The sequence below is a fragment of the Mesorhizobium sp. C395A genome, from assembly GCF_030323205.1.
Classification (GTDB): Bacteria; Pseudomonadota; Alphaproteobacteria; order Rhizobiales; family Rhizobiaceae; genus Mesorhizobium.
Window position 1 is genome coordinate 2,811,338 of sequence record NZ_CP100473.1, and the last position, 57,671, is coordinate 2,869,008.

General features: G+C 63.0%; 50 protein-coding genes and 1 pseudogene (2 of these 51 running past the window's edge). 19 read left to right on the forward strand and 32 right to left on the reverse strand.

Going from position 1 to position 57,671, the window contains the following annotated elements:
• The 7 genes from NLY37_RS13845 to NLY37_RS13875 form a co-directional block, all read left to right on the forward strand.
• Positions 1 to 124 carry the 3' end of an ABC transporter ATP-binding protein gene (locus NLY37_RS13845; RefSeq protein ID WP_023691339.1) on the forward strand. 617 nt of this gene lie to the left of the window's left edge, so only the last 124 of its 741 coding nucleotides appear in the window; the start codon falls outside the window, past its left edge; its stop codon occupies positions 122 to 124.
• Positions 121 to 849: an ABC transporter ATP-binding protein gene (locus tag NLY37_RS13850; RefSeq protein ID WP_023685278.1), complete on the forward strand. Its 729-nt coding sequence runs from the start codon at positions 121 to 123 to the stop codon at positions 847 to 849. The genes NLY37_RS13845 and NLY37_RS13850 overlap by 4 nt, the downstream gene beginning before the upstream one ends.
• Positions 846 to 1,742 (forward strand): branched-chain amino acid ABC transporter permease, encoded by an 897-nt coding sequence (locus tag NLY37_RS13855; protein WP_023741769.1) that lies wholly within the window; start codon positions 846 to 848, stop codon positions 1,740 to 1,742. The genes NLY37_RS13850 and NLY37_RS13855 overlap by 4 nt, the downstream gene beginning before the upstream one ends.
• Complete coding sequence (locus tag NLY37_RS13860; RefSeq protein WP_023741770.1) at positions 1,739 to 2,803, forward strand: branched-chain amino acid ABC transporter permease; 1,065 nt, start codon at positions 1,739 to 1,741, stop codon at positions 2,801 to 2,803. Before NLY37_RS13855 ends, NLY37_RS13860 begins: the two co-directional genes overlap by 4 nt.
• Positions 2,804 to 2,805: 2 nt before the next feature.
• Positions 2,806 to 3,591: a coniferyl-alcohol dehydrogenase gene (locus NLY37_RS13865; protein WP_023741771.1), complete on the forward strand. Its 786-nt coding sequence runs from the start codon at positions 2,806 to 2,808 to the stop codon at positions 3,589 to 3,591.
• 89 nt (positions 3,592 to 3,680) lie between these two features.
• Positions 3,681 to 5,126, forward strand: a complete 1,446-nt coding sequence (locus NLY37_RS13870) for an aldehyde dehydrogenase (RefSeq protein WP_023741772.1) — start codon at positions 3,681 to 3,683, stop codon at positions 5,124 to 5,126.
• A 253-nt stretch (positions 5,127 to 5,379) separates the two neighbouring features.
• Positions 5,380 to 6,411, forward strand: a complete 1,032-nt coding sequence (locus tag NLY37_RS13875; protein ID WP_023729450.1) for a hydroxyacid dehydrogenase — start codon at positions 5,380 to 5,382, stop codon at positions 6,409 to 6,411.
• 299 nt (positions 6,412 to 6,710) lie between these two features.
• Here NLY37_RS13875 and msuE read toward each other — a convergent pair whose 3' ends face one another.
• A complete protein-coding gene (gene msuE, locus NLY37_RS13880) occupies positions 6,711 to 7,271 on the reverse strand; it encodes an FMN reductase (protein ID WP_023741773.1) in 561 nt (186 codons plus the stop codon).
• Positions 7,272 to 7,396: 125 nt separating this feature from the next.
• On the reverse strand, positions 7,397 to 8,101 hold the full coding sequence (locus NLY37_RS13885) for a glutathione S-transferase N-terminal domain-containing protein (protein WP_084558945.1): 705 nt from the start codon (positions 8,099 to 8,101) through the stop codon (positions 7,397 to 7,399).
• 99 nt (positions 8,102 to 8,200) lie between these two features.
• On the opposite strand from NLY37_RS13885, the gene NLY37_RS13890 reads away from it, so the two are divergent.
• Positions 8,201 to 9,088, forward strand: coding sequence for an AraC family transcriptional regulator (locus NLY37_RS13890; RefSeq protein WP_023691348.1), 888 nt, complete (start codon positions 8,201 to 8,203; stop codon positions 9,086 to 9,088).
• A 107-nt stretch (positions 9,089 to 9,195) separates the two neighbouring features.
• Positions 9,196 to 10,842: an acetolactate synthase large subunit gene (locus NLY37_RS13895; protein WP_023741775.1), complete on the forward strand. Its 1,647-nt coding sequence runs from the start codon at positions 9,196 to 9,198 to the stop codon at positions 10,840 to 10,842.
• Between the two features lie 29 nt (positions 10,843 to 10,871).
• Here NLY37_RS13895 and NLY37_RS13900 read toward each other — a convergent pair whose 3' ends face one another.
• The 6 genes from NLY37_RS13900 to NLY37_RS13925 form a co-directional block, all read right to left on the reverse strand.
• Positions 10,872 to 12,242, reverse strand: coding sequence for an alpha-glucosidase/alpha-galactosidase (locus tag NLY37_RS13900; RefSeq protein ID WP_023741776.1), 1,371 nt, complete (start codon positions 12,240 to 12,242; stop codon positions 10,872 to 10,874).
• 21 nt (positions 12,243 to 12,263) lie between these two features.
• Positions 12,264 to 13,931, reverse strand: a complete 1,668-nt coding sequence (locus NLY37_RS13905; protein ID WP_023741777.1) for an ABC transporter ATP-binding protein — start codon at positions 13,929 to 13,931, stop codon at positions 12,264 to 12,266.
• 10 nt (positions 13,932 to 13,941) lie between these two features.
• The gene (locus NLY37_RS13910) at positions 13,942 to 15,078 is read right to left on the reverse strand and encodes an ABC transporter permease (RefSeq protein ID WP_023687914.1); all 1,137 of its coding nucleotides are present in this window, start codon (positions 15,076 to 15,078) and stop codon (positions 13,942 to 13,944) included.
• A complete protein-coding gene (locus tag NLY37_RS13915) occupies positions 15,079 to 16,086 on the reverse strand; it encodes an ABC transporter permease (protein WP_023741778.1) in 1,008 nt (335 codons plus the stop codon). It lies immediately after the preceding gene.
• A 97-nt stretch (positions 16,087 to 16,183) separates the two neighbouring features.
• The gene (locus tag NLY37_RS13920) at positions 16,184 to 18,295 is read right to left on the reverse strand and encodes an ABC transporter substrate-binding protein (protein WP_023691352.1); all 2,112 of its coding nucleotides are present in this window, start codon (positions 18,293 to 18,295) and stop codon (positions 16,184 to 16,186) included.
• 98 nt (positions 18,296 to 18,393) lie between these two features.
• Positions 18,394 to 19,860 (reverse strand): alpha-glucosidase/alpha-galactosidase, encoded by a 1,467-nt coding sequence (locus NLY37_RS13925; RefSeq protein ID WP_023741779.1) that lies wholly within the window; start codon positions 19,858 to 19,860, stop codon positions 18,394 to 18,396.
• Positions 19,861 to 20,072: 212 nt separating this feature from the next.
• Between NLY37_RS13925 and NLY37_RS13930 the strand changes: the two genes are divergently transcribed.
• Positions 20,073 to 20,948, forward strand: coding sequence for an AraC family transcriptional regulator (locus NLY37_RS13930; RefSeq protein WP_023687910.1), 876 nt, complete (start codon positions 20,073 to 20,075; stop codon positions 20,946 to 20,948).
• Between the two features lie 2 nt (positions 20,949 to 20,950).
• Here NLY37_RS13930 and NLY37_RS13935 read toward each other — a convergent pair whose 3' ends face one another.
• The 7 genes from NLY37_RS13935 to NLY37_RS13965 all read right to left on the reverse strand — a co-directional run bounded on the left by NLY37_RS13935 (position 20,951) and on the right by NLY37_RS13965 (position 28,085).
• A complete protein-coding gene (locus tag NLY37_RS13935) occupies positions 20,951 to 22,018 on the reverse strand; it encodes an ABC transporter ATP-binding protein (RefSeq protein WP_023741781.1) in 1,068 nt (355 codons plus the stop codon).
• A 3-nt stretch (positions 22,019 to 22,021) separates the two neighbouring features.
• Complete coding sequence (locus tag NLY37_RS13940; protein WP_023741782.1) at positions 22,022 to 22,870, reverse strand: carbohydrate ABC transporter permease; 849 nt, start codon at positions 22,868 to 22,870, stop codon at positions 22,022 to 22,024.
• The gene (locus NLY37_RS13945; protein ID WP_023736033.1) at positions 22,870 to 23,793 is read right to left on the reverse strand and encodes a carbohydrate ABC transporter permease; all 924 of its coding nucleotides are present in this window, start codon (positions 23,791 to 23,793) and stop codon (positions 22,870 to 22,872) included. Before NLY37_RS13945 ends, NLY37_RS13940 begins: the two co-directional genes overlap by 1 nt.
• A gap of 231 nt (positions 23,794 to 24,024) precedes the next feature.
• Positions 24,025 to 25,302 carry an ABC transporter substrate-binding protein gene (locus tag NLY37_RS13950; RefSeq protein WP_023685297.1) on the reverse strand — a complete coding sequence of 426 codons (1,278 nt, stop codon included), beginning with the start codon at positions 25,300 to 25,302 and terminating at the stop codon, positions 24,025 to 24,027.
• A gap of 26 nt (positions 25,303 to 25,328) precedes the next feature.
• Complete coding sequence (locus NLY37_RS13955) at positions 25,329 to 26,525, reverse strand: PLP-dependent transferase (RefSeq protein WP_023741783.1); 1,197 nt, start codon at positions 26,523 to 26,525, stop codon at positions 25,329 to 25,331.
• Positions 26,522 to 27,256: a FadR/GntR family transcriptional regulator gene (locus NLY37_RS13960; protein WP_023741784.1), complete on the reverse strand. Its 735-nt coding sequence runs from the start codon at positions 27,254 to 27,256 to the stop codon at positions 26,522 to 26,524. The genes NLY37_RS13955 and NLY37_RS13960 overlap by 4 nt, the downstream gene beginning before the upstream one ends.
• Before the next feature lie 121 nt (positions 27,257 to 27,377).
• Positions 27,378 to 28,085 (reverse strand): DJ-1/PfpI family protein, encoded by a 708-nt coding sequence (locus NLY37_RS13965; protein ID WP_023691357.1) that lies wholly within the window; start codon positions 28,083 to 28,085, stop codon positions 27,378 to 27,380.
• Between the two features lie 86 nt (positions 28,086 to 28,171).
• Here NLY37_RS13965 and NLY37_RS13970 point away from each other — a divergent pair, with 86 nt between their 5' ends.
• Positions 28,172 to 29,119: a GlxA family transcriptional regulator gene (locus NLY37_RS13970; protein WP_023741785.1), complete on the forward strand. Its 948-nt coding sequence runs from the start codon at positions 28,172 to 28,174 to the stop codon at positions 29,117 to 29,119.
• Positions 29,120 to 29,181: 62 nt separating this feature from the next.
• On the opposite strand, the gene NLY37_RS13975 is transcribed toward NLY37_RS13970, so the two are convergent.
• The 4 genes and pseudogenes from NLY37_RS13975 to NLY37_RS13990 form a co-directional block, all read right to left on the reverse strand.
• Complete coding sequence (locus NLY37_RS13975) at positions 29,182 to 29,961, reverse strand: SDR family oxidoreductase (RefSeq protein WP_023704660.1); 780 nt, start codon at positions 29,959 to 29,961, stop codon at positions 29,182 to 29,184.
• Between the two features lie 24 nt (positions 29,962 to 29,985).
• Positions 29,986 to 30,937 (reverse strand): annotated as a pseudogene (gene araH / locus NLY37_RS13980) (L-arabinose ABC transporter permease AraH).
• Between the two features lie 11 nt (positions 30,938 to 30,948).
• Positions 30,949 to 32,460: an L-arabinose ABC transporter ATP-binding protein AraG gene (gene araG, locus NLY37_RS13985; protein WP_023741786.1), complete on the reverse strand. Its 1,512-nt coding sequence runs from the start codon at positions 32,458 to 32,460 to the stop codon at positions 30,949 to 30,951.
• A gap of 70 nt (positions 32,461 to 32,530) precedes the next feature.
• The gene (locus NLY37_RS13990; RefSeq protein ID WP_023741787.1) at positions 32,531 to 33,520 is read right to left on the reverse strand and encodes an arabinose ABC transporter substrate-binding protein; all 990 of its coding nucleotides are present in this window, start codon (positions 33,518 to 33,520) and stop codon (positions 32,531 to 32,533) included.
• A gap of 244 nt (positions 33,521 to 33,764) precedes the next feature.
• Between NLY37_RS13990 and NLY37_RS13995 the strand changes: the two genes are divergently transcribed.
• Both NLY37_RS13995 and dgoD read left to right on the forward strand, forming a co-directional pair.
• Positions 33,765 to 34,454 (forward strand): FadR/GntR family transcriptional regulator, encoded by a 690-nt coding sequence (locus NLY37_RS13995; RefSeq protein ID WP_245270942.1) that lies wholly within the window; start codon positions 33,765 to 33,767, stop codon positions 34,452 to 34,454.
• Between the two features lie 7 nt (positions 34,455 to 34,461).
• The gene (gene dgoD, locus NLY37_RS14000) at positions 34,462 to 35,610 is read left to right on the forward strand and encodes a galactonate dehydratase (protein WP_023714596.1); all 1,149 of its coding nucleotides are present in this window, start codon (positions 34,462 to 34,464) and stop codon (positions 35,608 to 35,610) included.
• A 239-nt stretch (positions 35,611 to 35,849) separates the two neighbouring features.
• Here the strand turns inward: dgoD and NLY37_RS14005 are convergent, their stop codons facing one another.
• From NLY37_RS14005 to uxuA, 6 genes are all read right to left on the reverse strand, one after another.
• Complete coding sequence (locus NLY37_RS14005) at positions 35,850 to 37,502, reverse strand: FAD-binding dehydrogenase (protein WP_023741789.1); 1,653 nt, start codon at positions 37,500 to 37,502, stop codon at positions 35,850 to 35,852.
• Positions 37,503 to 37,551: 49 nt separating this feature from the next.
• Positions 37,552 to 39,264 (reverse strand): aldehyde dehydrogenase family protein, encoded by a 1,713-nt coding sequence (locus tag NLY37_RS14010; protein WP_050588414.1) that lies wholly within the window; start codon positions 39,262 to 39,264, stop codon positions 37,552 to 37,554.
• Between the two features lie 77 nt (positions 39,265 to 39,341).
• Positions 39,342 to 40,514 (reverse strand): alanine racemase, encoded by a 1,173-nt coding sequence (locus NLY37_RS14015; protein WP_031246152.1) that lies wholly within the window; start codon positions 40,512 to 40,514, stop codon positions 39,342 to 39,344.
• Positions 40,511 to 41,800: a D-arabinono-1,4-lactone oxidase gene (locus NLY37_RS14020; RefSeq protein ID WP_023687893.1), complete on the reverse strand. Its 1,290-nt coding sequence runs from the start codon at positions 41,798 to 41,800 to the stop codon at positions 40,511 to 40,513. The genes NLY37_RS14015 and NLY37_RS14020 overlap by 4 nt, the downstream gene beginning before the upstream one ends.
• A gap of 194 nt (positions 41,801 to 41,994) precedes the next feature.
• Positions 41,995 to 42,372 (reverse strand): hypothetical protein, encoded by a 378-nt coding sequence (locus tag NLY37_RS14025; RefSeq protein WP_156933927.1) that lies wholly within the window; start codon positions 42,370 to 42,372, stop codon positions 41,995 to 41,997.
• Between the two features lie 308 nt (positions 42,373 to 42,680).
• Complete coding sequence (gene uxuA, locus NLY37_RS14030) at positions 42,681 to 43,865, reverse strand: mannonate dehydratase (protein WP_023741793.1); 1,185 nt, start codon at positions 43,863 to 43,865, stop codon at positions 42,681 to 42,683.
• A gap of 82 nt (positions 43,866 to 43,947) precedes the next feature.
• Here uxuA and NLY37_RS14035 point away from each other — a divergent pair, with 82 nt between their 5' ends.
• Positions 43,948 to 44,733 (forward strand): SDR family NAD(P)-dependent oxidoreductase, encoded by a 786-nt coding sequence (locus NLY37_RS14035; protein WP_023725471.1) that lies wholly within the window; start codon positions 43,948 to 43,950, stop codon positions 44,731 to 44,733.
• Between the two features lie 55 nt (positions 44,734 to 44,788).
• Here NLY37_RS14035 and NLY37_RS14040 read toward each other — a convergent pair whose 3' ends face one another.
• Both NLY37_RS14040 and NLY37_RS14045 read right to left on the reverse strand, forming a co-directional pair.
• Positions 44,789 to 45,625: an amidohydrolase family protein gene (locus NLY37_RS14040; RefSeq protein ID WP_286442641.1), complete on the reverse strand. Its 837-nt coding sequence runs from the start codon at positions 45,623 to 45,625 to the stop codon at positions 44,789 to 44,791.
• A gap of 69 nt (positions 45,626 to 45,694) precedes the next feature.
• The gene (locus NLY37_RS14045) at positions 45,695 to 47,224 is read right to left on the reverse strand and encodes an MDR family MFS transporter (RefSeq protein ID WP_031246153.1); all 1,530 of its coding nucleotides are present in this window, start codon (positions 47,222 to 47,224) and stop codon (positions 45,695 to 45,697) included.
• 117 nt (positions 47,225 to 47,341) lie between these two features.
• On the opposite strand from NLY37_RS14045, the gene NLY37_RS14050 reads away from it, so the two are divergent.
• On the forward strand, positions 47,342 to 47,980 hold the full coding sequence (locus NLY37_RS14050) for a MarR family winged helix-turn-helix transcriptional regulator (protein WP_023741795.1): 639 nt from the start codon (positions 47,342 to 47,344) through the stop codon (positions 47,978 to 47,980).
• 73 nt (positions 47,981 to 48,053) lie between these two features.
• Here the strand turns inward: NLY37_RS14050 and NLY37_RS14055 are convergent, their stop codons facing one another.
• The 5 genes from NLY37_RS14055 to NLY37_RS14075 are packed head-to-tail and all read right to left on the reverse strand — an operon-like array spanning position 48,054 to position 52,985.
• Positions 48,054 to 49,256, reverse strand: a complete 1,203-nt coding sequence (locus tag NLY37_RS14055; RefSeq protein WP_023741796.1) for a mandelate racemase/muconate lactonizing enzyme family protein — start codon at positions 49,254 to 49,256, stop codon at positions 48,054 to 48,056.
• Between the two features lie 8 nt (positions 49,257 to 49,264).
• Complete coding sequence (locus NLY37_RS14060; protein ID WP_023741797.1) at positions 49,265 to 49,591, reverse strand: NIPSNAP family protein; 327 nt, start codon at positions 49,589 to 49,591, stop codon at positions 49,265 to 49,267.
• Between the two features lie 47 nt (positions 49,592 to 49,638).
• Positions 49,639 to 50,997, reverse strand: coding sequence for a mandelate racemase/muconate lactonizing enzyme family protein (locus NLY37_RS14065; protein WP_286442647.1), 1,359 nt, complete (start codon positions 50,995 to 50,997; stop codon positions 49,639 to 49,641).
• A 56-nt stretch (positions 50,998 to 51,053) separates the two neighbouring features.
• Positions 51,054 to 52,220, reverse strand: a complete 1,167-nt coding sequence (locus tag NLY37_RS14070) for a mandelate racemase/muconate lactonizing enzyme family protein (protein ID WP_023741798.1) — start codon at positions 52,218 to 52,220, stop codon at positions 51,054 to 51,056.
• A 54-nt stretch (positions 52,221 to 52,274) separates the two neighbouring features.
• A complete protein-coding gene (locus tag NLY37_RS14075; RefSeq protein WP_023681193.1) occupies positions 52,275 to 52,985 on the reverse strand; it encodes a GntR family transcriptional regulator in 711 nt (236 codons plus the stop codon).
• A 205-nt stretch (positions 52,986 to 53,190) separates the two neighbouring features.
• On the opposite strand from NLY37_RS14075, the gene NLY37_RS14080 reads away from it, so the two are divergent.
• The 4 genes from NLY37_RS14080 to NLY37_RS14095 form a co-directional block, all read left to right on the forward strand.
• The gene (locus NLY37_RS14080) at positions 53,191 to 54,669 is read left to right on the forward strand and encodes an ABC transporter substrate-binding protein (RefSeq protein ID WP_031246154.1); all 1,479 of its coding nucleotides are present in this window, start codon (positions 53,191 to 53,193) and stop codon (positions 54,667 to 54,669) included.
• Positions 54,670 to 54,750: 81 nt separating this feature from the next.
• Complete coding sequence (locus NLY37_RS14085) at positions 54,751 to 55,710, forward strand: carbohydrate ABC transporter permease (RefSeq protein WP_023741800.1); 960 nt, start codon at positions 54,751 to 54,753, stop codon at positions 55,708 to 55,710.
• Positions 55,707 to 56,597, forward strand: coding sequence for a carbohydrate ABC transporter permease (locus NLY37_RS14090; RefSeq protein ID WP_023741801.1), 891 nt, complete (start codon positions 55,707 to 55,709; stop codon positions 56,595 to 56,597). The genes NLY37_RS14085 and NLY37_RS14090 overlap by 4 nt, the downstream gene beginning before the upstream one ends.
• A gap of 124 nt (positions 56,598 to 56,721) precedes the next feature.
• Positions 56,722 to 57,671, forward strand: the 5' portion of a protein-coding gene (locus tag NLY37_RS14095; protein WP_023741802.1) for an ABC transporter ATP-binding protein. Its footprint extends 148 nt past the window's final position; 950 of the gene's 1,098 nt are visible here — the first part of the coding sequence; its start codon is at positions 56,722 to 56,724; its stop codon lies off the right edge, out of view.

Below are 57,671 nucleotides of genomic sequence, written 5' to 3' on the forward strand. Positions count from 1 at the left end.
GCTGCAGGTGGCAGAGCGGCTGATCTGTATGGACGCCGGCAAGATCATCGCCGATGGCGAGCCGCAAGCGGTGATGGCCGACCCGGAAGTCGTGCGCGCCTATCTCGGCGGAGGCCCGAAATGAGCCTGCTCGCAATCGAGAATCTGGTCGTCCGCCATGGCCTGTTGCAGGCGGTGCGCGGTGTGAGCTTTACGATCGAGCGCGGCGAAACGCTGGCGCTGGTCGGCGCCAACGGCGCCGGCAAGACGACGCTGCTGCGGGCGATCGCCGGCGCCCATGAGCCGACGGCCGGCCGCGTGCTGCTGAATGGCGCCGATATCACCGGCGTTCCCTCGCACAAGCGCGTCGGCATGGGCGTCGCGCTGGTGCCGGAAGGGCGAAAACTGTTCGTGCAAATGACGGTCGAGGAGAACCTCCTGCTTGGCAAGACCGCCGGCCGTCCCGGCGACTGGAGCGTGGAACGAGTGCTCGACACGTTCCCCAATCTGAAGCCGCGCCGCCATGCCAAGACCGGGCATCTCTCCGGTGGCGAGCAGCAGGCCACCGCCATCGGCCGCGCTTTGATGAGCAATCCCGAACTGCTGCTGCTCGACGAGGTCTCGCTCGGCCTGTCGCCGCTGGTGGTCGATCGCGTATACGCTTCGCTGCAAGGCCTGATCAGCTCCGGCACGACGATCATCCTGGTCGAACAGGACCTCAATCGCGCGCTCTCGGTCTCGGACAAGGTCATCTGCATGCTCGAAGGACGCGTCGCGCTGGAAGGCCCGAGCAAGGGCATGTCCCGCGATGAAGTGACGAAAGCCTATTTCGGTCTGCACAGAAAAAGCGCCGGGAGTGTGCCGGCATGAGCAACCAGATCGTCCAGGGCATCCTGCTCGGCGGCTACTACGCGCTTATCGCCTGCGGCCTCTCCTTCATGTTTTCGGTGATGCGCATAATCAACCTCGCGCATGGCAGCCTGGCCGTGTTTTCCGCCTACGCGCTGTGGTGGCTCGCCTCGCAATTCCATATCTCGCCCTTCGTCGGCCTGCTCATCGTGCTGCCGCTGATGGCGGCCATCGGCTGGGCGCTGCAACGCTTCCTGCTCGAGCGCAGCGCCCGTGGAGGCGCGCTGCTGCCGATCCTGACCACGTTCGGCCTCGCCATCGTCATCGACAATGCGCTGTTCGAGCAGTTCGGCGCCGACACACGTTCGCTGGCGCCCTATATCGGCAGCCTCTCCTACGATTCCTGGGAATGGCCGGGCAGCATCTATGTCGGCAAGCTTGCCGTGATCATGTTCGCCGCCGCCGTCATATTGCTTGGCGGACTGCAGCTGTTCCTCACCCGCACGTGGCTTGGCCGCTCGATCCGCGCCACGTCGGAAGATCCCGACACGGCCGGTCTCGTCGGCGTCGATGCGCGCCGCGCCAACGCCCTCGCGGCCGCCATCGCCATGGTCACGGTCGGTCTTGCCGGTGCCTTCCTCGGCATGCGCGCCACCTTCGATCCCTATACCGGCGCACCTCAATTGCTGTTCGCTTTCGAGGCGGCCGTGATCGGCGGCGCCGGTTCGCTATGGGGCACGCTGGTCGGCGGCATCGTTCTGGCGCTCGCCCAGACGCTCGGCGCGCAGATCCATCCGCAAGGTTTTCTGATCGGCGGCCATGTCGCCTTCCTGATCGTGCTGTTCATCCGGCTCTCCACCTCCGGCCTCGGCCTGTGGGGCCTGGTGCGCCTGCCCGCGAGGAAAGCATCATGAGCGCGGTTTTAAACGCCCCCGCTATCGAGCGCGGCACCTCCGCCTCGCGCATCTCGGCGATTGCGGTCGTCGTCATCATCGCGCTGCTTGGCGTCGCGCCGCATTTCCTGTCGGCCGGCGCCGTCGACCGCGTGACCGCCTTGTTCATCTATGTGATCCTGGCAGCGATGTGGAACGCGCTGGCCGGCTTCGGCGGGCTGGTTTCGGTGGGACAGCAAGTGTTCTTCGGCCTCGGCGCCTATTTCACCATCCGCCTGGCCGATGCCGGCCTCAACCCGTTCGCTTCGCTGTTCGTCTCCGCGATCATTGTCGGCGCGATCTCCTGGCCGATGTCGCTGTTCATGCTGCGGCTCAGGAACGGCGAGTTCGCCATCGGCATGTGGGTGATCGCGGCGCTCACCCATCTCCTGGTCAATCTCGACCGGCTGGTGCAAGGCGAGACCGGGACGTCGCTGATCTCGCTCAACGTCTATGACGCCGGTTCCAGGCGGGCGACGATCTACTGGCTGGCGCTGGCCGCGATGACGGCGCTGCTCGCCACCCTGTTTAGCCTGCTGCGCGGCAGCACGGGTGCGGCCATCCGCGCCATCAGGGACAATGAGGAGGCCGCGGCATCGGTCGGCGTGCGCGTCACCGGAACCAAGCGGCTGCTCTTCGTGCTCGCTGCCTTCGGCATCGGCATGGCCGGCGCGCTGTGGTTGGCCACGTCGATCACCTTCCAGCCGAAAACCTACTTCAACGTCCAGTGGACCGCCTACATGATCTTCATGGTGCTGGTCGGCGGCATCGGCACCTTCGAGGGCGCCATTCTGGGTGCGCTGCTGTTCTTCCTCATCGAGACCTGGTTCGGCGGCACCGGCGTCTGGTATCTGATCGGCCTCGGCGCCACGGCGGTGCTGTTCTCGCTGTTCCTGCCGCGCGGCGTGTGGGGAACGCTGGAGGAGCGCTTTGGCCTGCGCCTGCTACCGGTCGGCTACCGGGTCAGGCTGCCGGCAAACGCCGGCGATAGTGACGCGACGCCTTCGCCGCAAGAGGCCGCAACGCATAGTGAAAAGGCGTGACCATGCTGTTCGGCAAGACCATCCTCATCACCGGTGTCGCCTCTGGTATCGGCGCTCGCACGGCCGAACTTGCCGGCCAACTGGGCGCTGACGTGATCGGCGTCGATATGCGTGAACCGGCAGCATCGGCCGGCAGTTTCGTCAAGGCTGACATCTCATCCAAGGCCGGCGTCGACGATCTCCTCGGGCGCCTGCCGCAGCGCATCGATGCGCTCTGCAATGTCGCCGGCCTCCCCGGCAACACCGGTGCGGTGTCGACACTGGCCGTCAACTTCTACGGCCTGCGCGCGCTCTCGGAAGGCCTCGCACCCAGACTTCGTGAAGGCGGCGCCGTGGTCAACGTCGCCTCGATCGCCGGCTATGGCTGGCGCGCCAATCTCAACCGCGCGGCATCGATGGTCGGCATCGAAGGCTTTCCCGATGTGGCGGAGGTGGTCGCCGACCATCAGGTGAAGAACGAGGAAGGCTATTCCGTTTCCAAGGAGCTGCTGCTGTTGTGGACGCAGAGCGCCGCGCATCAGGACCTGTTCAGGAGCCGCGGCATCCGCGTCAATGCAGTGAGCCCCGGCCCGGTCGAGACGCCGATCCTCAAACAGTTCCGCAATGTGCTGGGCGACGCCCGCGTCGATAGCGACATCGCCCGTGTCGGCCGCGCCGGCACATCGGGCGACATCGCGCCTGTCGTGCTGTTCCTGTGCTCGGACGGCGCACGCTGGGTCAACGGCGCCAATGTGCCGGTTGACGGTGGGCTTGAAGCATCGATCAATGCCGAGGTGCTCGGCTTCTAGACCATCATCCCGAAAAGTGGGAGCCGATGTTCGGATAAGATCGTGGTCAATATAGAAAAGACGCTCCACGGCGAGCGAGGGAGAGAACAATGGACATCGGACTTCTGATCGACGGCGACAAAAGGGATGCCTCCGGCTCAGCCTCTTACGAGCGCATGGACCCGTTCACCGGCAAGCTGGCGACACGCGCTGCCGCAGCCAGCATCGCCGACGCCAATGCCGCGGTCGAAGCCGCTGCTGCCGCTTTCAAGACGTGGTCGAAGACCGGTCCGGGCGAGCGCCGCGCTTTGCTGTCCAAGGCGGCCGATGTCATGGACTCCAAGGTCGGCGAATTCACCAAATTGATGATGGAAGAAACCGGCGCGACCGGCCCCTGGGCCGGCTTCAACGTCATGCTCGCCGCCAAAATGCTGCGCGAGGCAGCCGCCATGACGACGCAGATTTCGGGCGAGGTCATTCCCTCCGACAAGCCCGGCACGCTGGCCATGGCGATCCGCCAGCCGGCCGGCGTCTGCCTCGGCATCGCGCCGTGGAATGCGCCGGTCATCCTCGGTACCCGTGCCATCGCCATGCCGATCGCCTGCGGCAACACGGTTGTGCTGAAAGCCTCCGAAATGTGCCCCGGCACACACCGGCTGATCGGCCAGGTGCTGGTCGAGGCGGGCCTGCCCAAGGGCGTCATCAATGTCGTCACCAATGACCCCAAGGACGCAGCGGCAATCGTCGAGGCACTGGTCGCGCACCCTGCAGTCAGGCGTGTCAACTTCACCGGCTCGACCAAGGTCGGCAGAATCATTGCCGAACTCGCCGGCCGTCACTTGAAGCCGGCGCTGCTCGAACTCGGCGGCAAGGCGCCGCTGGTCGTGCTCGACGATGCCGACATCGATGCGGCGGTCAATGCGGCGACCTTCGGCGCCTACATGCATCAGGGCCAGATCTGCATGTCGACCGAGCGTCTGGTCGTCGATGAAAAGGTCGCCGACGAGTTCGTCGCCAAGCTCGCCGCCCGCGCGGCGCAGCTGCCTGCCGGTGACCCGCGCGGCCATGTCGTGCTCGGTTCGCTGATCAGCGACCAAGCCGCCGACAAGATGGAAGAACTGGTTGCCGACGCCGTCGCCAAGGGCGCCAGGCTTGTGGCCGGCGGCAAGCGCACCGGAACCGTGGTCGAGGCGACATTGCTCGACCACGTGACGCCGGCGATGCGCGTCTATTCGGAAGAATCCTTCGGCCCGGTCAAGCCGGTGATCCGCGTCAAGGGCGAGGACGAAGCGGTATGTGTCGCCAACGATACCGAATACGGCCTGTCCTCGGCCGTGTTCAGCCGCGACATCCGCCGTGCCATGGCGGTTGCCGCGCGCATCGAAGCCGGTATCTGCCACATCAACGGCCCGACCGTCGGCGACGAGGCGCAAATGCCGTTCGGCGGCGTCAAGGGTTCAGGCTACGGCCGCTTCGGCGGCAAGGCCTCGATCGCCGAGTTCACCGACCTGCGCTGGCTGACGATCGAGGATCCGGGGCAGCACTATCCGTTTTGACTGCACCTTCTCTCACAGGGGGAGAAGGAAAGGAGCCCTCAGGGCCGTTGCCTGGCGAGCCAACGGATTCCCGCATCAAAACCCGGCAAGGCTCGAGTCGCGCGATCGGCGGCCCCTCCCGGAGTTGTAAATCGTTTAATCGTGGGTATTTTACCCCTCAATCACATGCCGCCGGACGGCGGCAAGCGGTTTTGGGACTACCGCAAGTGCAAAGCAAAATACGCGATACGGATCGCGCCGGGGAGGAATCGTTATGCCAAACAAGGCCCTGCCGCTGGTCATCAGCGCGCCGGAACCACGCACGCTCGACCTGATCTTCACCCCACCGCAGCTGGCGCGCCTCAAGGCGCATTACCGCGTCGTCGAGACGACGGCCGAGGGCGTGGCGAACTTGCCCGCCGACGTGCTTGCCGAAGCCCGCTATATTATCGGCCAGCCGCCGATCTCGCCCGAGACCTTGGACCAGATGCAGGCGCTGCGTTGCGTCTTCAATGTCGAGACCAACCTCATCAACAACATGCCCTATGAGACGCTGTTTGCGCGCGGCATCCATGTCGTCACCACCGGCCTCGTCTTCGCCGAGCCGGTGGCCGAGCTTGGCCTCGCCATGGCGCTCAACCTCGCCCGCAACATCGTCGATGCCGACCTCGCCTTCCGCAAAGGCGAGGAGCTGTGGGGCGGTGACGGCAATTTGACGGCGCGGCTTCTGTCCGGCGCCGATGTCGGCATCATCGGCTTCGGCGACCTCGGCCGTGCGCTCAACCGACTGCTGTCGGGTTTTCGCACCCGCACCAAGGTCTTCGACCCTTGGCTGCCGCCGTCTATCCTGATCGACAATGGGGTGAAGCCGGCCTCGCTGGACGAGGTGCTGACATCAAGCGATTTCGTCTTCGTCGTCGCTTCGGTGACCTCGGAGAACCAGGGTTTCCTCGGCGCTGAGGCCTTTGCAAGTATGCGCAAGGGCGCCGCCTTCATCCTGCTCAGCCGCGCCGGCGTCGTCGACTTCCCTGCCCTGATGGCGGCGGTGAAAAGCGGCCACATCGTCGCCGCCAGCGATGTCTTCCCTGAAGAGCCGCTGGCGCAGGACCATCCGGTCCGCACGATCCCCGGCTTCCTGCGCTCCGCCCACCGCGCCGGTGCGCTTGACATCGCCTTCAAGCGCATGGGCGACATGGTTCTGGAAGACATGGACCTGATCGACCGCGGCCTGCCGCCTCTGCGCTCCAAGCGCGCCGAGCGCGAGACGGTGTCAAGGATGCGTTCGAAGCCGGCGGACAGGAACTAGTTGTCGCGATAAATCCGCCTGAGATGGATTTCGCAGTTGGGCTAAACCCTTTGTCATCGCCGCTCAGGATGACCGGGAACCTTTGACCGGTATTGGCGTTTTTCAGCCGGATCGCTCCCATTCGATCCAGACCCTACTATCGATGCCCTGCCAGGCCTAGCCGGCGGGGTATTGATTTTGAAGGCAGTCGGGCTGTGGGAGGCTTGGCCTACTCCAAGGAGGCTCGTCACGATTCGCGTCGGTGGCGGTCCTTTTTATTCACTCCCGAGCAAAGCCGGAGCCGGCCTGCCCGCCTCGCTCTATCCGGCAGCAACGCCGGCTGGCGAGCGATTGGCCAGCACCCGCCCGACCTCGCCGACAACCTGCTCGACGCGCTTCAGGATGGGTTCGGCCCGCAGCACGCCGTCGGAAAAGTCCTTGTCCGTGGCATAGACCCCTGTCGGCAGCGTCAGCGCCTCGAAGAAGCCGAACAACGGCCGCAACTGGTGCTCGACGATCAACGCGTGGCGATCGTTGCCGCCGGTGGCAAGCAGCACCATCGGCTTGCCGCGCAAGGCGGCGGGATCGAACAGATCGAAGAAGTGCTTGAACAGGCCGGTGTAGCTGCCCTTGTAGGTCGGCGACCCCACCACCAGCACATCGGCATTGACGACGCCGTCGAAGATTGCCCGTGCCTGGCCGTCGAGATCGCGCGCCCATTTGGCAGCGCCGAGCGACGGGCCGAGGTCTTCGATGTCATAGGTGCTCGCCGACAGGCCATGCTGGCGCGCAATATCCCTGACAACCTGGTCGACAAAACCACGCGTCTTGGACGGCCTGGTGAAATTGCCGGAAAACCCGACGACGGTTGGATTGGGCATGTTTCTCTCACCTCTCGCGGCGGGGTTTCATACCGCATATTTACAGGCTTGCGCCTGCCGCAAGAAGCAAATGACTGACCTTGCAGCACCATAGTGAGGAATTTTTTTCCGTTTGCCCGCTCGTCTCAGGCCGCGAGAAGCGGGCCATAGGATTCCAGGTAGAAGCCGGGCGACCTGGCGCAGGTCCGCACCGCCTCCCTGGCGGCAACCGTTTCCTGCCACCGCAGCAGGCGCTCGCATTCGGTCGGCATGACGAAGCCCAGATATTTCTCAAGCACGCACAGCTGTTCGAACCAGGGATAGAAGGCGATGTCGGCGGCGCTGAATTCCGAGCCCAGCAAAAACCGTTCGTCCGCCCCTCGCCTCGCAAAGGCATGCTGTTCCACAAAGCGCAGGGCGTCGGCAAGCTGGGCCTTGATCCGCTCATGAACCATAGCGTCGGAACTGTGCATCATGGTTGCCGTCCTGGCGTAAAGCTGCGTGTCGGCGAAACTGATCCAGATGCGCGCCTCAGCGCGGGCATGAGCATCCCTGGGGAAAATCGGCCGTTCGGGGAATGCATCATCGAGATATTCGCAGATGATCGCCGACTCCCTGACATATTGCCCCTGATGGCGCAGCAGCGGCACCTTTCCCGTCGGCGTGAGTTTCAGGAACCACGCCGGCTTGTTGCGCAGATCGATTTCGATTTCCGTCGCCTGCAGGCCTTTCTCGGCAAGGGCGAGCCTGACACGGTGCGCATAGGGACAAAGCTGCGCGACAAAAAGCTCGATTGGCGGCATGAATAACTCCTGAGTTTCGTTATCGCCGACAAGCGGCCTGTCGGGCATAGCTAGGTCCAGTAAGGCCGGCGCGCTATTCGACAGCGTCTGGATTGATTTATCGATCGTCTGTTTCTGGAGCGAAGCGTGGATCTCCTGGCTACCCTCATGCGCGAATTGCACTTCGCAGCCGCCGGGTACCGGCGCCTCGAACTGGCCGCTCCCTGGGCGATCTCGTTCAGCCAGGCTGGGCTTCGCGGCATTCACGTCGTCATCAAGGGGCGATGCGAGGCGGTGTTCGGTGAGGAAGATGTCGAGCCTCTCGATGCCGGCGACCTGATCATTGCACCGCGCGCCGATCCGCATGTGCTGCGGTCGCCCGGCGCGCTCAAAAGCGCGAACGTCCCCGCCGCCGAACTGGCGACCCAAACCGCAGCCGGGCGTATTCGCAGCGGCGGCGAAGGCGAAAAGACCGTCATCCTGTGCGGCGCCTTCGCCTTTCGCGACGCCGACCATCCGGCACTTGCCGGCCTGCCGCGCATCGTTCACATCCGGGGATCGAATGGCCGTCTGCCCAAATGGCTGCGTGGCTATGTCGAGGCCTTGCTGGTGGAAGCGACCGACGAAGGTCCCGGCAGCGACGTGGTCATGGCTCGCCTGTCTGGGGCCATCGTCACGCGCGCCTTGCGCTCCGGTCTGGAAAGCATGGACAATCCAGGTTGGCTGAGGGGATTGCAGGACCCCGCGATCGCCAGAGCGCTCGCCACCCTGCATGAAGCCTATGGCCACGACTGGACGATCGAGACCCTGGCACGCGCGGTCGGGCTCTCCAGGGCAACCTTTGCCGCCCGCTTTCGCGATCTCGTCGGCGAAGCGCCCATGGCCTATCTCTTCGGCTGCCGCATGCGGCAGGCCAGCCGGCTGCTGCACGAGGGCAAGAGCCTGGGCCAAGTCGCCGAGGCGGTCGGCTACAGCTCGGAAGCCGCCTTCTCCACCGCCTTCAGGCGCCACGCCGGCGTCTCGCCCGGCCAATTCAGGAAACGGAAGGATCTGTAAGGCAGAGCGATATTGGCGGCGGCCGCGCCTCGCGGTAGGACTTTGCCAGCACTATGTCTGATCATATCCCGACGCGGTTCGCCGCCGCTTTGCCCAGGAGATGCTTCGTGCCCAAAGGTTCTGACCTGCTTGTTGCCGCCCTCGAGAATGAGGGCGTCGATCGCATCTTCGGCATTCCCGGCGAAGAAAACCTGGACGTCGTCGAATCCATCCGCAAATCCTCGATCCAGCTCATCCTCACCCGTCATGAGCAGGCGGCGGCGTTCATGGCCGCCACCCATGGCAGGCTCACCGGCAAGCCAGGTGTGTGCATCACCACGCTGGGACCCGGCGCCCTGAACCTGACGACGGGTGCCGCCTATGCGCTGCTCGGCGCCATGCCGATGATCATGATCACCGGGCAGAAGGGCATCCGCTCGTCGCGCCAGGCCCGCTTCCAGATCGTCGACATCGTCGCCGCGATGAAGCCGTTGACCAAGCTGTCACGTCAGATCATCTCGGCGAAGACCATTCCCGCCGTGGTGCGCGAAGCGTTTCGGATTGCCGAAGAGGAGCGTCCGGGACCGGTGCATCTGGAACTGCCCGAAGACATCGCGGCCGAGGAGTGCGACGATGTCGCGCTGATCCCGCCGCATCCGGTCGAGCTTCCGCTGGCCAGCCCGCTTGCGCTCGACCGCGCCGCCGAGATGATCATCAAGGCGCAGCGTCCGCTGGCGATGCTGGGCGCCGCCGCATCGCGGCCGCGCTCGACCTCCGACCTCGCCCAGTTCGTGATCAGGACCGGCATCCCCTATTTCACCACGCAGATGGGCAAGGGCACGGTGCCCGGCGGCACCGAACTCTACATGGGCACCGCCGCGCTCTCCGAGCGCGACTATGTGCATGAGGCCATCGAACAGGCCGACCTCATCATCACTATCGGCCACGACACGATCGAGAAGCCGCCCTTCATTATGGGCGACAAGGGCCCGAAGGTGATCCATGTCGGTTACCAGCCGGCCAACGTCGAGCAGGTCTATTTCCCGCAGACCGAAGTGATCGGTGACATCGGCGCTTCGCTCAGGCTGCTTGCCGACCGGATCGAGGGCAAGATCCCCAACGCGCAAACGTTGCTGCCATTGCGCGAAGGCATTTTGACCCGCATTGCCGCCCGCGCCACCGAAGACCGTTTCACGCCGCAGCGTCTGGTTCATGACGTGCGCGCGGTGATGCCGGCCGATGGCATCCTGGCGCTCGACAACGGCATGTACAAGATCTGGTTCGCGCGCAATTACCGCACGCGCGTCGCCAACACTTTGCTGCTCGACAACGCCCTGGCCACGATGGGCGCCGGCCTGCCGTCGGCGATGACGGCCGCGATGCTCTATCCCGCACGCCGCGTCATGGCGATCTGCGGCGATGGCGGCTTCATGATGAACAGCCAGGAACTTGAAACCGCCGTCAGGCTGAAGCTCAATTTGGTCGTGCTGATCATCGAGGACAATGCTTTCGGCATGATCCGCTGGAAGCAGGCGGTCGACCAGTTCCCCGATTTCGGCATGACCTTCGGCAATCCCGATTTCGTCCGCTATGCCGAGGCCTATGGCGCCAAGGGAACCAGGGTCGGCGCCGTCTCAGAAATACAATCGACGCTTGAACAGGCTTTTGCCGGCGGTGGCGTCCATCTCGTCGTCGTTCCGATCGACTATTCGGAGAACGAGCGCGTGCTGGTCGAGGAACTGCGCCACCGGTTGCCGGCGCCACCGGAGGCCTGACGGTGGAGTAGATACCGCCGCAGCAGCGCTCAGGCGGCCCGGACCTTGGCGCTCCCACGCGCCCAGGCCGGCAGCCAGTCGCCATGTGTCGCCAGCAACTCATCGACCAGCGCCCAGATCTGGTCGAGATCGAGTTCGGCGGCCGTATGCGGATCCATCATCGCCGCGTGGTAGATGTGCTCGCGGTTTTCGGTCATCAGCGCCTGCACCGTCAATTCCTGCACATTGATGTTGGTGCGTATCAACGCGGTGAGTTGCGGCGGCAGCTCGCCAATATAGGTCGGCTGGATGCCGGAGCCGTCGACCAGGCACGGCACCTCGGCGGCGCAATTGTCCGGCAGCGAGGTGATGCAGCCATTGTTGCGGACATTGCCGTAGATCACCGAAGGCTCGCCGGTCCACACCGAGTTCATGATCGAGGACGCGTATTCCTTCGATTGCTCGACCTCGATGCGGTCGGCCGAGCGATAGGCCTCGGCCTGGCCCTTCCAGCGCTCGATCTGTTCGATGCAGCGCTTGGGATATTCGTCGAGCGGAATGCCGAATTTCTCGATCAGGTCGGGGCGGCCTTCCTTGATGAAATAGGGCGTGTATTCGGCGAAATGCTCGGAGCTTTCGGTGACGAAATAGCCGAGACGCGTCAGCATCTCGTAGCGCACCTTGTTGGGGCAGCGCGGGTTCCAGCCCAGCTTCGGCGCCCTGCCCTCGCGATAGGCGCGGACAAGGTCCGGATAGAGGTTGCGGTAAGAGCCATCCGGCTGCCGGTGCTCGAACTTCAGGTAGAAGGCCATGTGGTTGATGCCGGCCGAGCGGTAGCGTATCTCCTCGTAGGGAATGTCGAGATCGTGCGCCAGTTCCATCGCTGTGCCTTGCACCGAATGGCAGAGGCCGACCTGTTTGATGTCAGGAAATTTCTCTGAAATCGCCCAGGTGTTGATCGCCATCGGGTTGACGTATTGCAGCATGATCGCGTCGGGGCAGACGGCCAGCATGTCCTCGCAGATCTTCCACAGATGCGGCACGGTCCGGAGGCCGCGCATGATGCCGCCGACGCCGAGCGTGTCGGCAATGGTCTGGCGCAGGCCGTATTTCTTCGGCACCTCGAAATCGGTGACGGTGCAGGGCTCATAGCCGCCGATCTGGAAGGCGACCACGACGAAGTCGGCGCCGGCGAGCGCCCTGCGCTGGTCGGAATAGGTCTCGGCCTTCGCCTTCACGCCCAGCGTCGCGATCAGCTTGTTGACGACGACGGCGCTCTCTTCCAGCCGCTGCGGATTGATGTCCATCAGCGCGATCGTCGCGCCTGACAGCGATGGCCGCTGCAGCACGTCGCCGACAATGTTCTTCATGAACACGGTCGAACCCGCGCCAATGAAGGTGATCCTGGGATGTCTTGCCACTATTAAACCTCCGGCACTTTGCTACGCCACGTCGAAGGCGGCCCTGACGAGCCGTTCGGTGTAGGCGGTCTTGGGATGGGTGAGGACCTCGTCGACGGGCCCCTGTTCGACGATCTTGCCGTTCTGCATGACGATGACGCGATGGCAGAGCGCGCGCACCACCTTGAGGTCGTGCGAAATGAAGAGATAACTAAGGCCGCGTTCGTCCTGCAGCTTGCGCAACAAGTCGATGATCTGCGCCTGCACCGAAAGGTCGAGCGCCGATGTCGGTTCGTCGAGCAGGATGAATTCGGGCTCCAGCGCGATGGCTCGGGCAATGGCGATGCGCTGCCGCTGGCCGCCGGAAAATTCGTGCGGGAACCGCGACAGGATATCGCCGGGCATGCCGGCGCTGACCAGGGCGTCGCGAACCCGACCGACCCGCTCGCGCCGTGTCGCGCCGATCCTGTTGACGACCAGCCCTTCCTCGATGATCTGGCCGATCGTCATACGCGGGTTGAGCGACGAGAACGGATCCTGAAAAACGACCTGCATGCGCGAGCGCAGCGGCCGCATCCCGGCGCGCGACAGGCCGTGGATCGGCTGGCCGTCGAAGCTGACCTCGCCGCGCTTGGCCTCGGTGAGCCTGAGCAAGGCGAGACCGAAGGTGGTCTTGCCGGAGCCGGATTCGCCGACCAGCCCCAGTGTCTCGTGGCGGCAAAGCTTCAGGCCGAGATCGTCGACGGCGACCAGCTCGCGCCAGTCCGGCTTCAGGAAGCTGCCATGGCGTAGCATGAAGCAGACGCGCATATCGCGGGCCTCGAGGATGGTGCCGCTGTTTTCCGGCAGCGGCTGCGGCTTGCCGTGCGGCTCTGAAGCGAGCAGCCGCTTGGTATAGGCATGCTGCGGGTCGGCGAACAGCCGCTCGGTAACGTTGTGCTCGCACATCTCGCCATGCTGCATGACATAGACATAGTCCGAGAATTTCCGCACCACGGTGAGGTCGTGGGTGATCAGGATGACCGCCATCCTGAGTTCTTTTTGCAGATTGCGGATCAAATTGAGGATCTGTGCTTGCACCGTGACATCGAGCGCCGTCGTCGGCTCGTCGGCGATCAGCACATCGGGGTCGTTGGCGAGCGCCATGGCGATCATCACGCGCTGGCGCTGCCCGCCCGACATCTGGTGCGGATACTGTTTGATGCGCGCTTCCGGCTCGGGGATCTGGACATGCCGCAAAAGCTCGAGCGCCCGCGCCCAGGCTTGCTTGCGGCTGACCTTTCGATGCACTCTGATCGCCTCGACGATCTGACTGCCAACCGTATAGATCGGGTTGAGCGAGCTCATCGGCTCCTGGAAGATCATCGAGATGCGATTGCCGCGCAACTTGCGCCGGGCGCTCTCGGGGAATTTCAGTATGTCCTGCCCGCAATAGTGGATGGTGGATTTCGGCGACACGGTGGCCCGCTTCGACAAGAGCCCCATGACAGCACGCGCCGTCACCGACTTGCCGGAACCGGACTCACCTACGATGGCGATCGTCTCGCCGCGATAAAGCTGGAACGAGACATCCTTCACAGCGTCGACGACGCCGTGCTCGACCTTGAAGGCGACCTCGATGTTGCGGGCATCGATGATGGGTTGGTCGTGGCGGCCGGCATGGTCGAGCCGGACGGCTGGTGCGAAGGTGGCTGCGAGCGCTACGGTCATCCCGGCCACCTCAATAGGGATCGACGGCATCGCGCAGGCCGTCGCCCAGCGCGTTGAAGGCAAAGACGGTGATCAGCACGAAGCCGACCGGCGACAGGATCCACGGATAGGTGCCGATGACCGAATAGGTAGCCGTGTCCTGCAGCATCAGCCCCCATGAGATCAGCGGCGGTTTCACGGCGAAGCCGAGGAAGCCGAGAAAGGCTTCGAGCAGCACCACCGTCGGGATGGCGATCGTCACGGCGACGATGACGTGGCTCATCACATTGGGAAAAATGTGCTGCATGATGATACGCATGTCGGTGGCGCCAACCGCCATGGCAGCGCGCACATAGTCGATCCGCGCCAGCGCCAGCGTCTTGCCGCGCACCTCGCGCGACATCTGCGCCCAGCCCAGCGCCGACATGACGATGATGACGAAGGCGAGGAAAACGTTGGTCGGCGCGGTCACCGGGATCAGCGTCGTCAGCGCAAGATAGAGCGGCAATTGCGGGAAGGCGAGCACCAACTCGACGAAGCGCTGCATCCAGACGTCGAAGCGGCCGCCGAAATAGCCCGAGACCATGCCGACCGTGGTGCCGATGACGGTGATGATGAACACCACCGTCAGCGCGATCATCAGCGAGACGCGCGAGCCCTGGATGGCGCGCGACAACACATCCCGGCCGAATTTGTCGGTGCCGAGAAAATGCACCGGCTGGCCGTCGGCCGAAGCAAAGAAATGCCGGTTGGCGGGGATCAGTCCAAGCAGCCGGTAGTCGGCGCCCTTGACGAAGAAGCCGAGCAGGCGCGGATGCTCGTAATCCGGCCCGACGACCGGCTGGAAGGTGACCGGGTCGAGGTCAGCAGAATCCGCCAGCGCATAGACCCGCGGCTGGAGCACGAAATTCCCGTCTCTGTCGTGAAAACTCATCACTTGCGGCGGGGCGAAAGCGACATCGGTCACCTTGGGGTCCATCGGCGCGAAGAAATCGGCGAATAGCGCCATCAGCACCAGAAGCACGACCAGGATCAGCCCGGCCATGCCGGTCCAGGAGCGCCTCAGCCGGCGCCAGACCAGCGCCATATAGCTCTCATTGCCGCGTGGGGTCGCAATCGCGGTTGCTTCAGCCGGGGGCGGCGGCGGGGATGGGTCACGCGCCAGCATCTAGCTCTCCCTGAACTGGCGTACGCGCGGATCGAGCAGCGCGAGCAGCATGTCGGCGATGATGTTGCCGACGATCAGCGTTGCCGACAGCACCATCATGAAGGTCGCCGTGACATAAACGTCGCCGACCGCCATCGAGCCGACAATGGCCGGCCCGACCGTCTGCAGCGCAAAGATGATCGCCGTCTCGATCTCGCCGGTCAGCATGTAGGGCAGCACCACGCCCTGATACATGATGAGCGGGTGCAGTGCGTTGGGCACGGCATGGCGCATGACGACGGCGCTGCCGGTCAGGCCCTTGGCCTTGGCCGTCTCGACATATTGCGCGTTCAGCGTATCGAGCAGATTGCCGCGCATGACGCGCATATTGTAGGCGAGCCCGCCGAAGGTGGCGATCGCCACCACCGGCCAGACATGCTTGACGAGGTCGGCGAATTTCGCCCACGACCACGGCGCGCCGCCATATTGCGGCGAGAAGAAGCTGCCGATCTCCGACACGTTGAACTGGAAGACCAGGAGATAGACGATGATCAGCGCCATCAGGAAGCGCGGCACCGTCATGCCGAGGAAGGAGATGGCCGACAGCGCCGAGTCGATCCATGTGTATTGCCTGGTCGCCGCCCAGATGCCGAAGGTGATGCCGAGCACCGACGCCAGCAGATGGCAGACCAGTGCCAGCAGCAGCGTGCGCGGCAGCCGCTCGCCGACCACGGCGGCGACCGGCTTGTTGTAATAGAGGCTGTAGCCGAAATCGCCGCGGGTGATGATGCCGGCGACCCAGTTCAGGTACTGGACGGGCAGCGGTTTATCGAGGCCGTGCTCGACCCGATAGGCTTGCGCCTGCGCGTCGGCTTCGGCAAAAGACGCCCCGCCCTGGTTGATGAGCTGCGAGCGGATATAGTCGGCATAGTCGCCCGGCGGCGCCTGGATGATGGCAAAGGTGACCAGGCTCAGGATGACCATGACCGGGACCGCCGATGCTATGCGCATGGCCAGGAATCGCAGCATCGGACCGTTTCTCCTCCTTGGATCTAATCTGTTGCCGCTGACCTTACTCCGTCCCGGCCGCGCGCAGCGCGGCCGGGCGTCAGCCAGGGGAGGAAACTCAGTTCGTCGGACCCTTGTCGCCGGGCTTGCCGGGAAGCTGGTCGGGAAAGAGTTCGTATTTCTGCTGCTTGTCGGCGGCGACGAAGACGCGTTCGCGCACGATCGAATCCTCGGCCCAGTTGAACATGAAGATCGGCGTTCCCTGCGGGATGTTGGAGAAGCGCTTGTTGATGATCAGGGCGCCGGGATATTCGGTCAGTCCGATATTGTAGACATGCTCCGTCGAGATCTTCTGGAACGTCTTCATCAGGCTGGCGCGCTCGTCATTGTCTGACGAGGAGACGAACTTGTTGACGATGTCGACAAGCTCCTTTTCGAACGGCATCAGGTCGACCACGCCGCTTTCGGGCGCGCGGTGATCCCAGCTGGTCTTGGGTCCGACGGGCGCGAGTTGCACGGTATTCTGCACGACGGAAGTCAGCTCCTGCTCGTTGCGCCTGATCAGCCAGTCGAAGCGGCCGGAATATTGCGAGGCATCACGCTGGGTGCCGTTGAGGCCGTTGAGCACGACCCTGATGCCAAGCTTTTCCATCTGGCCGACGACGCCTTCGGCGAGGCTCTTGTCGGTGCCGTAGTCATTGTTGACCAGCATCACGATCTCGACATTCTTGCCGCCGGCGGTCCCGGCCGGGAAGTTCACGAAGCCGTCGCCATCCGTATCCTTGAGACCAGCCTTGGCCAGTTCCGCCTTGGCGCCCTCGATGTCGAAGGGATAGTAGACGGTCGAGTTGCGGTCATAGAAGCTGGTGCCCGAGGAAAAGCCACCGGGGTAGATGGCGGTGAACGGCCCCTTGACCAGCGAGTCGCCGAGCGCCTTGCGGTCGAGCGCCATGGTGATGCCCTTGCGGAAGTCCTCATTGCGGTTGAGCTCGCGGATCGCCTGGCCGCGTTCGTCGGGATTGCCCCAGCCATTGGCTGAAAAGTTCATGCGCAGATTGTAGCCGATCAGGCGCGGGCCAAAGGCGAGCCGGGCCGGCGCGTCCTTGTCCGCCGCTCGCTTCAGCGAAGCGACGAAATTCTCCGGCTGCTCGAGGTTGGAGAAGTCGGCGGCCCCTGCCACCGCCTGCACGTCGCGGTCGGCCCAGGTCGACAGCTTGTAGTGCAGTTCGTTGAGATAGGGCAGCTGGTTGCCCTTCTCGTCGACCTTCCAGTAGTAGGGATTGCGGCGCAAGACGATGATGTCGTCGGGCCTATACTCCACCGGCACCCAGGCGCCCATCACCGGAATGTTCATATATTCCGGCGGGAACGCGTTCTTGAACTGCTCGTAGGTATTCTTCGAGTACTTCGGATGCTGCGGCTTGAGGATATGCGCTGGGCCGGGGCAGAAGGTGCCGTAGGCCATGGCGTAGAGATACTGTTTGGGGAAAGCGTCCTTGAAGGTCCACTCGACGGTGTAGTCGTCGACCTTCTTCAGCGTCGTGCCGACACCGAAGGTTTCCGCTGTGGCGCCGTTCAACGGCGAGACATTGGGGTCGACGACCTCATCGTCCCAGTAGAACATGACATCGTCGGCATTGAAGGCAACGCCGTCAGACCATTTGGCGCCTTCGACCAGGTGCATGGTCAGCGTGTGGCCATCCTTCGACCAGTCCCAGCTCCTGGCGAGGTTGGGCAGCGGCTCGGTGTCCTTGGCCTCGACCTGGAACAAAGGCGCGGTGCGCGTCAGGCATTCCGAAAGGCCGATGTCGATGCCGCCCCATCCTTGGGTCTGGCCGGCGCCATAATTCCAGCCTTCCGGCCGGCCGCCAATGACGTGGCGCATGGTGTCGCCATAAACGCCGATGCCGTCCGGCATGTTGCCGGTCTTGAACACCAGCGGCTCCTTCGGCAGGCGATCCTTGACCGGCGGCAGCTTGCCAGTCTTGACGTATTTCTCGGTGACCCACTCGGGCTCGTGATATTCGGGCAGCGCCTTGAACTCCAGGATGGAATCGCGGGCGACGTATTTGATCTTGCCCTCGGCGGGAAACGCCGCCGGCGCCGGCGGCGTGGTCGGCTCGGACGCGTATGCACTGCCAAGCGCCGATGCCGAGACGCTCAGCGCCAGCCCGGCGAGAATGCCAATTCTTCGCCCGGCGAGAATGCCAATTCCACGAAAGTTCCTCATTGTGTTCCTCCCAGATGTTTCGACGTCTGCTGCTGCCCGCATCTATTCATGACGGCTGATTGGCGAACCGGCCTCCCGCTGTCCGCCTGCCAGCATTCTCAGCCGGCCTGTTTCAGGGCCGTTTTTTCGGCGCGCAGTTCCTCGATCGAGCGCACTTTGCGCCGCGCCGCACCCGCCCAGTCGCGGGTTTTCACCATCGATTTCGAAAGCCGCTCCTTGGCGGCCGGCACGGCATCGGCGTATTGCGGCAGCCAACGCGCCTGGGCGACGACCATCTCGTCGACCATCTGCCAGACCTCTTCCGGCGTCGACACCGCACCCACCAGCGGATCGTGCAGCACCGCGAGCTTGAGCAGGTCAATGTCGCCCGTAACAGCCGCATGCACCGACATGCGCTGGACGTTGATCGAAGCCATGCAGGTGGCCGCGCAGGCTTCCGGCAGCGTGATGCCTGACGCCATGTTGATGCCGAAGCGATCGACGAAGCCGGGCGATTCGATGATCGCGTCCTGCGGCAGATTGGTGATGATGCCGGCGTTCTTGACGTTGAAGTGGCCGCGATAGACGCGGTTCGTCTCCAGCGCTTCGAGAATATGGCTGGCATGCTCGTTCGAGCGCTTCGATACGTCGAGCGGCTTCGACGCCGCTTCGAGGAATTGCGGATATTCCGTCTCGAACCAGTTGCGGGTTTCCGTGGAGTAGCGAAGATAGCCGCCGGTCTCGCCATGGATCCAGTCGGACATGTCGATCCAGCGGGTGATTTCGTCCGGCCGCTTGCGATACCAGGGCAGATATTCGGAGAGATGACCGTTGCTTTCGGTGGAGTAGACGCCGAAGCGCTTCAGCACGTCGATGCGCAGCTTTTCCTGCTGCGAATAGACCGGATGCGCCTCGAAGGCAGCCACCAGTTCGTCCTTGCCGATCTTGCGGCCGTTGAGCCGCAAATCGATGAACCAGGTCTGGTGGTTGATACCGGAGCAGACATAATCGAGTTCGCTGTGCGACTTGGCGCCGAGCACTTCGGCGATCTGTTCGGCGCCGTGCTGGACACCGTGGCAGAGGCCGACCGTATCGACCTTGCCATATTCGATCGCCGCCCAGGTGTTCATTGCCATCGGGTTGGCATAGTTGAGGAATTTGGCGCCTGGCTCGGCGACCTCCAATATTTCCTTGCAGAAGTCGAGGATGACCGGGATGTTGCGCTGGCCGTAGAGGATGCCCCCGGCGCAAATCGTGTCACCGACGCACTGGTCGATGCCGTATTTCAAGGGAATGCGGATATCGTCGGCATAGGCTTCGAGCCCGCCCACCCGGACGCAGCTGATGACGTAGCGCGCGCCTTCCAGCGCCTTGCGGCGGTCGGTCGTCGCCGTCACCTTGGTCGGCAGCTTGTTGGCCTCGACGATGCGGTCGAGGATCGCCTTGATCATTTGCAGATTGTGTTCGCTGAGATCGGTCAGCGCGAATTCGATGTCGCTGAATTCCGGGATGCACAAAATGTCGGTGAACAGCTTCTTGGTGAAGCCGACGCTGCCCGCGCCGATAATAGCGATTTTGAAACTCATCACCTTCCTCGATCCATTCGAATGCCGGGTAAGGAGCAACAGGAAAGGGAATGGCGGCCCGCCTTGGCGCGCATACCATTCGAGCCGGAATTCCGGCTCGTTCTCCTCCCCGCCCGCCCCTCGACCGCGGGTCTTTCGCGTTCTCAGGATTTGGATTATGCCGTTATTCCAGGGCGCGGCCAGAGAACGATTATGCTTTCGAGGGTAATTTTGTGCTGCATGATCTGATCGCCAACGGACAGTTGATGCGCACCATTTCGCTGCCGCGCGGCCGCCAGCGCCTGCATGCCATGCCGACCAGCACCGGCTATGAAGTACGCGAGGGCGTGACCTATGACTGGGATGGGCGCAAGCGCGGCCAGACACCGTTCACCGTGCTGCAGCACACGATCAGCGGCACCGGCCAGCTGCGCTACGAGAACCGCAACTACCGCCTGCAGGCCAACGACACGCTGCTGGTGCTGGTGCCACACAACCATCGCTACTGGCTGGAGAAGGGCGACCGCTGGGAATATTTCTGGATCTCGATGAATGGCGAGGAGGCGCTGCGCGTCCACAAATCCATACTCAGCGTCTCCGGCCCGGTGTTTCGGCTGCAGCCGGAGACGATCGATCATCTCGCCGATTGCAGCCTGCGCCTGATCAAGGGCGGCGCTTCGCCTGGCGCTGCTTCGGCAATCGCCTATGAGGCGGCGATGGCGCTTTACGACGATGTCTTCGGCTCGCACGCCTTCACTGAGAAACAGAGCGTCATGCAGCCGGTCATCGATCATATCAACGCCAATCTCGACAAGCCCTTGCCCGTGGCCGAGCTCGTCCAGATCAGCGGCCTCAGCCGCGCCCATTTCTCGCGCTGCTTCGCCGAGAGCGAAGGCGTTCCGCCGGCCGAGTTCGTGCTGCAGCAGCGGCTGCAGCGGGCGGCGAAGCTGCTAACCAAAGCCGATTTCCTGCCAGTCAAGGAGGTCGCCATCCTGTGCGGCTTCGAGGACGCCAACTATTTCTCGAAAGTCTTCCGCCGGCTCTACGGCATCAACCCGACGCAGTTCCGCACCACCGGCATGTATGCCAGCCTGGGCAGCCTTCGATAGGATTACCCGATGCGGTTGCCGCTTGCGGGATCGAACAGATGCAGCGCCGCCGGATCGGCAGACAGCCGCACCTTATCGCCAGGCCGGATAGTGCTGCGTCCCATGACGAAGACACAAACCAGCTGGTTGGCGAGCCGGACATAGAACTGCGTCGACAGGCCGAGCGGCTCGACCACCTCGACCTCTGCCTTGAGCGGACCATCGTCGGCAAGCTGGATGTGCTCCGGCCGTAGCCCGACGGTGAGCACATCGCCATCCTTCAACGGCAAGCCATCAGGCAACCGCAGCTTCTGGCCGTCGGCCAGCACCGCGTCCACCTTGCCGCCCTTGGCGATTGTCGCCGGAAAAAAGTTCATGCCGGGCGAGCCGATGAAGCCGGCGACGAAGGTGTTGATCGGCCGATCGTAGAGTTCGAGCGGATGGCCGACCTGCTGGACGTAACCGTCATGCATGACGACGATGCGGTCGGCCATGGTCATGGCTTCGATCTGGTCGTGGGTGACATAGACCGATGTGGTCTTGAGCTGCTGGTGCAGCGCCTTGATCTCGGCGCGCATATGCACGCGCAATTTGGCGTCGAGATTGCTGAGCGGCTCGTCGAACAGAAACACTTTGGGATCGCGCACGATGGCGCGGCCCATGGCGACGCGCTGGCGCTGGCCGCCGGACAGTTGCCTGGGCAGACGTCCGAGGAAACTGTCGAGGCCGAGGCGCTTGGCCGCCGCCCCTACCCTGCCGTCGATCCTCGTCTTCTCCGCCTTCTTCAACAGCAGGCTGAAGCCCATATTCGACGACACATCCATGTGCGGATAGAGCGCGTAGGACTGGAACACCATGGCAATATCGCGGTCCTTCGGCGCGACATCGTTGACCAGCCGATCGCCGATATGGATCTCGCCGCCCGACACCTCTTCCAGCCCGGCAATCATGCGCAAAAGGGTCGACTTGCCGCAGCCGGAGGGACCGACGAGCACGACGAACTCGCCATCGGCGATTTCGAGATCGACGCCATGCAGGATGCGCAGCGAACCGTAGTCCTTCTCGACGTTTTGCAGCGTTACGGAAGCCATCGATTATCCTTTGACCGCGCCGGCGGTGAGGCCGGTGACGAGATAGCGTTGCAGGAAGGCAAAGAAGATGCAGACCGGGATAAGCGCCAGGATCGATGCCGCCATCATCTGCCCCCAGTCGACGGCGAACTTGCCGATATAGGTGAGCAGGCCGACGGCAAATGTCTTCTGGTCATCGCTGGAGATCAGCATCAGCGCAAACAGCAATTCGCTCCAGGCGGCGGTGAAGACAAAGCCGAGCGTCGCGCCCATGCCGGGCAAGGTCAGCGGCACGATCACCTTGCGCATCGCCTGGGCGCGAGTGCAGCCGTCGATCATCGCCGCCTCCTCCAGATCCTTCGGAATGCCGTCGAAGAAGGACTGCATCAGGAAGGTGGCGAAGGCGGTGTTGAAGGCGGTGTAGATGATGATCAGCCCAACCAGGCTGTTGGTCAGGCCAAGCTCGCCCATGACACGGTAGATCGGCGGAATGACCATCACCAGCGGGAAGGTTTGCGTCAGCAAAAGCATGATCGCCAGTGTCGCCTTGCCGCGAAAGGTGAAGCGCGACATGGCGTAACCGGCGAGCGTGGCGATGACCGTGACGAGCGCCGCCGTCGACACCGATACGATGACGCTGTTGAGGAAATAGCGGGGGAAATCCGAGGCTTCAAGTACAGTGATGAAGTTGCGGAAGGTGGTCTGCGACGGCCACAGCGTGATGCCCTCGGAATAGAGCAGCCGCTCCGGCGTCACCGAGATCTTCAGCGTCCAGAAGATCGGAAACAGCGCAAAGATCATATAGGCGGCAATCGCCGTGTAGAGGCCGATGCCGCTGAAGATGCGCGAGGAGGTGGAGCGTCCGGCGATCATCAGACGTGCCTCACCAGCAAGCGGCGGATGGCGATCAGCGCGATCGCATAGGCGATGAGCAAGACCAAGAGCAGCACCGCCACCGCGGAGGCATAGCCCTTGTCCAGCGACTTGAAGGCACTGACATAGATGTAGACCGGCACCGTGCTGGTCGAGCCTGCCGGCCCGCCCTCGGTCATGACAAAGATCAGATCGGCGAAGGTGGCGATCCAGATCGTACGCAGCATGACGGTGATGACGATGGTCGGCGCCAGGAACGGCAGCGTCACCTTGGTGAAGCGCTGCCAAGGCGAAGCGCCGTCGATTGCGGCCGCCTCATGCAGTTCCGACGGGATCGACTTCAGCGACGCCAGCAGCGTGATGGCGAAGAACGGAATGCCGAACCAGATGTTGGCGATGATCGGCCCCCACATGGCGGTGGCCGGATCGGACAGCACATTGGTCGGCTCGGCCTTCAGCCCGAGCGCAAACAGCCAGTGCGGCAGCGGGCCGATGATCGGGTTGAACAGCCATGCCCAGGTCAGGCCCGACAGGAAGGATGGCACCGCCCAGGGCAGGAACACCACCGCCTGCACGAACTTGCGCCCGACAAACGGTTTGTCGAGCAGCAACGCCAGACCCAGGCCGAGGAAGAACTGGAAGAACAGGCTGGCGACGGTCCACCAGAGCGTGTTGACCAGCGCCTGCCCCAGCACCTGGTCGGTCAGCATCGCCTGATATTGGCCAAGGCCGACATATTCGGATTTGAAGGCGGAGAACTTCCGGAACGAATAGCTGATGCCGATGATCAACGGCACCAACAGCACCACGACCAGCAGAACGATCGCCGGCGAAAGATAAAGCCAGGGCTCGATTGCTGCATGCGTCAGCCGCTTCTTTCGCGGCCGGCCGGCGGATCGTATTTCGGACACGGCATAAGTCATTAGCGCTCAACAATCATGGGTGGGTGCCGACAGCGGCAACAGCACCCTTCTCCCCGTTCACGGGGAGAAGATGCCGGCAGGCAGATGAGGGGCGGCGCCAGCCTTGGGGTGCTCGCGCTGCCCCTCATCCGGGCCTGTCTATGCATGTCGTTGTCCCAAAACCGCTACGCACTTTTGGGCGACATGCATTCGGGCCACCTTCTCCCCGTAAACGGGGAGAAGGTGGAAGAACTACTTCTTGTTCTTGGCCAGCCAGTCCTGCTGTTCCTTGGTCAGGAACGCGGCCCATTGATCGGCAACGTCCTTGGCCGACTTCTGGCCGAGCAGCACTTCCTGGAAATTCTTGATCGCCACCTGGTCGACGAAATTGCCGAGGTTCTCCAGATGTGTCGGCGGCGTCACCATTTCATATTTGGAAGTGTCGCTGAGTTCGGTGAACCAGCCTTTGAACTGCTCGGTCTTGAAGTGGGCATCCTGGTCGGCGCCATTGTGGATCGGCACGACGCCGACTTCCTTGGCCCATTCGAGATTGTCCTTGGGCGACAACAGCGTCGCCATCAGCTTCCAGGCATCGTCCTTGTGCTGCGAATTGGCGAACATCGCCCAGCCGGCATAGCCCAGCGTCGGATAGGATTTGCCGCTTGGCCCCACAGGCAGCGGCGCCACGGCAAAATCGTCGGCACTCATCTTGTCGGCAATGCCGATCAGCGCATCCGGATCCTGGTTGAGCATGGCGCAGGTGCCGGAATAGAAGCCGGTGACGGTCTCGTTAAAGCCCCAGCTCACCGCATCCTTGGGCGCCAGCCCGTCCTTGTACATGTCGGCCAGCATCTGCAGGCCCTTGACCGAGCCCTCCTCGTTGATGGTCGAGGTGCCGTCCTCGTTGAAGTAGCCGCCCTTGCCAGCGGCGATGTTCATGAACATGTGCATGCCGTTGAAGGCGCCCGGGCCACCGCGCAGGCAGTAGCCGTACTTGCCCGGAATGGCGGAGATCTTCTTGGAATCGGCGATGAAGTCGTCGAGCGTCGCCGGCGGGCCGTCGAGACCGGCCTCCTTGAACAGCTTCTTGTTCCAGAACAGCGCATTCACATAGTAGCCGTACGGGATCATGAACTGGGTGTTGTTGACGGTCGAGCCGAATTGCTTGGCGCGGTCGCCCAGCGTCTTGGCGTCGTCCCATTTGGCCATGTAAGGGCCGAGATCCTCGAGCTGGCCGTTGGTGGCGTACAGGCCCATCCAGCGCTCCGGCATCTCGACGATGTCGGGCGTATCGCCGGCCTGCACCATGGTGAGGAATTTCTCGAAGGCCTGCCCCCAGGGCAGCGAGACCACCTCGACCTTGACGCCGGCATTGGCGGCCTCGAACTCGGCGATCTGCTTCTTCAGGAATTCGGTGCGCTGCGGGCTGGTGATGACCTCGACCAGCTTGAGGGTGGTGTCGGCCAATGCGCCGCTGGCGGACATCGCCAGGCCGGCAGCGGTGGCAAGCATGATGCTCAGTCGTTTCATGTTCAGAACTCCCATTTTGAACCCAGTCATTTTTTTGCTTTGTCGAAGGCCTGGCCGATGTCGGCCCAGAGGTCTTCGACGCTTTCCAATCCGACATTGAAGCGGATGGTTCGGGGGCTGACGCCGAAGCGCGCCATCGAATTGAGACCCGGTGTCTGCTCGAGCGAGGCCTTTGCCGGCACGACGAGGCTTTCATGACCGCCCCAGCTGACGCCGATGCGGAAAAATTTCAGCGCATCGACGAAAGCGGGAATGTCGACATCCTCCGTCACCTCGAAGGAGAACAGCCCGGCATAGCCGGCAAGCGTCTTCTTGCCGGGATGGTTGGAATAGGCGGGATGATTGACCCGCTCGACCTTGTCATGCGCCTTCAAGCGCTCGGCGATGATGAGCCCGCTCTTCATGTGATGCGGCAGTCTCAGCGGCAGCGTGCGCAGGCCGCGCAACAGCAGCCAGCCCTCGAAGGGCGACAGCTTTGCGCCAAGCTGCGAGTAGGTCTGGTCGTTGATGTGCTTGATATGGGCGGCCGAGCCCGCCACCACACCGGCGACGGTATCGCTGTGGCCGCCGAGATATTTCGAGGCCGAGTGCAGCACCAGATCGACGCCGTGCAGAATCGGCTTCTGGAACACCGGCGTCGCCCAGGAATTGTCGATTGTGGTGACGATGCCCTGCTCTTTCGCCAGCCGCGTCAGATGTTCGAGATCCTGCAGCTCGAACATCATCGAGGTCGGGCTTTCCAGGTAGAGCAGTTTCGCACCGGGAAGTGCCGCGGCCACCGCATCCGGATCGGAGCCGTCGACATAGTCGACCTTGATATGCAGGCGCGGAAACAGCCGCTCGAACAGTCGGTAGGCGTCGCCATAGCAATTGCGCACCGCAAGGATGCGTTCGCCTGCGCCGACGAAAGCCAGCAACGTCGCGCTGATCGCAGCCATGCCGCTCGAAAAACCACGCGCGGCTTCAGCACCTTCAAGCGCTGCGACGCGCGACTCGAATTCCATCACCGTCGGATTGTCGCCGCGCGAATAGATCGGCTGTTTCCTGCGCCCGGCAAAGGTGTCGGCCATGTCGGCATAGCTGGCGAAGGTGAACAGCGAGGTCTGGTAGATCGGCGGCACCACCGCATTGCCGGGGAACGGGTCGTCATGCGCCAGAAGCGTCGCCGCCTCGGCGAGATAGTCGCTGCCGGAAATGCCGGGGTCGAAGCTGAGCTCGTTCATGTGCGGACCGAAAGTTTGAGGTTGGCGGCGCCGCGCTTCAAATCGTCCTCGACCGTGGCGATCAGCTTCAGCGCTTCGGCCCGGGCGCCTTCCGGATCGTGCGCGGCGATGCAGTCGAACATGGTGCGGTGGTAGGGAAAGCTTGCGTGGCCGAAATCGCGCACGCCGAGCGGATGTTCCCAGAAGCGGTGGAACAGTTCGTGCATGGCGGCGATAATCTGCTCGAACAGCGGATTGCCGCAGGCGCGGTAGATCGCCTGATGGAATTCCCAGTCCTCTTCCGACGACATGCCGGCGCGGCTGAGAAACTCTTCCTCCATGATGTCGAGCTTGCGCTCGATCTCGGCGAGGTCGTCCTTGTCGGCACGAATGGCGCAAAGGGCGGCGGCTTCCGCTTCCAGCGCGCGGCGGATTTCCAGCGTGCGCATCAGGCCGGTGAAATCATTGCCGCCGGCAAGCGTCAGCGGCATGTGCAGCATGTCGAGCGAGACGGCGGCCTTGAGATAGGTGCCCGAGCCCTGCCGGCGCTCGACCAGGCCAAGCCCTTCCCAGCGCGTCAGCGCCTCGCGCACCGTGTTGCGGCTGACCTTCAGACGCTCAGCGAGGATGCGTTCGGTCGGCAGCCTCTCACCGGGTTCCAGCTTCTCGCGCATGACGAAGTCGGCCAACGCCTTCAGCACCGCGTCGTCGCGGGCCGTCGTCTGGATCGGCGGAAGGCTGAATTCGGTCACCGGGGCTATTACCGAAGTGGTTCAATGGTCCAACCAATTTCTGCACAGACGAAGGGACCTGTCAACAGTGGAAACGCAGCAAGGCCGAAGGGCCAGGGGATGCACCTTCGGCCTTGCTGCTTCAGCCGTGGATGCGCGCTGGCGCAGCGGCGGCGCGAGCCTCGCGCCAGCGAGCGAAGATTGCCTCGCGAACCCGCCTCGAACCAGAGAGGCGCTTTTTTGCCTGCGCCAGCACCGCAGGCGACGCCTCGGCGGGCGTGCCGGACCGAAAGGGAGGAGCCGGGGCGTATTCGAGCGAGAGCTGCACGATCTCGGCCTCCTCCTGTCCAAGCAGCCTCGCAACCAGCGCCAGGCCGAAGTCGATCCCCGAAGTGACGCCGCCGGCGGTGATGAGCTTGCCGTCTTCGACGATACGCTCGTCGACCGGGATCGCTCCGAACTCCTCAAGGAAATCATGCGCATACCAGTGCGTGGTCGCGCGCTTGCCCCTCAGCAGTCCGGCCGCCCCAAGCACCAGGGCACCGCTGCAAACGGAGGTGATGTAGCGCACCTGCCCCGCGCGCTCCCACACGAAATCGAGGACTGTCTGGTCCTCCAGCAGCGCGTTGACCCCGCCCCCGCCAGGAATGCACAGCACGTCGAGGGGCCGGCAATCGTCAAAGGTCGCGGTTGGCGTCAGCGAGAGGCGCGTCGATGACGTCACCGGGTTGCGATCCTTCCAGATCAGTTCCACCTCGGCATCCTTGGCCGATGCCAGGACTTCGTATGGGCCGGTGAGGTCGAGTTGTTGGACGTCGGGGAATACGAGGATGCCGAAACGAAGGGGCATGGAAATCTCCGTGGGTTGACTTCCGGCAATCTACGGCATCATGGTTTGGCACGATTGCCATTCATCCCTCGCTTCGGGCCAAACCAATGCGCCGTATCGAAGTGCTTGCCTATCCCGACATCCAGCTCCTCGACGTCAGCGGACCGCTGCAGGTCTTTGCCAGCGCCAATGATTTCAAAAGGCAGGTCGGCGAACCGGCTCCTTACGAGGTCGTGGTCGTCGCCGCCTCACCGCGCATCCGGACATCGGCCGGTCTCGTGCTGGAGGCAGCAGTGCTGCCAACCCACGGAGGTAAGATCGACACGCTGCTTGTCCCCGGAGGATGGGGCGTCAACGCGGCCTGCGACGATCCCGTGCTGGTCCAGTGGATCGCCGGTCGCTCGCGCGATGCCACCCGAACCGCTTCCGTCTGCAGCGGCGCCATGCTGCTGGCGACGGCTGGCCTGCTCGACGGCCGCCGCGCGGTGACCCATTGGGGACGCTGCGCGGAGTTCGCCCGGCGCTTTCCCGCGGTCCGGCTCGAACCCGATCCGATCTTCATCCGCGACGGCAATGTCTGGACATCCGCCGGCGTAACGGCGGGGATCGATCTCGCCCTCTCCCTCGTCGAGGCCGACCTTGGCCGGCACACGGCGCTCGGCGTGGCGCGCGAGTTGGTGGTTTTCCTGAAACGTCCCGGTGGCCAGGCGCAATTCAGCCAGACCCTCAAGCTGCAGCAAGGCGACGGACGCTTCGACCGACTGCATGGCTGGATCCTTGAGAATCTCGCCGGCGACCTGTCGCTGACGCAATTGGCCGACCGCGCCAATATGAGCCCGCGCAGCTTCTCGCGGCGCTATCGCGAGGCCACGGGCCGGACACCCGCCCGCGCGATCGAGGAGATCCGGATCGAGGCGGCGCGACGGATGCTGGAGCGGGGCCAGCCCGTCAACCAGACGGCCCGCCGCTGCGGTTTCGGCTCGGAAGAAACCATGCGGCGCGGTTTTTTGCGCGTGCTGGGCACCAATCCGCGCGCCTACCTCGAGCGTTTCTGATCGCGACGGCTCGCGCCATTAAGCCGGCGGTCGACGCCGTAGAAATAGAGCCTCTCCAGCGTTCAGGCGGGATGCTGTAGCTGGCTGAGCCCGCCATCGACAACGAGGGTCGCCGCGTTCATGAACGGGCACTCCTCAGAAATCATGAACACAGCGGCCAGCGCGATCTCGCGCGCCGAGGCGATGCGGCCGCCGGGATGCAGCGCCAGCGTCCTGGCGCGCGCCGCAACCGGATCGGCAAAACTGTTCCAATAGTCGGTCGCCTTCTGCGTCTCGACATAACCGGGCGCCAGCGCGTTCACGCGCACGCCCTGCCCGGCATATTCCAGCGCCAGCGATTTGGTCAGCCCAAGCAGCGCGTGCTTGGCCACGGGATAAGGGAAGGTATGAGGGATGATGGTGAAGCTGTGCGTCGAGGCGATGTTGAGGATCGCGCCACCACCATTTGCGATCATTCCTGGCAGCACCGCCTTGCTGCAATTCCAGGCGCCCTTGACGTTGACGTCGAAATTGCGGTTCCACTCCTCCTCGGTCGCCTCGAGCGGCGTCGAGAACACATTCATCCCCGCATTGTTGATCAGCGCGTTGATCGGCCCGATCGCGTCGGTCGCCCGGCTGACGGCAGCGGCAATCGCGGCCCCGTCGCTGATGTCGGCTGCGGTATGTCCGACATGGCCCTGCGGTGCGGCAAGGCCGGCGACCGTTTTGTCCAGCAGCGCGCCGTCGCGATCGACCAGGAACAGTTTTGCCCCTTCGGCCAGGCAGGCCCCGGCGATGGCAAGCCCGATGCCTTGCGCGGCGCCGGTGAGGAAGATGCGTTTGCCGGACAGGCGCTCAGCCATGGCTGTCACTCCACTGCAAGATGGTCAGCGCCGGCCCAGTGCCGACGAACGCAGATTGTCGAGCAAAACGGCAAGCAGCAGGATCACGCCGCGCACAATGTATTGGTAGAAGGCTGGGATGTTGAGCAGGTTCATGGCGTTTTCGGCAATGCCCATGATCAGCACGCCGACGATGACGCCCGACATGGTGGCGCAGCCGCCGGCAAGCGAGACGCCGCCGAGCACGCAGGCCGAGATGACCGAGAGTTCAAGCCCGACCGCCGCATTGGGCTGGCCCGACGTGATGCGCGAGGCCAAAAGGATGCCGGCGATGCCACAGACCACGCCTTGCAGAGCAAAGATCCAGATGCGCGTCCAGTCGACATTGACGCCCGCCAGGCGCGAGGCCTCCGGGTTGCCGCCGATGGCCAGCGTGTTCTTGCCGAAGACGGTACGATTGAGGACAAAACCGAAGATGCAGAACAGCACGGCCAGGACCCAGACCGGCGTCGGAATGCCGAACAGCTTCGACAGCGCCAGTTGGTAGAAATCCGGGCTGTTGATGCCGACGGCGCGGCCATCGGATGCGATCAGCGCAAGGCCGCGCACGATCTGCATGGTGGCAAGCGTCGTGATCAGCGCGTTGATGCGGAATTTGGCGATGACGACGCCGTTGATGAAACCGACAAAGGCGCCGCAGGCGATTGCCGCAAGAATCCCGAGGATGATCGATCCGGTATAGTTCGACGCCATTACCGTGACCATTGCCGGCGAAAGCAACGATCGAACCGACCGAGAGGTCGAAGTCGCGCGCGGCGAGGCAGAACATCATCGTGCAGGCGACGATGCCGACGGTGACCACCGATTGCAGCAGGCCGAGCATGTTGCGGTCGGTCAGAAAATTCGGCACCAGCAGCGACACCAGCGCGAAGGCGACGATGAAGATCACGACGAGGCCCTGTTCGCCGAGCAGGATCTTCTTCAACTGATCGGTCATGGCAAAGATCCTCAGGATGCGATCGCGTCGGGGGTTTTCTGATCGGGAAGAGCGGCGGCCAGGATCGCTTTTTCGGCGAACTGGTCGCGCGCGAGTTCGGCGCTGATGCACCCGCCGCACATCACCAGGATGCGGTCGCAAATGCCCATCACTTCCGGCAGTTCGGACGAGACGACGACGATCGCCATGCCGTCTTCGGCAAGCTGGTAGAGCAGTTCGTAGATTTCCGCTTTGGCGCCGACATCGATACCGCGTGTCGGCTCGTCGACGATAAGCACGCGCACGCCCTGCTCCGACAGCCAGCGGCCGAGAATGACCTTCTGCTGGTTGCCACCGGAGAGGTTGATGATGTCCTGCTTGCGCGACGGCGTGCGCACCTTGAGCTTCTTGATGAAGGTCTCGGCGGTGGCGATCTCGCTAGCGCGGTTCAAGATTCCGAAGCGCGTGTGATGACGCCGCGACGAGATGTTGATGTTCTCCTCGATCGAGCGGCCCTGGATGATGCCGTCATGCTTGCGGTCTTCCGAGCACAAAACGATCCCGGCGCGGATCGCGTCATGCGGATCGGTGGCATGCACGACCTTGCCATCAACGGTAATGGTGCCACCTGAGCGCGGGTCGGCGCCGAACACCAGCCGCATCAGTTCCGAGCGCCCCGCGCCGATCAGGCCGAAGAAGCCGACGATCTCGCCGGCCCTTGCCTCGAAGCTGGCAGGCGTCGTCAGTTTTACTCCGGAAACAGCGTCGACCTTCAGCCGGACATCGCCGGCCGGGCGTGGGCGAAACCCCCAGACATCGGAGATTTCGCGGCCGACCATTTCGGCGACGACCTGGTCGCGTGTGACGTTTTTCAGCGACGCATGGTGCGCCGCGAGCTTGCCGTCGCGCAGCACGGTCAGGCTGTCGCAGAGGCGGAACACTTCGTCCAGCCGGTGCGATACATAGATGATGACCTTGCCCTCGCCGCGCAGGCGGTCGATCAGGGCAAACAGGATTTCGCTTTCGCGCGACGACAATGACGAGGTCGGCTCGTCCAGAGCGATGACGCGCGCGTCGAGCATGATCGCCTTGGCGATCTCGACCATCTGGCGCTCGCCGATCGACAGCGTCTTGACCTTGCGGCTGATGTCCATGTCGATGCCCGCCGATTTCAGCTTGGCGCCAACATCGTCCAGCATCCTGGCACGGGCGATGATGCCGGCGTTGGCGGGGAAGCGGCCGAGGCTGAGGTTTTCGGCAACAGTGAGCTCAGGAACCAGCTGCAGTTCCTGGTGGATGACGATGACGCCATTGTCGAAGGCATCCCTCGTCGATGAATAGGCCTGGACCTCGCCGTCGATGCTGATTGCGCCGTCATCGGCATGCTGGTCGCCCGACAGGATCTTGATCAGCGTGGATTTGCCGGCGCCGTTCTCGCCCATCAAGCCATGCACGGCGCCCTTGTCGACGCTGAACGAGACGCCGGACAGCGCCTTTACGCCCGGATAGGTCTTGGTGATTTCCGAGAAGTCGAGAAGGGACATGGGGCGCCTATCCTTTTGCCATGCCAAACAGGCGGCGACTGTGAGCCGCCGCCTGTTTGTACAGGGAGGATTATTCGATGCCGAGACCCTTGCGGACCGTCTGGTAGTCGTCGCGCTTGGCCAGCGCACCGGCGGTCAGGATGAGCTTCTCGGGTTCCTTGTTGTTGGCGACCCAGTCATACATGTTGAGCGCAGTCTCGTAGCCGTGACGCTTCGGCGAGATGATCACCGTGCCGACGAAGCCGGTGGCGGTCGGCTTCTTGAACTCGTTGATCGCCGAATCCGCGCCGCCAATGCCGACGCCAATCACGTTTTCGGCCGGGATGCCGACGCTTTCGGAAGCGCGCATGGCGCCGAGAACGGCTTCGTCGTTGAGGCCGAAGGAGACCCACTTCTTGATGTCGGCATGGGCGTTGAGTACCACCGTCGCCGCATTGAGCGCAGCCTCGGTATCGGTCTTGGCCTGCGGCGCGTCAAAGATGTTTTCGGCCTTGAAGCCGTTGGCCTTCAGCACCGAAATGGCGCCTTCGACCCGGTCGACGGCGGTCGGCAACTGATCATAGGAGACGCGGATGGCGCCAACCTCGTCGGCCTTCCAGCCGCGCGCCTTCATTTCGTCGACGATCGCCTGGCCGACGGCCTCGCCGATCTTGGTCGCCGAAATGCCCATATGCGGCACGTCTTCCAGCGCCTTCCCGTCTGCGCCGACCAGACGGTCATCAACCGTCATCAGCTTGAGATTGTTGGCGGCGGCCTTGGCGACGATGCCGGGGCCGAGCTTCACATCAGGCGTGCAGACGATGAAGCCTTGCGCGCCCTGCGCGCCGAGATTGTCGATCGCCGACATCAGCTTCTCACCGTCCTCGGCGCCGATCTTGACCAGGGTAAAACCCTTCTCCTTGGCGGCCTGGTCGGCGAACTTCCATTCGTCCTGGAACCACGGCTCCTCGGGCTGTTTGACGATAAAACCTATCTTGGTGTCCTGAGCATATGCAGCGATGGTCGTGACGGACAGCACGGCAAGGGCGCCCGCGACGAGCGCGGTCTTCAGAAGTCGCATGATTACCTCCCAGCGATGGCCGGGCGCTCAGCCCGGATGCAGAGTCTCTAATTCTTTTATCATACTCGTCAATTGATCTGGTATGATAATTGAGCTACATGCTCTGACCAGGGATCGCTGGCGCAAATCATCCGCATCCGGTAAGGCCGGGGACGCGAGATCAGTGGTTTCGCCGCCTTGGAGGAGGGCTGAGGTGACCGAAACTTCGAAGAAGGCATCAGGCGACACCCGCCGCCCGCGCGTCATGCCCGATGTGACCAAGGCGCTTGCCTCAGACATCTTTTCCGGACGCTATCCCGCCGGCTCGTCCCTGCCGACCGAAAACGAACTCGGCGTCGAATATGGCGTCAGCCGCACCGTCATCCGCGAGGCGCTGAAGGTGCTGGCCGCCAAGGGGCTGGTGCTGTCGCGACCGCGCATCGGCACGGTCGTATGTGAACAGGACAACTGGAACATCATCGACCCGCAGGTGCTGGCCTGGCACGCGCCGCATGCGCTGGACGACAAATTGTTCGACGCCATCCTCGAAACGCGCCGCGCCATCGAACTTCTGGTAGCTGAACTGGCGGCGACTCGTGCGACGCTGCAGGAGATCGCCGATCTCGAAGCCGCCTGGCGCGGCATGGCCAATGCCGGCGAGGATCTCGCCGCCTTCTCGCGCTCGGACATCACCTTCCACCAGATCGTCTATGCCGCGAGCCACAACCCGATCTTCCGCCAGATCGGCAATCTGATCGACACCGGGCTGAAATTCTCGCTCGAAGCAACGGCGACCATTTCGCTCGCCCGGCGCATGGAAGCGGTGGCGGCGCACCGTGAGGTGGTCGAGGCGCTGCGCATGCGCGATGCCGCGGCGGCGCGTGCGGCGGCAGGCCGGATCCTCGACCTTGCGGCGCGCGACCTGGTCAGCGCCAAGAAACTCAAGAACAACTGAGACCAGCATGAAAATCATCTCGCTCACCACCTACATCGTCCCGCCGCGCTGGCTGTTCCTGAAGATCGAGACTGATGCCGGCGTTACCGGCTGGGGCGAGCCTGTGGTCGAAGGCCGTGCGCTGACGGTCGAGGCAGCGGTCAAGGAACTTGGCGATTATCTGATCGGCAAGGACCCGCGCCTGATCGAGGACCATTGGACGGTGATGCATCGCGGCGGCTTCTACCGCGGCGGGCCGATCCTGATGAGCGCCATTGCCGGCATCGACCAGGCGCTGTGGGACATCAAGGGCAAGGCGCTCGGCGTGCCTGTGCACGAACTGCTCGGCGGCAAGCTGCGCGACAGCATCAAGGTCTATTCCTGGATCGGCGGCGACCGGCCGGCGGAAGTGGCTGATGGCGCCAGGGAAGTGGTGGCGCGCGGTTTTCAGGCGCTGAAGATGAATGGCACCGAGGAACTGCAGATCGTCGACAGCCATGACAGAATAGATGCGGCTGTCGAACGCGTCGCCATGGTGCGCGAGGCCGTTGGGTCCAACATTGGCATCGCCGTCGATTTCCACGGCCGCGTCCACCGGCCGATGGCGCGCATGCTGGTCAAGGAGCTCGAACCCTACCGGCTGATGTTCATCGAGGAGCCGGTGCTGAGCGAAAATCGCGAGGCGCTGAAGGAGATCGCAGCGCTGGGCTCGACGCCGATCGCGCTCGGCGAGCGTCTTTACAGCCGCTGGGATTTCAAATCGGTGTTCGAACAAGGCGCCGTCGACATCATCCAGCCGGACCTGTCGCATGCCGGCGGCATCACCGAATGCCGCAAGATCGCAGCGATGGCCGAGGCCTATGACATTGCGGTGGCGCCCCACTGCCCGCTCGGCCCGATCGCGCTCGCCGCCTGCCTGCAGCTCGATGCCGTCAGCTACAACTGCTTCATCCAGGAACAGAGCCTCGGCATCCACTACAACGCCGCAAACGATTTGCTCGACTATGCCGCCAACAAGGACGTCTTCCGCTACGAGGATGGCTATGTCGCAATCCCCGATGGTCCCGGCCTCGGCGTCGAAATCGACGAGGACTACGTCAAGGAACGCGCCAAGGAAGGCCACCGCTGGCGCAACCCGGTCTGGCGTCACAAGGACGGCTCCTTCGCCGAGTGGTAGCTCGGCCGACCTTGCGGCCAGGCCTTCAGGACCTCGGGTTCGATTTCGCGGTGGCGCCAGCGTAACGCAGGCCTCTGATGGGCCGCAGCGCCGAGCACCAGCGCATGGGAACCGTCGGCGCCGGCAAGCCGCAACTCGCTGACCGCCTGGGTTGCCGCAAGCGATCGAAAGCAGTCGCTATCCATGGAACATGGCGGATGTCCTGTTCTCATCGACCTTTTCTTGGCCCGCCAGCCGCGTCACCTGCCCGCGGCGTGCCGGCCTGCGTTCCTGCCGGAGAAGATGCAGCTGCCGAGAAATGTCCCTTCCAGCGCATTGTAGCCGTGATAGCCGCCGCCACCGCCGCCGGCCACCTCGCCTGCCGCATAGAGCCCGGCAATGGGTTCGCCATTGCCGTCGAGAACCTGCGAATTGAGATTGGTGTGCAGGCCGCCAAGCGTTTTGCGCGTCAGGATGTTGAGGCGCACCGCGATCAGCGGCCCGTGCCTGGGATCGAGTATCTTGTGCGGCTTGGTCACCCGGAAGATCTTGTCGCCAATGTAGTTGCGGGCGCCGCGGACGGCTGTGACCTGCGCATCCTTGGTATAGGCATGGTCGACCTCGCGATCGCGCGCCACGATCTGCGCCTTGAGCCGGTCGTAGTCGAGCAGATTGTCGCCTGACAGCGCGTTCATGCCGGCGACCAGGTCGGCCAGGTTGTCGCGGACGACAAAGTCTTCGCCCTTTTCCAGGAACGCTGCCACCGATGGCGGCGCCTTGCCGCCGCGCCGGTTCTTCAGCACGGCCCGCCAATCCTTGGCCGTAAAGTCTAGGTTTTGCTCCGAGCCCGACAGCACGAACTCCTTCGAGACGATCGTCTTGCTCAGCACGAACCAGGAATAATCGTGGCCGGTCGACAGGATGCGCTTCAAGGTGCCGAGCGAATCGAAACTCGGGAAGAACGGCGCCTCCATGCGTTGTCCGAGCGCATCGAACCATAGCGGCGACGGCGCCGACAGGATGCGAATGCCGTGGTTCGGCCAGATCGGATCCCAGTTCTTGATCCCCTCGACATAGTGCCACATGCGGTCGGCGTTGATGACGGCCCCGCCGGCGTCCTGGGTGATCGCCACCATGCGGCCGTCGACATGGTGCGGCACGCCGGCAACCATACGCTTCGGCGCTGGCCCCAGCCGCCCGACCGGCCAAACCTTGCGAACCAACTCATGATTGCCGCCGATGCCGCCCGAGGTGACGATCACGACACCGGCCGAAAGCTCGAAATCGCCGACGGCCGTGCGGCTCGACTGCTTGCCGCGCTCGACATTGGACGCCTCCAGCATTTCACCCATGACGCCGGTGACCGCACCATTGGTTTTGACCAGCCGGTTGACCTGATGGCGGAATTTCAGCGTGATCAGCCCTTTGGCGACGTGCTCGCGCACGCGCCTTTCGAACGGCGCGACCACGCCCGGCCCAGTGCCCCATGTCAGGTGGAAGCGCGGCACTGAATTGCCGTGGCCATTGGCCAGCGCGCCGCCGCGCTCGGCCCAGCCGACCACCGGCCACCAGCGCATGCCCATGGCGTAGAGCCACGGCCGCATCTCGCCGGCGGCGAAATCGACATAGGCTTCCGCCACTTTCCTTGGCCAATGGTCCTCGGGCCGGTCGAACTGGGCAGAGCCCAGCCAATCCTGCCAGGCGAGGTCGCGGCTGTCCTTGATGCGCAGGCGGCGTTGCTCGGGCGTGTTGACCAAAAACAGGCCGCCGAGCGACCAGAATGCCTGGCCGCCGAGAAAACCGCCACCCTCTTGCTCGACGATGATCACGCGCTTGCCGGCATCGCCGAGTTCCGCGGCTGCGGCCAGGCCGGCCAGCCCGCCGCCAACGATGATTGCATCCGCGTCAGCCATTGTCGTAGCTCCTGTGCCGGCTTTTGTTTTCGAGATCGGATGCTCGTTGCTAGCCGCGCAGCGCGTTCCAGATGATGCGCGGCAGCTTCAGGAGGCTCGGCTGGTAGTTGAACTCGGTGATCAGGCGGCCGACCATGTGTGCCCTTTTGTGGGTCAGGAACCAGGCCGGCTTCGGCATGATGCGGAACGGCGCTTCGAGCACGCTGCGTTCCGGTCTGTCGAACAAATAGGTGTTGTGGACGACGCCGATGCCGCTCTGCACGTCGTCGAGCGTGTGGCCAGGGAAAGCACCCCAGGTCGGGCGCAGCAGCGCGAACAGAACGCCGCTCCAGGAATTGATGCCGATGCCGCCATAGCGCAGTTCGGCAATGATTTCCTCGAAGCGCTGCCGGCCGATCTCGGCGATCGTCCTGGGATGGATGAGGATGTTGGCGGCAAGCGTGCCGTGCAGCTTTTCATTGGCGTAGGCGACAGCGGCGCGCAGATAGGATTCCGCATTGCCCGCCGGCAGCCGCATGACGCTGAGCGCCGGCGCGAACACCTCGGCATTTTCGAGATAGGTATCCGTGCCCGGCCGGAACGGCACCACCACGCAGGCCGGCCCGCCGGGCCGCTCGAATTTCTGTACGCTGTCGGCATGCGCCTCGAAGGCGGCGAGGCGCTCGGTCGCGCCGGGATAATAGGCCGGGCGCGACGGGGCTTTCTGCATCACCTTTTCGAGGGCCGCCAGAAGCGCGTCGGATTTGTCCCAGCCTTCGGGCAACACGAGCATTTGGCAGGCGATACAGTTGAAACCGGAATTGTTGAGCTTCTGTGTGGCGATCAGTTCGGCATGGTAGGCGATGTCGGCATCCGACCACGGACCGGGCACCACGATGGTCGGCGCCACGCCGCCAAGCTCAGAGGTGATACGCCGGCTGTTGCGCGGCGTGCCCGCCGCCTTGTTCTTGCGGCCCTCCTCGCCGGGACCCCAGACGATCGCGTCATGCGAGGCGGCGGCACCGGTGATGTGGATGTCGTCAACGAGATCGTGGTTGCACAGATACGCACCGACATCGGTGCCGCCGCGCACGATGCGCAGCGCGCCGAATTCGATCAGCGGCCGCAGCGCCGGCCGCAGGAAATCAACGAGGTAATCATTGACCGGGTTCATCTTGAGCAGGACGACCTGATGTTCGACGAGCAGCTTGTGCAGGCAGTCGAGCGGCGCGATCGAGGCGACGTTGCCGGCGCCGAGCACGAGGCCGATCTTGCCCTTGCGGCTGGTGCGCGGCGCGTCATAGGCCGAGGCGGTGTTTGCGGCGAGGTTCGCCTTGGTCACGCCGGGCTGCATCCAGATCTCGGCCTTCAGCCCGGTGAACAACACCTTGTCCCAGAGCGAATTCGGAACCACCGTTACCGCCACCTGTCCGCTAGGCAAGGTGCGGACCGGCAGTCTGTCGAGAAACTTCTTGCCCTCCATCAGGCTGAGCGTGTGGATGAACTGGTTGCAGCCATCCATCAGCGCCGCCGGGCCAGCCAGCCATTCCTCGCCTTCCAGCGGCGAGCCGGTCGGGATGCCCTTCTTGCGCGTCGCGGTTTTGACCCACGCCTCGGCGACCTCGCGGATGTGATCCTTGACCTGCCGCAGCAAGGCGATCCGCTCGCCATTCGAGGTCTGCGCCCAGTCGTCCTTCCTGGCGTCGAGATCGGTGAGGGCGAGGTCGAGTTCGGCTGCCCATTCAGGCTGCACGGGCTGAGTTTTGACTGCCTTGGCGACCATCCTATCCTCCTCCACTTCGGTCTCTTTGTTTGACGCAGCTCCGGACGGAACCGCTTCACACTTTTCCTGGAATTGCTCTACGAAAACGGCAGTGCGGCCCATTGCTCGACGAATTTCCCGCCGGAATAGACCTGGATCGAACCGAACTGCTGTAGCACGAATTCGCTCTGGGTCGGACGCAGGAAGGCGTAGTCGTCAGGCCCGACATTGACGTTGTCGGGCAGCGCCATGAATTGCTGATTGGTCGAAAAGCCGAACGTCTTGTCGGTCTTCATCCCCACGGGATGGACGGGCTTCGCCATCCATTTTCCGCCATAGAGAAAACAGCCGCGCCGCGGCAACAGCCCGAGCTTCTGCAGCAGCCAGGAGCGCTGGTCGAGGCCCGGCACCTGGACATCGACCACCTTCAGGATCGGCGTCGCGATGAATGCGGCAGGCCGCAATTGGCTGAGGCTCGGCACATCGAAATCGGTCGGCAGCATAAAAGCCGATCCGATGGACAATTCATTGGCGCCGACCCAGCTGTCATAGAGCAATGCGGTGCTGCTGCCGCCAAGATTGAGGATCTTGCGCTGGTCGGCGGCAAGGCAAGCGACATACTGGCGAAACAGGCTGATCGCCTTGACGCGCGCCTTGGCCGGTCCTCCCAGCAGTTTGGGGATATGGCCGATATGCGCCTCGTAGGCCATGACGCCTTCGCATTTCAGCCGCGGGTAATTCGCCAACGCGGAAACTGCCCGGGCCAGTGAGTCGGGATCGCTGATACCGCCGCGATGAAGGCCGACATCGACCTCGAAGCAGACGCGCAGCTCGCGGTCGAGCTCGGCGGCAAGCGAGCCATAGGCGGCCAGCCGCTCCTCGGTATCGATCAGCCAGACGATGCGCGACGTAGCTTCGCCGAGCCCGGCGAGAACGCCCTTCGTCAGCGCGTGCCTGGCGCCGGCAACCGGCATCGGCTTGCCCAACAGGAGATCGACTTGGGGAAACACTTTCAGCATCTCGGCGCTGATCGGCAGATGAAAGGTCATCAGCCTGTCGGTCGCAAACGCCGCGCGGATATAGTCGATCAGCGGCAGGCATGGCAGCGACTTGTCGACGAGGCGCAGATCGAGGCCCGTGGCGAACTTCGCCTTGATCGCAGCGATGTTGTGATCGAGCCGGTCGAGATCGAGCACCAGGCAAGGCTGAAAGATCCCGGCTGCCCTGAGCGCGCCCGACATTTCCGCGAAATAGGTGTCGGTCAGGCTCATGCCGCGACGCCGAGCAGCCTGGCAATATAGGGCGACACGAAGCGGTTGTCCGGGTCCATCTCGCGGCGGACCGCCATCGCATCGTTCCAGCGCGGATAGAGCGCGCTCAATTCCCTTGATGTCAGGCTGTGCATCTTGCCCCAATGCGGGCGGCCGCCGCGCTTCCTGAAGATCGGCTCGGCGGCGTTGAAGAACGCCATCGGATCGCGCTCGACGCCGTGATGGATGGCGATGGAACAGGTTGGGCGCTTGTAGAAGGGGCTGAGCCAGACATTGTCGGGCGCGACGACGCGCACCTCCATCGGAAAATAGACCTCTGGAAACCGCGTCTCGAGCAGCGCAATGATTTCGCTGAGTGCGGCCGCCCCTTCCTCGAACGGCAGGTGGTATTCCATCTCGTTGAACTTGACGTTGCGCTCGGAGGTGAAGACCTTCAGCCACTCCTCGACATAATCCTCGGCCGGCACCTTGGCGAAGGCCGAGCCGATGAGACGGCGGCGCAGCCAAGGGAGCCAGCTGAGATAGTCGCGCAGTTTTCTCAGCGTCGTCACCGCATCGTCGTCTTCCGTCGGCGGACGCACCGTCGCCGGCGCCTCGGTGATGTCGCTGGCAATCAGCAGCGCCTGGCCGGAAAACGGCACATAGTAGAACTCGGCCGAACGATGCGCCGTCATGGTGCTTTCGAATTGCGCAAGCACATCGGCGATCGGCGCCGTCCAGCGGCGGTGCCGCATCCGGTAACTCGCCACGTTGCGGATCGTCACTTCGGTGACGGCGCCGAAAGCGCCGAGCGAAGCGCCCATGGCTTCGATCATGTCGGGGCTCTTGGCACGGTCGAACTCTTTCACGGCGCCACGCCCGTCGACGATCTGCATCGCCTCGAGCTGGGTATGGTAAGCGCCGAGCGTGATGCCCGAGCCGTGGGTGGCGGTGCCCAGCGCCCCGCCGAACGCCTGCTTGTCGATGTCGCCCATGTTCGGCAGCGCCTGGCCGACGCCGTGCAACAGCTTTGCCAGCGCGCCGATCTTGGTGCCGGCGCCGACCCGTGCTGTCAGCCTTTCGGGATCGTGCGACCTCAGGCCCTCGAAGCGATCAAGCGACAGGATCGTCCCGTCATTCTTGACCAGAGGCGTGAAGGAATGGCCCGTGCCAGCGAATCGAACTGGTCCCGGCGCGTTGCGAATGGCACCACTCAGCTCATCGAGACTCTGCGGTTCGGCAAAAGCCTGCGGCGTGGCCGTGACATAGCCCGACCAATTGCTCCACTGGCTGATAGCCTCTCCCAAAATTGCCTCCCTGGGACGCCGGCTTTGCCGGTCTTTCTCCTAGCGCTGAATAATATGATACATACTCAGCTTTTCGGATATGATACATTGTCAGCTTTCTGTCAACCTGGCAATCGGAGGTGTCTTGTGTGGTCCCGTGTTCAAGTGCATGGCCTTTGGCCATGATTGGGCGCATTCCGATAGTGAGATTATCTCTAGGCAATTAAAAGGACAAACAAGGACACAAATATAATTAAAACGATCTGCTTAAATCTCATCACAAGAGCTTTGCGCTCATCCCGTTTTATTCTGATTTTTGTTTCATGTTCGTCATACTTTATATATCCATAAAACATGCAGCATGCTAACAAAACCAAAAAAATACCTCTCCTACCATGGCTTTCTCGGAAGTCACTGCTGCCAAACGCAACCACCCATCCGCCAATTCCGTAAATAACCAATGTTGAAGTGAATAAAACGAAAAGCATCGAGAAAACGTATAGTTTCTTTAACGCATTCCGACGACCGTCGTGCCCATCCATCACTACAGTTCCTTTGCTTGCACGAACGTAAATCAATACTGCATTATTCATGATTCATACTTGATTTCCGAGTACCCCTCTAGCTCACCTCGGGGCAACGGAACTTCACTACACAATAGCACGCCGCCAGGTCGTGGGGCGAACGGCTAGGTTCCTCGTCCGTCAGCGAGCCGCGCGCCGTACTAAGGGCCGTGCAAATCCATGAGGGCAACCGGCTGTATCACGAGCCTCACCGCGACCGGGCGATCGTGATCGAGCGTGGTATCTGATTGTCATCGGACGACATTCCGCGCCGGCCGCATTATCTACAGCGACGCACGCTGAGCCGGCGTCGGCATTGAACGCAGTTCGTTGCCCCTTCAAGCCAGCCCAAACGTTTCCACGGCCCGCATGATGCCGCGCAATTCGGCCAAACCCTTCAGGCGGCCGATCAGCGAGTAGCCGGGATTGATCCTTGTCTTGCCGATATCGTCGGCGAGCAGGTGGCCATGGTCCGGCCGCATCGGGATTTGCCAGTCGGCTCGGCCCTCCTTGCGGCGGCGCGCCTCCTCCTGCATCAGCGCCAGGATGACATGCGCCATGTCGGTGCCGCCTTCGAGATGCTCGGCCTCGTAGAACGAGCCGTCATCCTCGATGGTGATGTTGCGCAGATGGGCGAAGTGGATGCGGTCGCCGAATTCCTTGACCATGGCGACGATGTCGTTGTCGGCGCGCGTGCCGTAGGACCCGGTGCAGAACGTCAGCCCATTGGCCTGGCTGTCGACGGCATTGAGAATGAAACGCGCATCCTCGGCGGTCGAAACGACGCGCGGCAGGCCGTAGAGCGAAAACGGCGGATCGTCGGGGTGGATACACATGCGCACCCCCTCCTCTTCCGCCACCGGAATGATCTCGCGCAGGAACCACGCGAGGTTGTCGCGCAACTCCTTCGGCCCGATCCCGTCATAGTCCGCAAGCGCCTCGCGAAAACTGTCGCGGTCATACTTGCGCTCTGTAGCCGGCAGGCCGGCGATCAGATTGCGCTCGATCTGGTCGATCTTCTCGGGCGGCAATTCCTTCAGCCGCGCTTCCGCCTGCGCAATACGCGCCGGCGTGTAGCTGTCAGCACCGTTCTTGCGCTTCAGCACGAACAGATCGTAGGCGGCGAAATCAACGGCATCAAAACGCAGGGCGTAGCCTGTCGTCGGCAGACGGTAGGCTAGATCGGTGCGGGTCCAGTCCACCACCGGCATGAAATTGTAGCAGATCGTGGCGATGCCGGCCTTGGCCAGCGCGCGGATCGAATCGCGGTAATAGCCGGCATAGCGCCCGCGTTCCTGCGCGCCGATCTTGAAGGAATTGTGGACCGGAACGCTCTCGACGACCGACCAGGTCAGTCCTGCTTCCTGGATAATGCGCTTGCGCTCCAGCACTTCGGCCTCAGGCCACGCCCGGCCGTCATAGATATGGTGGAGCGCCGAGACCACGCCGGTGGCGCCCGCCTGCTTGACATGATCGAGCGTCACCGGATCATCGGGCCCATACCAGCGCCAGCATTGTTCCATTTCGGCTTTCCTTCTGCGACAGGTTGGCAACTTATTGTTGGACCCCGATGGGAGTCGATAGAAAATGGAGGAGTTTTTAGAAATGACGGATTTCGACGGCAAGGTCGCCCTGGTGACCGGGACGACCGGAATCGGCCTGGCAACCGCCACACGCCTTGCGGCCGGTGGCGCCGCAATCATCGCCTGCGGCATCGACCGCGCCGCCAACGCGGCGATGAAAGCGCAACTAGAAAGTGCTGGTGCCGCGGTGCTGGTCATCGACACCGATGTGTCCGTCTCCGATCAGGTGCGCGACGCGGTCGCGGCTGGCGTCGCGAAGTTCGGCGGCCTGGATGTCATCGTCAATTCAGCCGCCGTCCATCCCTATGGCACGGCGACGACCACCGACTGGGAAACCTGGAACCGAACGATGACGGTCAATGTCGGCTCGATCTACCTGACCGCGCATTTCGGCATTCCGGAAATGATCAAGCGCGGAGGCGGCGCCATCGTCAACGTCGCCTCGGTGCAGGGCTTTGCCTGCCAGCAGAACGTCGCCGCCTATGCCACGACCAAGGGCGCCATCCACACGCTGACGCGCTCGCTGGCGCTCGACTACGCGGCATCAGGCATCCGCGTCAATTCGGTCAGCCCGGGCTCGATCCGCACGCCGATCCTGGAGAAGGCTGCGCGCGGTGACGGCGGCAGCGATGCCGATGTCGAAGAGGCCTACAAGCGCTTCGGCGCGGCGCATCCGCTCGGCCGCATCGGCGAACCGGAGGAAGTGGCGGAACTCATCGCCTTCCTTTGCTCGTCGAAGGCCGGCTTCTGCACCGGCGCGGACTACAGGATTGATGGCGGACTGACCGCCGGCATCGGCGTCAGATAGAGCACTGATCGTGCTCTGCACGCTTGCCGGCGATCTCGAGCGCTATGTACCGCCTCTATAGCTTCCACGTCCGCCTGGCATTGCCCGAAAGCAGCTTCGCCCGTTCGTCGGGACTGGCTCCCGCGATCAGCGCATGCGTCGCTGTCACCCAGGTCGCAAGGCCACCGCCAAGCGTGCACACCGGCCAGTCGCTGCCCCACACGACGCGGTCCCAGCCGAAGCAGCCGATCGTGTGCTCGACATAGGGGCGCAAGGTCTCGACGGTCCATGAGCCGGCATCGGCATAGGCGACGACACCGGAGATCTTGCCGATGACATTGGGACGCCGCGCGATCTCGGTCATATGCTCGCGCCACGGATGTTCCGCACTGGCCTTGATGTCGGGCACGCCGCAATGGTCGAGCACGAACTGCACATCCGGCGCCAGATCGGCGAGCGCAACCGCCCTTGGAATCTGATGCGGCAGGACGACGAGGTCGAAGGTCAGGCCGGTGCCGGCAAGCCGCTTGATGTTTTCGCGAAACAGCGCGCTGTCCGAAAGCTCGTCCGGCATGACATGCAGCACGCGGCGGAACCCCTTGACGAAGGGATCGGCCTGCTGGCGCCCGAGATAGGCGGCGAAGCCGGCCTCCTCCGGGCGGCAGGAGGCGATCGCCCCGCGCAACAGACTGCCCTTCTCCAGCGACTGCGCCTTCACATGGCTGGTCTCGGCCTGGATGTCGGCTTCATCGACGTCGACCTCCATATGCAGCGCGGCCTCGATACCGGCGCGGCGGGCCTGGATCGCATATTCTGCGTGCGGGAAATCGCGGTTGAGCGCCGGCTCGCGGCTGAGCCAGGGATAGCGCAGCGCCGACAGGTCGATCAGGTGCAGATGAGTGTCGATGATCATGGCTGTCCTCCTCGGTGATTTCAGATCATCGCCAAATGCCTAAACCCAGCGCATGACACAAGCTTTGGCTCAGGCCCGCTTCGGGATCTCTTTGTCCTCGAGCAGCAGCGTCAGCCCCATGGCGACGAAATAGAGCGCCGCCACCCAGATGAACATCACGTTGAAGCCACTGGAGTAATGGTCGAGCACCACTTCGCGGATCGCGCCCGGCAGGCTCGATGCGAGGTGCGGCGTCAACCCGTTCAGGCCACCCGGCAGCAGGGCGGCGGCGTCTGCAGGAAGCTCGGCTGTCTGCCGGTTCAGCGCCCAGATCATCACCGCGCCGTTCAGCGCCAGACCCAGCGATGCTCCGAGCGTCCGCGCCTGGGTGATCAGCGACGTCACCGCGCCGATATCCTGCAGCGGTGCCGCCGCCTGGATCGCCACGATCAGCACCTGGAACTGCAGGCCCATGCTGATGCCGAACACAGCCATCATCGTTGCCAGCACCCAGATCGGCGTGTGCTGGTTGGTGAGGACGAAGCCCAGCATCAGAAACCCGCCGATACCCATGGCGACCACCGGCATCCATTTGTAGCGTCCGGTTGCCGCGATCACCCGCCCGGCCACGATCGAAATGACCATGGACGTGAGCGACGCCGGCAGGAACAGGAAGCCTACCTCGGCCGGGCTCAGGCCCGTCAGCGTCTGCATGTAGAGGGCAAAATAGAAGAACATGCCCAGCGTCACCGTTCCGGCAACCAGCGACACGCCCGAGACGATGCTGACCGTCGAATTGCCGAACAGCCGCAGAGGGACGATCGGCTCTTCGGCCCGCCGCTCGACCATGACGAACAAGGTGATGGCGGCCACTGCCAGCAGCGGCAGCGCGAAGGTGATGAGGTCCGGTCCGTTGGGGTCGAGCACGTGATAGCCCCAATAAACGATCGCCGTCGTGCCGATGGCGAGCAGCGCGCCGCCGAGATAGTCGATGCGGTGCCGCTTCTCGTTGAACCGGCTGCGCATGGCGAAGGCCAGCACCGCCAGCACGATGATGCCTATCGGCAGATTGACCAGGAACACCCAGCGCCAGCCGAACAGGCTGGTGATGTAGCCGCCGGCCAGCGGGCCGAGCACCGACGACAGCGCGAACACCGCCGAACTGTAGCCCTGGTATTTCGCGCGGTCGCGCGGCGAAAACAGTTCGCCGATCATGGCGAAGGCCGAGACCATCAGGCCGCCACCGCCGATGCCTTGCAGCACGCGCGCGGCGATCAGGCTCTCCATAGACCATGCCATGCCGCAGACAAGCGAGCCCAGCAGGAACAGGCCGATCGCCGTCAGCACGACATTCTTGCGGCCATACATGTCGCCAAGCTTGCCGTAGAATGGCGAGACCGCGGCGGTCGAGAGCAGGTAGGCGGCACCGACCCAGCCGAACAAATGCAGATTGCCGAGTTCGCCGGCAATGGTGGGCAAGGCGGTGACGACGATCTGCATGTCGATGGTGGCCATGAACATGGCGATCAGCGCGCCAAAATAGACGATCAATGTCGTCAGATCGGGCCTGGCTTCGGCCTCAACGGGCGCTGTGTCCGGCAGCGTCTGCTCGACAGTCATCGGTGTCTCCGTAGCTTGGGGCGCGATTTATGTGCCCACAACCAGGAGGTGTCAACCATATATGTGCGCATAGCATATAATTGACATCAGCATATATTTTTGCTAGCCCGCTATGGGATGAGCAGCAACGCCTCCGGCAGTCCTGACCGATTTCCACCCCTGTTCCAGACGCGCGGCGATCGGGATCTCGCCGATCTGGCGCGCGGCAGCGGCCTGTCCGAACCGGCGGCCGAGGCCGTGGCCGCCATCGATGCGGTGATGAGCAAGGTGCGCCGCTCGATCCAGCGCCGCGACTTCGGCCGCATGATCCTGGCGCGCGTAGACCCTTCGCTGGAAGTGAGCCATTTCGATGCGATCGGCGCCATCGCGAACAATTCAGGTCTCAGCGATACCCAGCAGGACGAGGTGACGGTCGGTGTCATCGCCGAGCGCCTCGAGATCGACCCGTCGCGCGCGAGCCGCATCTCAGCCGACATCGTCGAGCGAGGCTTTGCATGCCGCGTCGCGTCGCAACGCGATGCCCGGCGCATCTGCCTCAAACTCACCGCCAAGGGCGAGCGCTTCGTGGCGGCGGTGCGCCAGATCAAATGGCGGATTTTCGCCGGATCGCTAGCACAGTGGGATGAACAGGACCTGGTAACGTTCGCCACCTTGCTGGAACGCTTCGCGGGATGGGCCATGGACGAAGCCGGGATGAAAAGGTCCGCCGACGCCGTCAAGCAGTTGATGGACGAGATGCTGTCCGAAACGAAATAGGCGGCACGGCGTGGACGCCACCCATGTGTGCGAGCCGTTCGATAGCCCTTGACGCTCAGGTCGCCTCGGATCGTTATCGGCCGAAGAAACCGGCGTCCTCTTCCGCCAGGTATTTCTTCGCCGCTTTGGCATCGATGTCGAGGCCGAGTCCCGGAGCTTCGAGCAGGTCCACCATACTGTCCCTGACGATCTGCCCCTTGGGCAGGCCGATGACGATGTCCTCCCACCAGGGGTCGGAGGCGCTGGGATATTCGAAGGCGATGTAGTTGGCCGGCAGCGTGGCGCAGACATTGATCAGCGCACCGAGGCCCAGCAGACCGTTCGCCGTGCCGTGCGGCGCCATCATGATCGAGTGCATATAGGCGTGCTCGGCCACCCATTTGAGCTCGGCGATGCCGCCGATATCGGCGGGGTCCGGACCGATGACACGGACCGCCTGGGTCTCGATTAGTTCCTTGAAGTTATGCCGCAGGTAGATCTGCTCGCCGGTGTGGATGGGGGTGGACGTCGATGTCGTGAGTTCGCGATAGGCTTGCGGGTTGACCCATGGCACGTAGTCGCCGGTCAGCATGTCCTCCAGCCACATCAGATTGTATTTTTCGACGGCCCGCGCGAAGCGGATGGCGTCGGGCAGGAACCAGCCGGGGCCGCAATCCAGCGCCAGCGAAACCTTGTCGCCGAGCACCTCCTTCATGGCGACGACGCAGTCGATCATATGCGCCATGCCGCGCTCGCTGATCTGCCCCTGGTCCATCGCGCCGTGATAGGTCGGCGGCTGGCGCACGCCGTAGTGGAAGTCGGGAACGCTGGTCTTCATGTTGGAGTGGAAGCTGATGCCTTGCTTGACCATGAAGAAACCTTCCGGCCGCTCCATCATCCATTTGACGTCGGCCGCGTAATCCTCGGGCCTGTCGCCGGTGCGCTTCTTGCGGATGGAGCCGTTGTAGACCCGCACCTGGTCGCGGACCTTGCCGCCGAGCAGCTTGTAGACCGGGACGCCGGCGGCCTTGCCGGCGATGTCCCACAGCGCATGCTCGATGGCGCTGACAGCGGCGCCGTAGGGCTTGAACGAGCCGCGCTGACGGATCTTCAGCATCACACGTTCCACATCCGTCGGATCCTCGCCGATCAGCGCGTCGCGGAAATGCAGCACCCAAGGCTTCAGATAAGGCTTGGTGTGCTCGACCTCGCCGAGGCCATGGAGGCCTTCGTCGGTGACGATGCGCACGATGGGATGCTTGCCGATGACGGCACACCTGAGATCGGTGATCTTCATGATGTCCTCTATTTCACCGACGAGAAGGCGGTTGGCGCGAGAAACTGGCTGGAAATATTGGCCAGGATCGGGCCATCGCGCTCGGACTCGTCGCGGGCCTCGAGCCATGCCGGATCGGTGGTGAAGGCCTTCCATTTCACTTCGCGCTCGGCCAAGGATTCCCAGGCGACGAAATAGGTCAGTCGATTGCTATTTTCGCCGACCACCGTGGTGAAGAACCCGGCTTGGCGGATGCCGTGTCTATCCCACAGCGCCAAGGTATGGTCGTTGAAACGCTTGAGCAGCGCCGGCAGCCGGCCCGGCACGCAGTCGTAAATGCGAAGTTCGTAGATCATGGTCCATCCTTCTGTTCACCTCTCCCTCCGAGGAGAGAAGTGTAGAGTCAGCTCCAGGTGCGGTCCCAGGAGTATTCGTCGTCCCAGTGATCGGTCGGTTGCCAGATGCCGGTGACGCCGGGCTGCAGGTGCTGGCTGATCACATCGTCGACGATGTCGTCGATGCCCAGGCCCGGCTTGTCGGGCACGGTGATGAAGCCGTCCTTGACCAGCGGCTTGGGCAGGCCGGTGACGATATCGTCCCACCAGTCGACTTCGACGCTGTGATATTCGAGCGCCATGAAGTTTTCCGTGGCTACAGCGACATGCGCGGCGGCCATTGCCGCGATCGGGCTTTCCGCCATGTGAATGGCCATGGCGACGCCATGCTCCTGCGCTGCGTCGCCGATCTTCTTGGTCTCGAGAATGCCGCCGGTGGTCAGCAGATCCGGATGGATGACCGAGATGCCGGCGTTGAGCAGCGGTTGGAATGCTTCCTTGAGGTAGATGTCCTCACCGGTGCAGATCGGCACGGAGGTCGCCTGCTGCAACTGCCGATACTGCTCGGTGTACTGCCAGGGGATCACGTCCTCGAGCCAGGCCGGTGCATACTTCTCGATCCGCCGGGCCAGACGGATGCCGTCCTGCAGCGAGATGTGGCCGACATGGTCGATGGCGAGCGGGACCTCGTAGCCGATCACCTCGCGGACCTCGTGAATATATTGATCGAGCAGGTCGAGGCCCTTTTCGGTGAAATGGAGGCTGGTGAAGGGGTGCGGCACGTTCTGCGCATCATAGGCGGCGTTGCGCGCCCGGCGCTCGTCCAGCGTGCGTGCCGGGCCGCGAGCGGCATGGCTGCGGAAAGCATCGAGCACGCCGGCCGGCGCCACCACCGCGCCCGGTATGTGCGAAATCTGCGCCAGACCGAGATCCATCTTGAGGAAGGTGAAACCGAGATCCATCCGCGCCTTGAGCCGCTTTCCGGTCTCGTTGCCGCTGGGCTTGTCCGCGTCGGTGTCGCAATAGACACGCACCTTGTCGCGAAACCGTCCTCCCAGCATCTGGTAGATCGGCACGCCATACGCCTTGCCGGCGAGGTCCCAAAGCGCGATCTCGATTGCCGAGACACCGCCACCTTGCCGCCCATGGCCGCCAAATTGTTTGATGCGGCGGAACAGCCGGTCGACGTCGCAAGGGTTCTCGCCCAGCAACCGGCTCTTCAGCATCAGCGCATAGGTCGCGCTGGCGCCGTCGCGCACTTCGCCCAGGCCGACAATGCCCTGGTTGGTGTAGATCTTGACCAGCGCGGAGGTGAACGGCGCGCCGACGATCTCGGCAACGCGCAGGTCGGTGATGCGCAGGTCGCTCGGCCTGGAGTTCGTATTTACCCGATTGAGCGCCTCGCCGGCGCTACCCGTCTTTGCCATGGCTTATCCTCGTTCTGATTGGTGGCGCCCCGCACCCCCGGCCTGCATAAGCGTTGCTAGCCAAGCTCTATCTCGTGGGCCTGCAGGTAGTCTCGGTTAATCTCGACACCGAGACCCGGCTTCGACGCCAGCTTGAGGCTGCCGTTCGAGACATCGAGTGGCTCGTCGATGAGGTGATTGTATTTATCGAGATTCCACTGCGACGTTTCGAGCTTGTAGAAGTTGGGAACCGTCATCATCACCTGCGCTCCCGCAACCACGTTGATCGGTCCCGCGGCGTCATGGGGCGAGACCGGGATATAGTACGCTTCGCAAAGGGCGGAAATCTTCTTCAGTTCGGTAATGCCGCCGGTCCAGGTAACGTCCGGCATGATGTAGTCCGCAAGCCTGTTCTCGAGCACCGGCACGAAATCCCACTTGGTGTGGCCGCGCTCGCCCCACGAGATAGCGGCGCTGACCTTCTCACGCACCTGCTTGAGGGCATTGAGGCTCTCGGGCGGACAAGGCTCCTCGAACCAGTCGATCTGGCCGGCTTCCTCGAGGCTCCGGCAGAGGCGAATGGCGGTGGGGACGTCGAAGCGGCCATGCGCGTCGATGAGAATGTCGACATCGGGCCCCGCCGTTTCACGGATCAAAGCCGTTAGTTCGGCAGCCTCGCGCTCGTCCTTGCGGGTCATGCCGCCATCGAGGTAGCCGTCCCGCTGTTCGCGCGCCAAGCCATCGGCGATGCGGCCCTGGTGGGGGAAAGGATCGAACTTCAGCCCGGTGTGTCCGGATTCGACGATGTCTCGAATTTCGCGGACCACAGCCTCCTTGCTGTTAAACTTGGCCTGGTTGGGATGGGTATAGAGCGCGATTTCATCGCGCACCGGTCCGCCCAGCAGCTCGTAGATCGGCTTGCCTAGAACTTTGCCGCGAATGTCCCAGAGCGCTATGTCGATAGCGCTCACGCATTCGACTGCGGCGCCGCGGCTGCCCATATAGGTGAAGCTGCGGAAAATCTTGTGCCAGAGATGCTCGATGCGCGCCGGATCCTCACCTGTGACGGCAACACCGATCTGCCGCAGGATCGTGCACAGCGCGCGGTTGGCGAGCCTTGTGGTGGTGGTGATTTCCCCCCAGCCACTCACCCCTTCGTCGGTCGTCACCTCGACGAACAGGAACTCCCCCCAATAGGAAGCATCGGACTTGATCAGCCACGGCCGAACGCTCGTGATTTTCATCTCTCAACTACCTCTGTCTGATGGCCGGACCAATGATTTTCTGGGCTGGAAGTTCTATCCGGCCCGAGCGGCGTTGCGCGCACGCATCTGTTCGAGAACGTGCCGGCCGGAACCCTCGACATGGCGGGCAATGAGTTCGGCCGCCTCGTCGGCATTTCCGGCTTTGATATGCGCGATGAGCTCGCGGTGTTCACGCATGATGGCGGCCCGCCGCGCGAGCGTGAAATTGAAACGCCGGCTCACGGCTCGCAGCACTTCGCGATGCTTCCACCAAAGCTCGGCGGCATGGCGGTTGTAGTGGCGCTGGTACATTACGGTGTGGAAGGCGGTATCCAGTTCACTGTGCCGCAATGTGTCGGTGAAGTTGTTCTCTTCGATCAGAGCCTGGATGCGTTCGAGTTCGGCGATGTCCTCGCCGGTCGCCATGTTCACGAACCATCGCGTCAGGGCCGGCTCGATCAGGACTCCGATCTCGTAGATATCCCGGACAAAATCCTGGTCTATGGGCCGGACGCGCGCGCCACGGTTGGCGACAAAGGTGACGAAGCCCTCCCCTCGCAACAGCTGCAGCGCCTCGCGTACGGGGTTGGTCGAGGTGCCGTGACGCCGGGCGAGATCGGTAACCACAAGTCGTTCGTTGGCGGCGAGCCGTCCCTCGATGATGTCTTCCCGGATCAGTTCATAAAGCGAGGCGCCCTCGCTGGACGCCCCGATGGGATCAATCCCCACGGGTGGCTCTGCTTTGAAATCGCTTGTTTCGGCCAAAGCCGGCTCCCCCGATTAGTACATCACATGCTCGATATCATACACGGGTTTTGCAAACAATGTACGATCGGGTGCGTTGACAGGCAATCCACGATCTGAAAACGTACCAGATGATCGAAGGGATACATTGAGCAGAAGGACGCATCCCGCACGGTCGGACGAGCCCCTTGGCGCACAGCGGCATGGGAGAATCTGGGAGGATACTATGACGAGGATTACACTCGGCGGTGCCGTCCTGCGCGGCACTGTCGCCACTGCTTTGATGGCGTCGCTCATGTCGGGATCGGCGCTGGGTGCGCCGCCGGTCGATTTGAGCAAGTGGTCGCCGGAGTATGTGCGCTCCATCGCCGGCACACAGGATTTCGACACGGCCGCCGATTGCGGCAAGGTCACTCCGCTCGACTACAAGGGGCGACTGACGTTCTGGTATCAGGGCGTGTTCGAGGGCGACCCCGACCTGCTGCGTCAGTACTACAAGGATTTCTTCGAGACCTTCCGCAAGACCTATCCGAACATCCAGCTCGAGGATCAGGCCCTCACCTACAACGACCTTCTCGACAAGTTCCGCACGGCGCTGCTGGGCAATGCCGCGCCGATGGCGGTCCGCCTGCAAATCCTGGGCGGAACCGAGTTCGCCTCGAAGGGTTATCTGCAGCCGCTCAAGCCGGAAGATGTGGGCTATCCCACAGAGGATTTCTGGCCCGGCGCCATGAAGGCGGTAACCTGGGATGGCGTGACCTACGGCATTCCCACCAACAATGAGACGATGGCGTTCATCTGGAACGCCGACATTTTCAAGCGTGCGGGCCTCGATCCGGACAAGGCTCCAGCTACCTGGGACGACGTCGTCAAATATTCCAAGCAGATCCATGACAAGCTCGGCATAGCCGGCTACGGCCTCGTGGCGCGCAAGAACGCCGGCAACACGCCGTACCGCTTCATGCCGCAACTATGGGCCTATGGCGGCGGTGTCTTCGACGAAGCCTCCGCGAACCCGACCTATAAGGAGGTCGAGCTCAATAGCCCGCAGAGCAAGGCGGCGTTGCAAGCCTCCTACGACATGTATGTTCGCGACAAGTCGGTTCCGGTTTCGGCGCTCACCAACCAGCAGGCCGATAACCAGCCCCTGTTCGTCGCCGGCCAACTCGGCATGATGGTCTCGCACCCGTCCGACTATAACGTCATGCTCGACCTGCAGAAGAAGGCAACGGGCGCCGACAAGGAGAAGGCGCAGACCGTCATCGACAACATGCGCTACGGCCTGATCCCGACCGGCCCCGACGGCAAGCGCGCCGTCGTGTTTGGCGGCTCGAACATTCACATCCTGAAGCCCGAATATGTCGAGGGCGGCAAGGTGGACGAGCCGGCCGCAAAGGCCATCATCTGCATGTGGACGAGCCCTGAATGGTCGCTGAAGATGGCGTATGCCGGCTCGAACCCGGGCAACCTCAACGGCTTCAAGACCAAATGGATGAAGGAACGTCTGGACAACATCAAGTTCCTCGATGTCACCACCTCGATGTTGCCATACGGCATTCCGTTCCCGGCGCTGCCGCAATCCCCCGAGATCATGAATATCATCGTCCCGGACATGCTGCAGAACGCCCTGACCGGAGCGATGACCGTCGACCAGGCAGCGGACGACGCGGCCGAGAAGGTGAAAAACCTGATGGACGGACTCTAGTCCGGGCCTGACCTGCGATCCGACCGGCTGCGCCGATAGTGCGTGCAGCCGGTTTGCTCCGAACAATAAGGGCACGCCATCGTGACGATCGTGACCGGCAAGGCCGAGGCTCGCCGAAGATTGCAACCCGGTAGCTCCGGCGTGCTGCGGAATATCTGGGAGCATCGCGCCGACTACGCTTACGTGCTTCCAGCGATCGCCGTGATGCTCATCGTCATCGCCTATCCGATCTACTACACGGTCGAGCTGTCGTTCTTTAAGACGCCGCCTGGCCTGCAGCTCCGCGACAAGACCTTCATCGGATTGGACAACTACACGGCCATCCTCACCAGTCAGGTGTTCTGGAAAGTTACCCTGAACACCCTGATCTGGACGATCGCATCCACCTTCGTTGCCTTTGCCCTTGGGTTTGCCGCCGCGCTGGCGCTCCACCGCGAGTTTATCGGCCGGGGCGTCCTGCGCGCTATCCTGATCATTCCCTGGGTCATCAGCGCGGTTGCCGCCTCCTATATCTGGAAGTGGATCTACCATTCGGACTTCGGCATCATCGGCGCGGTGCTGGTCGGCCTCGGATTGGCCGACCGGCCGCCGAACTTCATCGACAACGTCAGCACGGTGCTGCCCTCCTTGATCGTCGTCAACATCTGGCGCGAGTTTCCGTTTGCCATGATCATGATGATGGCCGGCTTGCAGACGGTCCCCGACCAGTTGCTGCGCGCCGCGGAAGTCGACGGGGCCAATGCATGGCAGCGTTTCTGGCACGTCACCTTCCCGCATCTGCGCAACGTCTCGACGGTGACGATCCTGCTGCTCGCAGTGGCCAATTTCAATTCCTTCATCATCCCGTGGATCATGACCGGTGGTGGGCCGTCGAACGCTTCGCACATCTGGATCACCCACATTTATGAGCTCGCCTTCGGCCGGCAGCGATGGGGCGTCGCATCGGCCTATTCGGTGCTCCTGTTCCTCATGCTGATGGTGCTGGGCTACTTCTACGTTCGTGCGCTGGCCGGCAACGAGCGCAAGGAGGGCGGCGCATGAGCACGATTGTCGAAACAGCTCCTCGAGGTCCGGCCCGGCGCCGCATGCGCATCGACGGATGGCGGTGGGCCGGGCGCATCTTCCTCGTGTTCATGCTGCTTTACACCGCGTTGCCGATGATCTGGATGCTGATCACATCGATCAAGTCCGGCTTCGCGGCGATGCAGTTCCCGCCGCAATGGTGGCCGGAAGAGCCTACCCTGGCCAGCTACCAGAAGCTGCTCGATCCGCAAAACAGCGTCGGTCAGGACTTCCTGCGTTTTTTCTGGAACAGCCTCTACGTGTCGACGGTCACCACAATCCTTTCGGTGATCGTGGCCGTTCCTGCTGCCTACGCGTTTTCGCGCTTTCGTTTCCCCGGTCGAAACTTCCTGTTCTTCACCGTGCTTTTGCGCAACATGTTCCCGGCGGTGATCTTTCTCGTGCCGCTCTTCATCCTGATGCGCGCGATCGGGCTGGTGAACACGCATGGCTCGCTCATTCTCACCTATCTCACCTTTGGCCTGCCGCTGGCGATCTGGCTGCTCAAAGGCTTTTACGACAACATTCCGGTGCAGCTCGAGCAGGCGGCGCGCATCGATGGGGCGACCCGGTTCCAGGCTTTCGTCCTGATCGTGATGCCTCTCTCGACGCCCGGAATCATCGCCACCGCGATCTATTCCTTCATTGGCGCCTGGAACGAGTACATCTATGCCTACACCTTTCTCTCCAAGAACGAGCAGTTGACCCTGCCGGTCGGCATACAGCGTTTCTTCTCGGAGAATACGACGGACTTTCCGGGCCTGATGGCGGCCAGCTTCATGATGAGCGTGCCCGTCGTGGTGCTGTTCCTCCTCCTGCAACGATACTTCGTACGCGCCCTTACAGAAGGCGCGGTCAAACACTAGAGCCGGATGATTTCAGGTCTGTTCGACCTGAAATCTGAATCCGCCTCTAAATCAAAGAGATAGAGCATGATGTCGTCCGAAAACCGCTTCACACTTTTCGGCATCATGCCGTAGGGAGTTGCCGATGGCCCACGTGGTCCTGAGAGATCTCGTCAAGACCTATGGCGGCTTCAAAGCTGTCAACGACGTTTCGCTGACGGTCAATGACGGCGAGTTCGTTGCGCTCGTCGGCCCTTCGGGCTGCGGCAAGACAACCACGCTCAATCTTGTCGCGGGATTGATCCCGGTCACATCGGGCGACATCGTCATCGGCGACCGCGTGGTCAACGACCTCGACCCCAAGGACCGGGACATCGCGATGGTGTTCCAGAACTACGCGCTCTACCCGCAGAAATCGGTCTACAAGAACCTGGCGTTCCCGCTGCAGATGCGCAAGCTGCCCAGGGACGAGATCGACAGGAAGGTCAAGGAAGCGGCGCGCGTGCTCGACATGACGCACCTGCTCGAGCGCAAGCCGCGCGAACTTTCAGGCGGGCAGCAGCAACGTGTCGCCTTGGGGCGCGCCCTCGTCCGCGACCCTGCCGTTTTCCTCATGGACGAGCCGCTCTCCAACCTCGACGCCAAACTGCGCGTCCAGATGCGCTCGGAGATCAAGCGCTTCCACCAGGACCTCAAGGCGACCATCATCTATGTCACGCACGACCAGCTCGAAGCCGTGACCATGGCCGACAAGATGGCGGTGATGAACGGCGGCTACCTGTTGCAATACGATTCTCCGGCGCAGGTCTTTGCCCATCCGGTGAACATGTTCGTCGCCAGCTTCATCGGCAGCCCGGCGATGAGCCTTGTTCCACTGGAGGCATCGACAGCAAACGGCAACACTGCGTTGACCGGCGCGGAGGGCTGGAGCCTTGAGCTCTCGCCCCTCAACGCCCGGAAGGTTGCGGGAGCAACGTCGAGGAAAGTCGTGCTCGGCGCACGTCACTCGACCATCAGGCTCCACAAGAGCGCGGCGCCAGGCAGCGTCCCGGCCAAGGCCTATACAGTGGAGCCGACCGGAGACGTCACCTTCGT

Coding starts and splice junctions, on each gene's coding strand:
- NLY37_RS13850 (WP_023685278.1), top strand. CDS start 121: ATGAGCCTGCTCGCAATCGAGAATCTGGTCGTCCGCCATGGCCTGTTG.
- NLY37_RS13855 (WP_023741769.1), top strand. CDS start 846: ATGAGCAACCAGATCGTCCAGGGCATCCTGCTCGGCGGCTACTACGCG.
- NLY37_RS13860 (WP_023741770.1), top strand. CDS start 1,739: ATGAGCGCGGTTTTAAACGCCCCCGCTATCGAGCGCGGCACCTCCGCC.
- NLY37_RS13865 (WP_023741771.1), top strand. CDS start 2,806: ATGCTGTTCGGCAAGACCATCCTCATCACCGGTGTCGCCTCTGGTATC.
- NLY37_RS13870 (WP_023741772.1), top strand. CDS start 3,681: ATGGACATCGGACTTCTGATCGACGGCGACAAAAGGGATGCCTCCGGC.
- NLY37_RS13875 (WP_023729450.1), top strand. CDS start 5,380: ATGCCAAACAAGGCCCTGCCGCTGGTCATCAGCGCGCCGGAACCACGC.
- msuE (WP_023741773.1), bottom strand. CDS start 7,271: ATGCCCAATCCAACCGTCGTCGGGTTTTCCGGCAATTTCACCAGGCCG.
- NLY37_RS13885 (WP_084558945.1), bottom strand. CDS start 8,101: ATGCCCGACAGGCCGCTTGTCGGCGATAACGAAACTCAGGAGTTATTC.
- NLY37_RS13890 (WP_023691348.1), top strand. CDS start 8,201: ATGCGCGAATTGCACTTCGCAGCCGCCGGGTACCGGCGCCTCGAACTG.
- NLY37_RS13905 (WP_023741777.1), bottom strand. CDS start 13,931: ATGACCGTAGCGCTCGCAGCCACCTTCGCACCAGCCGTCCGGCTCGAC.
- NLY37_RS13910 (WP_023687914.1), bottom strand. CDS start 15,078: ATGCTGGCGCGTGACCCATCCCCGCCGCCGCCCCCGGCTGAAGCAACC.
- NLY37_RS13915 (WP_023741778.1), bottom strand. CDS start 16,086: ATGCTGCGATTCCTGGCCATGCGCATAGCATCGGCGGTCCCGGTCATG.
- NLY37_RS13920 (WP_023691352.1), bottom strand. CDS start 18,295: ATGAGGAACTTTCGTGGAATTGGCATTCTCGCCGGGCGAAGAATTGGC.
- NLY37_RS13925 (WP_023741779.1), bottom strand. CDS start 19,860: ATGAGTTTCAAAATCGCTATTATCGGCGCGGGCAGCGTCGGCTTCACC.
- NLY37_RS13935 (WP_023741781.1), bottom strand. CDS start 22,018: ATGGCTTCCGTAACGCTGCAAAACGTCGAGAAGGACTACGGTTCGCTG.
- NLY37_RS13940 (WP_023741782.1), bottom strand. CDS start 22,870: ATGATCGCCGGACGCTCCACCTCCTCGCGCATCTTCAGCGGCATCGGC.
- NLY37_RS13945 (WP_023736033.1), bottom strand. CDS start 23,793: ATGACTTATGCCGTGTCCGAAATACGATCCGCCGGCCGGCCGCGAAAG.
- NLY37_RS13950 (WP_023685297.1), bottom strand. CDS start 25,302: ATGAAACGACTGAGCATCATGCTTGCCACCGCTGCCGGCCTGGCGATG.
- NLY37_RS13955 (WP_023741783.1), bottom strand. CDS start 26,525: ATGAACGAGCTCAGCTTCGACCCCGGCATTTCCGGCAGCGACTATCTC.
- NLY37_RS13965 (WP_023691357.1), bottom strand. CDS start 28,085: ATGCCCCTTCGTTTCGGCATCCTCGTATTCCCCGACGTCCAACAACTC.
- NLY37_RS13970 (WP_023741785.1), top strand. CDS start 28,172: ATGCGCCGTATCGAAGTGCTTGCCTATCCCGACATCCAGCTCCTCGAC.
- NLY37_RS13975 (WP_023704660.1), bottom strand. CDS start 29,961: ATGGCTGAGCGCCTGTCCGGCAAACGCATCTTCCTCACCGGCGCCGCG.
- araG (WP_023741786.1), bottom strand. CDS start 32,460: ATGTCCCTTCTCGACTTCTCGGAAATCACCAAGACCTATCCGGGCGTA.
- NLY37_RS13990 (WP_023741787.1), bottom strand. CDS start 33,520: ATGCGACTTCTGAAGACCGCGCTCGTCGCGGGCGCCCTTGCCGTGCTG.
- NLY37_RS13995 (WP_245270942.1), top strand. CDS start 33,765: ATGCCCGATGTGACCAAGGCGCTTGCCTCAGACATCTTTTCCGGACGC.
- dgoD (WP_023714596.1), top strand. CDS start 34,462: ATGAAAATCATCTCGCTCACCACCTACATCGTCCCGCCGCGCTGGCTG.
- NLY37_RS14005 (WP_023741789.1), bottom strand. CDS start 37,502: ATGGCTGACGCGGATGCAATCATCGTTGGCGGCGGGCTGGCCGGCCTG.
- NLY37_RS14010 (WP_050588414.1), bottom strand. CDS start 39,264: ATGGTCGCCAAGGCAGTCAAAACTCAGCCCGTGCAGCCTGAATGGGCA.
- NLY37_RS14015 (WP_031246152.1), bottom strand. CDS start 40,514: ATGAGCCTGACCGACACCTATTTCGCGGAAATGTCGGGCGCGCTCAGG.
- NLY37_RS14025 (WP_156933927.1), bottom strand. CDS start 42,372: ATGAATAATGCAGTATTGATTTACGTTCGTGCAAGCAAAGGAACTGTA.
- uxuA (WP_023741793.1), bottom strand. CDS start 43,865: ATGGAACAATGCTGGCGCTGGTATGGGCCCGATGATCCGGTGACGCTC.
- NLY37_RS14035 (WP_023725471.1), top strand. CDS start 43,948: ATGACGGATTTCGACGGCAAGGTCGCCCTGGTGACCGGGACGACCGGA.
- NLY37_RS14040 (WP_286442641.1), bottom strand. CDS start 45,625: ATGATCATCGACACTCATCTGCACCTGATCGACCTGTCGGCGCTGCGC.
- NLY37_RS14045 (WP_031246153.1), bottom strand. CDS start 47,224: ATGACTGTCGAGCAGACGCTGCCGGACACAGCGCCCGTTGAGGCCGAA.
- NLY37_RS14050 (WP_023741795.1), top strand. CDS start 47,342: ATGAGCAGCAACGCCTCCGGCAGTCCTGACCGATTTCCACCCCTGTTC.
- NLY37_RS14055 (WP_023741796.1), bottom strand. CDS start 49,256: ATGAAGATCACCGATCTCAGGTGTGCCGTCATCGGCAAGCATCCCATC.
- NLY37_RS14060 (WP_023741797.1), bottom strand. CDS start 49,591: ATGATCTACGAACTTCGCATTTACGACTGCGTGCCGGGCCGGCTGCCG.
- NLY37_RS14065 (WP_286442647.1), bottom strand. CDS start 50,997: ATGGCAAAGACGGGTAGCGCCGGCGAGGCGCTCAATCGGGTAAATACG.
- NLY37_RS14070 (WP_023741798.1), bottom strand. CDS start 52,220: ATGAAAATCACGAGCGTTCGGCCGTGGCTGATCAAGTCCGATGCTTCC.
- NLY37_RS14080 (WP_031246154.1), top strand. CDS start 53,191: ATGACGAGGATTACACTCGGCGGTGCCGTCCTGCGCGGCACTGTCGCC.
- NLY37_RS14090 (WP_023741801.1), top strand. CDS start 55,707: ATGAGCACGATTGTCGAAACAGCTCCTCGAGGTCCGGCCCGGCGCCGC.